The sequence below is a fragment of the Dactylosporangium sp. NPDC005555 genome, from assembly GCF_040605635.1.
Lineage (GTDB): Bacteria > Actinomycetota > Actinomycetes > Mycobacteriales > Micromonosporaceae > Dactylosporangium.
This window is the reverse complement of record NZ_JBEXDG010000035.1, coordinates 56,562-100,771: the sequence shown is the minus strand read 5'-3', so window position 1 is coordinate 100,771 and position 44,210 is coordinate 56,562. Positions and strand designations below refer to the sequence as shown.

41 protein-coding genes and 1 pseudogene (1 of these 42 only partly in view) are annotated in these 44,210 nt (G+C 72.4%); 24 read left to right on the top strand and 18 right to left on the bottom strand.

The features are described from left to right. Window positions 1–775, bottom strand: a 775-nt coding sequence (locus ABZS58_RS32465) for a serine/threonine-protein kinase (protein WP_354787057.1), incomplete at its 3' end; no start/stop codon positions are given. A gap of 42 nt (window positions 776–817) precedes the next feature. Here ABZS58_RS32465 and ABZS58_RS32460 point away from each other — a divergent pair. After that, window positions 818–1,366, top strand: a complete 549-nt coding sequence (locus tag ABZS58_RS32460; RefSeq protein ID WP_354787056.1) for an RNA polymerase sigma factor — start codon at window positions 818–820, stop codon at window positions 1,364–1,366. A 156-nt stretch (window positions 1,367–1,522) separates the two neighbouring features. On the opposite strand, the gene ABZS58_RS32455 is transcribed toward ABZS58_RS32460, so the two are convergent. Further along, window positions 1,523–2,212 carry a hypothetical protein gene (locus tag ABZS58_RS32455; protein ID WP_354787055.1) on the bottom strand — a complete coding sequence of 230 codons (690 nt, stop codon included), beginning with the start codon at window positions 2,210–2,212 and terminating at the stop codon, window positions 1,523–1,525. A gap of 109 nt (window positions 2,213–2,321) precedes the next feature. Between ABZS58_RS32455 and ABZS58_RS32450 the strand changes: the two genes are divergently transcribed. Beyond that, window positions 2,322–3,362 (top strand): tetratricopeptide repeat protein, encoded by a 1,041-nt coding sequence (locus tag ABZS58_RS32450; protein WP_354787054.1) that lies wholly within the window; start codon window positions 2,322–2,324, stop codon window positions 3,360–3,362. Between the two features lie 45 nt (window positions 3,363–3,407). After that, window positions 3,408–4,133 (top strand): DUF4261 domain-containing protein, encoded by a 726-nt coding sequence (locus tag ABZS58_RS32445; protein ID WP_354787053.1) that lies wholly within the window; start codon window positions 3,408–3,410, stop codon window positions 4,131–4,133. On the opposite strand, the gene ABZS58_RS32440 is transcribed toward ABZS58_RS32445, so the two are convergent. Then, window positions 4,108–5,013 carry an ATP-grasp domain-containing protein gene (locus ABZS58_RS32440; protein WP_354787052.1) on the bottom strand — a complete coding sequence of 302 codons (906 nt, stop codon included), beginning with the start codon at window positions 5,011–5,013 and terminating at the stop codon, window positions 4,108–4,110. The two genes, ABZS58_RS32445 and ABZS58_RS32440, sit on opposite strands and share 26 nt — an antisense overlap. A gap of 23 nt (window positions 5,014–5,036) precedes the next feature. Between ABZS58_RS32440 and ABZS58_RS32435 the strand changes: the two genes are divergently transcribed. Further along, complete coding sequence (locus ABZS58_RS32435) at window positions 5,037–5,912, top strand: GNAT family N-acetyltransferase (protein ID WP_354787051.1); 876 nt, start codon at window positions 5,037–5,039, stop codon at window positions 5,910–5,912. Between the two features lie 100 nt (window positions 5,913–6,012). Here the strand turns inward: ABZS58_RS32435 and ABZS58_RS32430 are convergent, their stop codons facing one another. From ABZS58_RS32430 to ABZS58_RS32410, 5 genes are all read right to left on the bottom strand, one after another. Next, window positions 6,013–6,432, bottom strand: a complete 420-nt coding sequence (locus ABZS58_RS32430; RefSeq protein WP_354787050.1) for a hypothetical protein — start codon at window positions 6,430–6,432, stop codon at window positions 6,013–6,015. A gap of 250 nt (window positions 6,433–6,682) precedes the next feature. Further along, window positions 6,683–7,009: a hypothetical protein gene (locus tag ABZS58_RS32425; protein WP_354787049.1), complete on the bottom strand. Its 327-nt coding sequence runs from the start codon at window positions 7,007–7,009 to the stop codon at window positions 6,683–6,685. Window positions 7,010–7,134: 125 nt separating this feature from the next. Then, window positions 7,135–8,088, bottom strand: a complete 954-nt coding sequence (locus ABZS58_RS32420; RefSeq protein ID WP_354787048.1) for a PQQ-binding-like beta-propeller repeat protein — start codon at window positions 8,086–8,088, stop codon at window positions 7,135–7,137. Window positions 8,089–8,090: 2 nt separating this feature from the next. Then, window positions 8,091–8,744, bottom strand: coding sequence for a hypothetical protein (locus ABZS58_RS32415; RefSeq protein WP_354787047.1), 654 nt, complete (start codon window positions 8,742–8,744; stop codon window positions 8,091–8,093). Between the two features lie 60 nt (window positions 8,745–8,804). Further along, the gene (locus ABZS58_RS32410; RefSeq protein ID WP_354787046.1) at window positions 8,805–9,827 is read right to left on the bottom strand and encodes an aldo/keto reductase; all 1,023 of its coding nucleotides are present in this window, start codon (window positions 9,825–9,827) and stop codon (window positions 8,805–8,807) included. 94 nt (window positions 9,828–9,921) lie between these two features. On the opposite strand from ABZS58_RS32410, the gene ABZS58_RS32405 reads away from it, so the two are divergent. Together ABZS58_RS32405 and ABZS58_RS32400 are read left to right on the top strand one after the other, a co-directional pair. Further along, on the top strand, window positions 9,922–10,494 hold the full coding sequence (locus tag ABZS58_RS32405) for a TetR/AcrR family transcriptional regulator (RefSeq protein WP_354787045.1): 573 nt from the start codon (window positions 9,922–9,924) through the stop codon (window positions 10,492–10,494). Then, window positions 10,491–10,808, top strand: coding sequence for an ADP-ribosylglycohydrolase family protein (locus tag ABZS58_RS32400; RefSeq protein ID WP_354787044.1), 318 nt, complete (start codon window positions 10,491–10,493; stop codon window positions 10,806–10,808). Before ABZS58_RS32405 ends, ABZS58_RS32400 begins: the two co-directional genes overlap by 4 nt. Before the next feature lie 65 nt (window positions 10,809–10,873). Here the strand turns inward: ABZS58_RS32400 and ABZS58_RS32395 are convergent, their stop codons facing one another. Beyond that, window positions 10,874–11,815: a helix-turn-helix domain-containing protein gene (locus ABZS58_RS32395; protein ID WP_354787043.1), complete on the bottom strand. Its 942-nt coding sequence runs from the start codon at window positions 11,813–11,815 to the stop codon at window positions 10,874–10,876. Window positions 11,816–11,903: 88 nt separating this feature from the next. On the opposite strand from ABZS58_RS32395, the gene ABZS58_RS32390 reads away from it, so the two are divergent. From ABZS58_RS32390 to ABZS58_RS32380, 3 genes are all read left to right on the top strand, one after another. Further along, entirely contained in the window at window positions 11,904–12,893 is a 990-nt protein-coding gene (locus ABZS58_RS32390) for a saccharopine dehydrogenase (protein WP_354787042.1), read from the top strand. A gap of 388 nt (window positions 12,894–13,281) precedes the next feature. Next, window positions 13,282–14,055, top strand: coding sequence for a hypothetical protein (locus ABZS58_RS32385; RefSeq protein WP_354787041.1), 774 nt, complete (start codon window positions 13,282–13,284; stop codon window positions 14,053–14,055). 49 nt (window positions 14,056–14,104) lie between these two features. Next, the gene (locus ABZS58_RS32380; protein ID WP_354787040.1) at window positions 14,105–14,317 is read left to right on the top strand and encodes a hypothetical protein; all 213 of its coding nucleotides are present in this window, start codon (window positions 14,105–14,107) and stop codon (window positions 14,315–14,317) included. On the opposite strand, the gene ABZS58_RS32375 is transcribed toward ABZS58_RS32380, so the two are convergent. After that, a complete protein-coding gene (locus ABZS58_RS32375) occupies window positions 14,305–14,550 on the bottom strand; it encodes a hypothetical protein (protein ID WP_354787039.1) in 246 nt (81 codons plus the stop codon). The genes ABZS58_RS32380 and ABZS58_RS32375 overlap by 13 nt on opposite strands. A gap of 122 nt (window positions 14,551–14,672) precedes the next feature. Here ABZS58_RS32375 and ABZS58_RS32370 point away from each other — a divergent pair, with 122 nt between their 5' ends. From ABZS58_RS32370 to ABZS58_RS32360, 3 genes are read left to right on the top strand one after another with little or no spacing between them, the layout of a single operon-like run. Continuing rightward, on the top strand, window positions 14,673–16,862 hold the full coding sequence (locus ABZS58_RS32370) for an MMPL family transporter (RefSeq protein ID WP_354787038.1): 2,190 nt from the start codon (window positions 14,673–14,675) through the stop codon (window positions 16,860–16,862). A gap of 10 nt (window positions 16,863–16,872) precedes the next feature. Then, complete coding sequence (locus ABZS58_RS32365; protein ID WP_354787037.1) at window positions 16,873–18,204, top strand: potassium transporter TrkG; 1,332 nt, start codon at window positions 16,873–16,875, stop codon at window positions 18,202–18,204. Window positions 18,205–18,220: 16 nt separating this feature from the next. Beyond that, window positions 18,221–18,898 carry a TrkA family potassium uptake protein gene (locus tag ABZS58_RS32360; RefSeq protein ID WP_354787036.1) on the top strand — a complete coding sequence of 226 codons (678 nt, stop codon included), beginning with the start codon at window positions 18,221–18,223 and terminating at the stop codon, window positions 18,896–18,898. 51 nt (window positions 18,899–18,949) lie between these two features. Here ABZS58_RS32360 and ABZS58_RS32355 read toward each other — a convergent pair whose 3' ends face one another. Continuing rightward, window positions 18,950–19,519 carry a hypothetical protein gene (locus ABZS58_RS32355; protein ID WP_354787035.1) on the bottom strand — a complete coding sequence of 190 codons (570 nt, stop codon included), beginning with the start codon at window positions 19,517–19,519 and terminating at the stop codon, window positions 18,950–18,952. Window positions 19,520–19,665: 146 nt separating this feature from the next. Between ABZS58_RS32355 and ABZS58_RS32350 the strand changes: the two genes are divergently transcribed. The 4 genes from ABZS58_RS32350 to ABZS58_RS32335 all read left to right on the top strand — a co-directional run bounded on the left by ABZS58_RS32350 (window position 19,666) and on the right by ABZS58_RS32335 (window position 23,141). Continuing rightward, a complete protein-coding gene (locus ABZS58_RS32350; protein WP_354787034.1) occupies window positions 19,666–20,136 on the top strand; it encodes a chemotaxis protein CheX in 471 nt (156 codons plus the stop codon). A gap of 69 nt (window positions 20,137–20,205) precedes the next feature. Continuing rightward, on the top strand, window positions 20,206–20,520 hold the full coding sequence (locus ABZS58_RS32345; RefSeq protein ID WP_354787033.1) for an antibiotic biosynthesis monooxygenase: 315 nt from the start codon (window positions 20,206–20,208) through the stop codon (window positions 20,518–20,520). 4 nt (window positions 20,521–20,524) lie between these two features. Continuing rightward, complete coding sequence (locus ABZS58_RS32340) at window positions 20,525–21,205, top strand: alpha/beta hydrolase (RefSeq protein WP_354787032.1); 681 nt, start codon at window positions 20,525–20,527, stop codon at window positions 21,203–21,205. Between the two features lie 58 nt (window positions 21,206–21,263). Beyond that, the gene (locus ABZS58_RS32335; protein WP_354787031.1) at window positions 21,264–23,141 is read left to right on the top strand and encodes a hypothetical protein; all 1,878 of its coding nucleotides are present in this window, start codon (window positions 21,264–21,266) and stop codon (window positions 23,139–23,141) included. A gap of 155 nt (window positions 23,142–23,296) precedes the next feature. Here ABZS58_RS32335 and ABZS58_RS32330 read toward each other — a convergent pair whose 3' ends face one another. Beyond that, window positions 23,297–24,277 (bottom strand): TIGR04222 domain-containing membrane protein, encoded by a 981-nt coding sequence (locus tag ABZS58_RS32330; protein WP_354787030.1) that lies wholly within the window; start codon window positions 24,275–24,277, stop codon window positions 23,297–23,299. 196 nt (window positions 24,278–24,473) lie between these two features. On the opposite strand from ABZS58_RS32330, the gene ABZS58_RS32325 reads away from it, so the two are divergent. The 3 genes from ABZS58_RS32325 (at window position 24,474) to ABZS58_RS32315 (ending at window position 26,612) form a co-directional block, all read left to right on the top strand. Beyond that, a complete protein-coding gene (locus ABZS58_RS32325) occupies window positions 24,474–25,550 on the top strand; it encodes a glycoside hydrolase family 19 protein (RefSeq protein WP_354787029.1) in 1,077 nt (358 codons plus the stop codon). Window positions 25,551–25,644: 94 nt separating this feature from the next. After that, window positions 25,645–25,797, top strand: coding sequence for a hypothetical protein (locus ABZS58_RS32320; RefSeq protein ID WP_354787028.1), 153 nt, complete (start codon window positions 25,645–25,647; stop codon window positions 25,795–25,797). 137 nt (window positions 25,798–25,934) lie between these two features. Next, window positions 25,935–26,612, top strand: a complete 678-nt coding sequence (locus tag ABZS58_RS32315) for a hypothetical protein (RefSeq protein ID WP_354787027.1) — start codon at window positions 25,935–25,937, stop codon at window positions 26,610–26,612. A gap of 64 nt (window positions 26,613–26,676) precedes the next feature. On the opposite strand, the gene ABZS58_RS32310 is transcribed toward ABZS58_RS32315, so the two are convergent. The 3 genes from ABZS58_RS32310 to ABZS58_RS32300 all read right to left on the bottom strand — a co-directional run bounded on the left by ABZS58_RS32310 (window position 26,677) and on the right by ABZS58_RS32300 (window position 31,657). Next, the gene (locus ABZS58_RS32310) at window positions 26,677–28,884 is read right to left on the bottom strand and encodes a molybdopterin oxidoreductase family protein (protein ID WP_354787026.1); all 2,208 of its coding nucleotides are present in this window, start codon (window positions 28,882–28,884) and stop codon (window positions 26,677–26,679) included. 263 nt (window positions 28,885–29,147) lie between these two features. Then, window positions 29,148–30,764 (bottom strand): ABC transporter permease, encoded by a 1,617-nt coding sequence (locus ABZS58_RS32305; protein WP_354787025.1) that lies wholly within the window; start codon window positions 30,762–30,764, stop codon window positions 29,148–29,150. Beyond that, complete coding sequence (locus ABZS58_RS32300; protein WP_354787024.1) at window positions 30,761–31,657, bottom strand: ABC transporter ATP-binding protein; 897 nt, start codon at window positions 31,655–31,657, stop codon at window positions 30,761–30,763. The genes ABZS58_RS32305 and ABZS58_RS32300 overlap by 4 nt, the downstream gene beginning before the upstream one ends. Window positions 31,658–31,728: 71 nt before the next feature. On the opposite strand from ABZS58_RS32300, the gene ABZS58_RS32295 reads away from it, so the two are divergent. Further along, on the top strand, window positions 31,729–32,214 hold the full coding sequence (locus ABZS58_RS32295) for a MarR family transcriptional regulator (protein ID WP_354787023.1): 486 nt from the start codon (window positions 31,729–31,731) through the stop codon (window positions 32,212–32,214). A gap of 71 nt (window positions 32,215–32,285) precedes the next feature. Here ABZS58_RS32295 and ABZS58_RS32290 read toward each other — a convergent pair whose 3' ends face one another. Then, on the bottom strand, window positions 32,286–34,406 hold the full coding sequence (locus ABZS58_RS32290) for a ThuA domain-containing protein (protein ID WP_354787022.1): 2,121 nt from the start codon (window positions 34,404–34,406) through the stop codon (window positions 32,286–32,288). A gap of 951 nt (window positions 34,407–35,357) precedes the next feature. Here ABZS58_RS32290 and ABZS58_RS32285 point away from each other — a divergent pair. The 3 genes from ABZS58_RS32285 to ABZS58_RS32275 all read left to right on the top strand — a co-directional run bounded on the left by ABZS58_RS32285 (window position 35,358) and on the right by ABZS58_RS32275 (window position 41,119). Further along, entirely contained in the window at window positions 35,358–38,732 is a 3,375-nt protein-coding gene (locus tag ABZS58_RS32285) for a ThuA domain-containing protein (RefSeq protein ID WP_354787021.1), read from the top strand. A gap of 91 nt (window positions 38,733–38,823) precedes the next feature. After that, complete coding sequence (locus ABZS58_RS32280) at window positions 38,824–40,128, top strand: hypothetical protein (protein WP_354787020.1); 1,305 nt, start codon at window positions 38,824–38,826, stop codon at window positions 40,126–40,128. 217 nt (window positions 40,129–40,345) lie between these two features. Next, window positions 40,346–41,119 carry a hypothetical protein gene (locus ABZS58_RS32275; RefSeq protein ID WP_354787019.1) on the top strand — a complete coding sequence of 258 codons (774 nt, stop codon included), beginning with the start codon at window positions 40,346–40,348 and terminating at the stop codon, window positions 41,117–41,119. Between the two features lie 110 nt (window positions 41,120–41,229). On the opposite strand, the gene ABZS58_RS32270 is transcribed toward ABZS58_RS32275, so the two are convergent. Further along, the gene (locus tag ABZS58_RS32270; protein WP_354787059.1) at window positions 41,230–42,891 is read right to left on the bottom strand and encodes a GAF domain-containing protein; all 1,662 of its coding nucleotides are present in this window, start codon (window positions 42,889–42,891) and stop codon (window positions 41,230–41,232) included. Window positions 42,892–42,949: 58 nt separating this feature from the next. Continuing rightward, window positions 42,950–43,199 (bottom strand): annotated as a pseudogene (locus tag ABZS58_RS32265) (LuxR C-terminal-related transcriptional regulator); the annotation flags it as partial. 179 nt (window positions 43,200–43,378) lie between these two features. Here ABZS58_RS32265 and ABZS58_RS32260 point away from each other — a divergent pair. After that, window positions 43,379–44,210 carry the 5' portion of a nitroreductase gene (locus tag ABZS58_RS32260; protein ID WP_354787018.1) on the top strand. The gene runs 146 nt beyond the window's last position, so 832 of the gene's 978 nt are visible here — the first part of the coding sequence; it begins with the start codon at window positions 43,379–43,381; the stop codon falls past the right edge of the window.

Genomic DNA, 44,210 nt, shown 5'->3' with positions numbered 1-44,210 from the left:
CGGCCGCCTGCCGCAGCTCGGCGGCGAGCTCGGCGGCGGACGCGAAGCGGCGGCGCGGGTCCGGGTGCAGCGCGCGGCGCACGATGTCGTCCACCGCGGACGGCACCCCCGGCCGCGACTTCGACGGCCTGTCGCCCGCCGCCGCCGGTGGCCGTCCGGTGAGCATGTGGTGCAGGGTCGCGCCGATGCCGAAGACGTCGGCGCGCACGTCCAGCCCGCCACCCGGCTTCGCCTGCTCGGGTGCCGCGTAGCCGGGCGTACCGGCGGCGATGGTGAAACCGGAGGCATTGGCAAGGGCCTTGGCCAGCCCGAGATCCGCGACGAGCACCCGGTCCCGCCCCGGCGCGGGCTGGAACAGCACGTTGGACGGCTTCAGGTCGCGGTGCAGGACCCCGGCCGCGTGCAGGTCCGCGACGGCACCCGCGATGTCGGCGGCCACGAGGAGCGCCTCGGCGACCGGCAGCGGCCCGTCGGTGAGGCGGTCGGCGAGGGTACCGCCGGCGGCGAACGGCATCACGAGATACGGCCGCCCGTCCGGCAGCTCACCGACGTCGAGGACCCGGACCAGCAGCGGCGAGTCGGTCCGCCGCATGATCCTGCCCTCCTCCTCGAAGCGGGCCCGCAGATCAGCGTGGTAGGTCCAGTTGTCCGCCAGCACCTTGATCGCCACCGAGGCGTCGAGCGCGTCGTCGGCACCGAGCCACACGGTGGCGAACGCCCCCGACCCGATGCGCCGCAGCACGCGATATCGACCGATGTTGTCAGGAACTGGCACGACCGTATTATGAGCCACACGAAACGGGGGGCAGGGGACGGCATGCCGGCAGACGATCATGACATCGAGGCGCTCGCGACCAGAGCCGCGGCCGGCGACACGACCGCGCTCGACGCGTTGCTGGCCCGGATCGGGCCGCAGGTCATGCGTCAGTGCCAGCGGATCCTGCCCTGCCGGCAGGACGCCGAGGAGGCCTGCCAGGACACGCTGCTCCAGGTCGCCACGAAGATCTCCACCTTCGACGGCCGGGCCCGCTTCGCCACCTGGTTGTATGCGGTGACGGCCAACTGCGCCCGGCAGACGTATCGCACCCTGAAGCGCCGCGCGGGTGAGCAGTCGACGCCGCAGCTGCCCTTCGACACCGCGGACCCGCGCACGACGAGCGTCATCGCCGGCTCCCGCCTGGACCTGCTCGACGCGCTGGAGCAGCTGGAGGCGCACCGGGCGGAGCTCGTCGCCCCACTGGTCCTGCGCGACCTGTGCCAGTTGTCCTACGAGGAGATCGCCGGCCACCTGAACATCCCGGCCGGCACGCTGAAGTCCCGCATCCACGACGCCCGCCGCCACGTCCGCGCCTCACTCGACGGCTGACCGCCACCGCCAACATCGCCGCCCGCCGACGAGCCCCTGGTCGCCGACATCCACGTCTGACAGCGGGTCCGGCCGCGAGGTCGCCGGCTGCTGCGCACGACATCGCGAGGTGTCCGCCCGAGGTGACCGATGCGCCGGCGGCGTGGCGCTGAAGGGTCAGGCGCTCTTCGGCTCGATCACCGGCGGGCGCAGCCGCAGGCTGTCGATGGTGGTGCCCTTCGCGTCGTACGCGGTGAGCAGCGGATAGTTCTCGGGCGGCAGCGGCGACGTCCCGCCCTTGCCGTCGGCGACGCTGTCGGGCAGCGGCTTGCCCTTGCGGCTCAGCCAGAAGATGGTGACCTGCGGGTTCCTGCTCCAGCGGGCGTACCGTGCCTCCACCGTGGCACCGCCGGCCTGGCTGGTGATCCTGCCCGCCTCGGCCCACACACCGCCGAACTCGATGAGCGTGCCGTCGGGCGTGACACACTGCGTGACCCCGAACAGCTTGCCCTTCAGGTCACCCATCGTCATCGCGGTGACCGCGCGGCCCCCGGCGCACGGGTGGTCGACGTCGACGGCGCCGCTGCCCTGGTCCCGCCACGCCTGGTCGAGGTACGGCTGCTCCGCCGTCCCCCAGAAGTACAGCACCAGCTCCTGCCGCCCGACGGCGATCCCCGTCGGCACCGGGTCTCCCACCGGCAGCGCACTCGGGTTGACGGTGATCGCGACCGGCGCCGGCGTCTCCGGACCCTGCACCGGACCGGCCGGCCCGGTGGGCCCGGCGGCCGCACACGCCGCGACCCCGACCAGCACGGCCGCGGCGATGATCACGAACGGCACAGCGGCGCGTCGCACGATGATTCCCATGTTGTCCATGACGACCTGACCGCCCGGAACCGTTGCACCCGCATCCACAGCCGTGACAGGTGTCCGACGAAGTGGTCGATGTCCGGGTCGGTGGTGGCGATGATGAGCCATGGTGGAGCGCACGCGGTCACGCCGGGCGGTCGAGCTGACACTGGCTATGCTCGTCCTCGGCTGTCCGCTCGCGTGCGTCGTGGCGGGCCTCGCCGACCGTGCCGGCCCGTGGGTCTTCGCCGTGGTGGCGCTGCTCGTCGTCGCCGTCGCCTGGCTGAAGTGGCGCGAGGTGCGCGCCCGCCGCGCGGAGCGGCGGGTCGAGGACGCCATCCACGACCTGTACGAGGACGCGCTCGACCGGGCCGGGCGCGGCGACCACGCGGGGGCCGCCGCGCGCTTCGAGGAGGCGATCGGCCGCGGCGACCACCTCGCGTTCGACCTGCACGAGGGGCTCGCCGCCGCCCACCTCGCCCTCGGCGACACCGGCCGGGCCGTCGGGGTGTGGCGCGGCCTGTACGAGCGGAACCTCCGCGACCTGGGCGAGGACGCGCTGCCGACGGTCGCCGCCGCCAACGGGCTCGCCGCGGCGCTGCTCACGCACGGGGAGCGGACCGCGGCCGGCGACCGCTACCGGGACACTCTCGACCGCTGCCGGCGGCTGCTCGGCGACGCGCACCCGGAGACGGTCGCCGCGCTGAACGGTGTCACGCGGACCGACCCGGACCCCCGGCACGGGCAGGTCGCGGCCCTCTACGAGGAGCTGTTCGGCCCGTCGCACCCGGACACCACCATGGCCCGGCGGCAGGCCGCACCGGACGACCCGGCGACCGCCAGGCTCGCGGCCGGTGACCTGATGGGCGCGCGGACGCAGTACGAGCGCGCCGGCCAGACATCGGAACTCGCGATGGTACTGCGGGAGCAGCGGGACCTGATCGGCGCTCACGGTGCCTATGTGCGCGCCGCCGAGCGCACCGACCCACGGGATCCGGCGCACGTCGCGGCCCTCGCCGGGCTGGCCCGGGTCATGCTGCTGCAGGGCGATGACACCAACGCGGCGGTGCAGCTCGCGGCCGTCGTCGAGGCGTGCGTCGCGCTGTACGGCGCGGACCACCCCGAGACGGTCGCGGCGGCTCGGCTCAGGGACCTCCGGAGCCGGTGACCCGCGTACGGGCTGTCGGTGCCGGTGCCGTGACATGATGCCCCGATGAGCGCTGGACTGGCGGCGGAGCTCTGCTACACCGACGCGGTGCGGCTGCGTCCGGGTCTCGCCGCGATCCGGCGGTACTGGCCGTCCGCCGAGCTCGCCGACGGCACGAGCCGCGGCGGCGGGTGGGTGGTCGGGTTCCCGGAGCTCACCGTCGCCGACCCGATCCGGCTCCTGGTGTCGGTCGGCCGGCCCGTGCTCTCGCAGGACCGCCGGGACCTCACCCACACCCGCGACTGGCAGGACGCGGCGAAGGTGATGGGCGCCGTCACGCACTCCGTGACGGTCTGCGAGGTCTTCGGCACGTCGTTCGCCCCCGCCGACCGGGTGCGGGCGTTGACCGCCGTCGTGCGCGGGCTCGCCGACGAGACGGGACCGGCCGGCGTCTGGTGGCCGGCGAGCGCGCTCGCCACGCCGCCCGACGCGGAGCGCCCCGGCGTGGTCAACGTGCGCAGGCACACCGCCGCCGGCGGACTCGTGCTGGACACCCTGGGGCTCGCCCCGCTGGGCCTGCCCGACCTGCAGTGTGTGTGCGGCGCGCTGCCGCCGGAGTCCATCGACGCCTACCTCGCGGCCACCGCCTCGCGCATGATCGAGGGCCAGGCGCTGCGGGCCGGCGACACCGTGCGGGGGCTGACCCCGCACCAGCGCTGGCGGGTCGAGGCCGGGCCGGTCCTCGCGGGCCCGGACCGGCCGGTGCTCACGATCGCACCAGCGCCGCGATGAACGGCGACGGGTCGATGCTGGTCGGGCGGTCGCTGACCTGACCGTCGCCGAGCTCGATGACCCGCCACACGCCGTCGGCCCGCAGCGCCAGGTCGACCGTGACGAACGGCAGACCCAGCGCGGCGACGAGCGGCGCCACGGCGGACAGGTCGAGGTCGGCGGCCGGCAGCTCGTCCGGGGTGTCGGGGTGCGCGCCGACCAGCCGGCACGCGCCGTCCACCCACCAGGTGCGGACCTCGGCCTTCGTCAGGTCCTCGAACCGGCGGAGCACGAACCCGCCGGTGAAGTCGTCGTCGCGCAGCTCGCGGAACCGCGACGCGACCGTCCACGCGGCGCCGGCGTCGGCGAGGTCGGGGATGAACGCGGCCTCGTGCCAGTGGTGCTTCATCGACTTCGTGTAGTCGCGCAGGACCGCCGGGCCGGGCCCGAGGTCGCAGGCCGCCCGCTCGAACGCCTCCCGGTCGTCGCCGACCGTCCACGTCGTGGGTGGTGTGACAGCCGCGAGCGCCGCGTACCAGCCGGGCAGCTCGTGCGCCCGCCGATACTGCGCGGCGTCCGTGCGCAACGTGACGTCCCGGTCCTCGAGCGCCCCGGCGAACGCCGCGTACTGCTCCGCGCGCAGCATCCAGCCCCGGTAAACGGCCTTGCCGCCCTCCTCGCCGTCGTCCCTGCCGCCTTGCTTGCCGCCCTGCTTGCCGCTTTCCTTGCCGCTTTCCTTGACGCGGGCGACGCCGCGCCGCGCGCCGTCCGGGCTCGTCAACGCGTCATGGTCGACCACGGCCACGTCCAGGCCCGCGTCGCGGGCGGCATCGGCCTCCGCGGCGAAGTGCTCGTCGGGGCGACGGGGCCGCAGCGGGTCCGCCGGTACCAGCAACGTCATCGACACACGGATACCTTATTCGGATGGTTGCTCTCGAGTTCACCACCGACGCGACCCGCTTCCTCGCCGCGGCCGGTGACCACCTCGCCGCCGACCCGGTCCTGAACACGGTCGTGACGGCGAACGCCCACAAGGCCCGGACCTTGCCCGTCGGCGGCCCGCCGTTCTGGTGGCTGACGGTGCGCTCCGCCGACGGTCGTGTCGTCGGCGCGGGGATGCGGACGTCCCCGACCGCGCCGTATCCGCTGTACCTGCTGCCGATGCCCGACGAGGCCGCCGTCTCGCTGGCCCGCGCGTTGCACGACCGGGGCGAGGAGACCCTCGCGGTCAACGGTGCCCTGCCCGCCTCCGCGCTGTGCGCCGCCGAACTCGCCCGCCTCACCGGCGGCCGGTCCGAGGTCCACGTCCACACCCGTCTGCACGAGCTCCGTTCGCTGGTCCGGCCAGCCCCTTCGCCGGGCCGCCTCGCCGCGGCGACCCCGGACGACCTGGACCTGATCAGCGCCTGGGTCACGGCGTTCATGGCCGACGCCGACGAGCAGGCCGGCCGCCCGCGGGGCTCCGGCACCCACACCCCACCGGACCGCCCGGAGCTGCGGCGCCGCATCGACGCCGGCCTGCTCTGGTGCTGGCTCGACCCCTCGGGCCGCCCCGTGAGCCTCGTCGGCGCGACCCCGCCGTCGTTCGGCGTCGCCCGCATCGCCCCCGTGTACACACCCCCGGACGAGCGAGGCCACGGCTACGCCAGCAACGCCGTCGCCGGCGTCTCCCACCTCCTGCGGTCCGCCGGCCACCGCGTCTGCCTCTTCACCGACCAGGCCAACCCCACCTCCAACAAGATCTATGCCGCCCTCGGCTACCACCCCGTCGTCGACATGGCGAATTTCGCCATCCTCTAGGTGCGACGCGTGACCGGCGGCGCGATGCGGCTCGTCCACGCCGCGACCCGCGACCTCCCGCCGGCCGACGTCCTGCGCTGAACGGCCGGCGGGACGCGGCTCACGACCCGTCGACGCGGCGCCGCCACCACGCGGTGCGGGACGTCGCGGCCGGGTCCGGCAGGGTCTTGCGGAGGAACACCTCGTCCAGGGCGCTCACCATCCGCCGCAGCTCCCGGGCCGCCTGCGCCGGCAGCAGGTGCAGCGCCGCCTCCAGGACGTCGCGCTCGTCGCTGAAGTCGCAGCCCGGACAGGGGCACCTGTCGGAAGACAGCTCCGCCCAGCGCCCCGGCCGCAGAACCATCCGTTGGTAGTACCGCAGCGCATCTCCGACGCGTCCGACGTCGGGACGCTGCGTCTGCAACCTGACGATCGCCGCGTTCGCGCGGCTCGACATTCCGTCGATGGGACGGACCTTCGCGCCGGCCTCGGACCGCCGCGGTGCTCGGGCGCGGACCGCGCCGGGGGAGTTACGCGCCATGCGCCTTTCGGAGTGCTCGCATCCGCCCAGTGTGCCACGCCCACCGCGCCTGTACCTCAGGGGTGCACGGCGTCGTTATCGTCGGTGGGGTGCGGCGGATGTGGCTTCTCGGCACGATCGCGTTGACCCTGGTCGTGGGCGCGGTCGCGGTGACGGTCGCGCTCGCGCCGGCCGGGACGCGCCGCCGGGGCAGGCGCTGCAGTGGCTGCTGTTGATGGCGCACTTCGTGATCGACGCGGGCTGTGGCGGCTCAGGGACGCGTTCCCGCGCCGGTTCCTGACGGAGCGCCTGCCGTTCCTGCTGCCGCGGCGCGACCCGGACCCGGCGGCGGTCCGCTGAGCGAAGGGCCGGCGACGAGCGTCCCCGGCCCGATCGCGACCGTGCCGGTCAGCCCCCCGCCGCAACCGCCGGCGGCACCTGCCGCGGGCGCGACGAACACGACGAAGGTGACCACGAGCGCGGTGACCGTGGCCATCAGCGCGAGCAACCCGAACAGGACGATCTTCCTGCCGCGTCCCCGCACCGGCTCCACAGGCTCCGGCCCACCTGCCGTTGCCGGCTGCATGAGCTTCACCACCTCTCCAACCTCCTGCGCCGAGCGCAGACGCGCCGCATCACCGCGCTACGCGCCGCGAAACCGCGCTACGCGCCGCGAAACCGCGCTACGCGCCGCGAAACCGCGCTACGCGCCGCGAAACCGCGCTACGCGCCGAGCGTCGTGAGGTGGCCCTTGCCGGCGACGTGGACGAGGTCACCGTCGCCGGGCAGGAGCCGGTCGATCGGGGCGGGGACACGGACCCTGGCGCAGATCCGGCCTGACCGGTCGACCACGACCAGATGCCCGTCGCCGCGCGGCAGCAGCGCACCGGCGGGCGTGGCGACGCCCGCGCAGACCGCACCCCGCGGCAGGTCCGTCACCACGGTCCGCCCACCGGTGACGAGGTCGACGACGGTGACCGACGCGTCCTCCGCGAGCCACAGCGTGCCGCCGCCGAGCACCGGCGGACACCACGGCAGGTCCCGGTCATGCCGCCACAGCGCTTGTACACCGCGCTCGGGGCCGAACGCCATGACGGTGCGCCGGCCGCAGACGAAGACGACCCCGTCGCCGAACGCGTCGCCGGCATCGGGAAAGTCCACGGGCGCCGGAACAACCCAACGGTCCGCCCGATCGACGGACCGGACCAGGTACAGCGCTGGCTCGTCCCGGGCGGCGAAGAGCAGGGCGCCGGAGCCGACCGGCACCGGCCGGCTGACGTCCGCGGACGTGACAACGCCCGGGACCGGTGTGCCGTCGGAGAGCCGGATGCGGGTCATCGGCCGGTACCCACGCCAGCCGCCGACGAAAGCGAGGTCTCCGCCGACCGTCAGGTGGTGCTGGTGCGCGGGCATCCGCAGCTGCCATCGTGGCCTGCCGTCGTGTGCGTCGAGGCAGTCCAGGACGCCGGTCTGGCTCACATACAGGCAGTGGCCGCCGCCGACCGCGGCGCTGCCCCAGCGGGACTCGATCCGGTGCTCCCACAGCATTTCCCCGCTGCGGGGGTCGAGCCGGGCCAGCCGGGAGTGCCGCTCCGCCACGACGAGCACACCGCCTTCCGCGGCGACGGCGTGGGTGCCGGGTCGGGCGTGCAGCGGACGGGACCAGAGCGCCTCCACGGTCAGGCGGGGTGGCGGGTCCAGGGGGCGCCGGGGGCGGCGCGGGTCGCGGACTCGCCGGGGGCGAGGTCCAGGATGTCGACGAGGGTGGGGTCCTCGTCGACGGCGTGGTGCAGGTGGCCGAGCTTGCCGGTGGTCGGGTCGGCGTCGGACGGGCCGATCAGCTGCCAGCTGCCGTCGCCGGCGTCGTGGCTGACGTACAGGATGGGCTCGCGGCGCTCGAAGACCTCGAGGGTCTGGATGCTGTTGGTGCCCAGCAGCCAGTGCAGCATCCACGCGGCGCGGCGGTCGCGCTCCAGGACGAGGTCGGCGACCCACCAGATGAACGGCAGCGTGTCGTGGGCACGGGCCTGCGCGGCGGTCAGGTCGGGGCCGCCCTCGGGGACGCGCTCGAACGGCTCGTCGGTGAGCGCCAGCCCGTGCCCGTCGCCGTGCTGGACGACCCGGGCGTGGAACGTGCCGCCGCCCGGGTTGCCGACGCCCATACCGATCGTGAGGTGGCCGGCGTGCGGGTCGGCGCCGGTGGTCCAGCCGAACGCGTACGACGCCATCTCGCCGCGGTGGCTGACGAACTCGCCGAACGCGCGCCGGTCCATGCCGGTCGCGTCGGCGGTCGGCACCTCGACGAACGCGCCTTCCTCCACCTCGATCTCCACGACGGCCATCCTAGTGGCTCACAGGTGCTGTCGACGCGCCGGACCGTCGCGGCGGCGGGGCTACGGACGGCGGCGCAACGAGGGGTCGAGCAGCGAAGGAGGGGTGTCGAACTTCTCCTGCGGGGCGAGGTCGACGCCCGGCGCCACGATCTCGTCGATCGCGTCCAGCACGTCGGCGGGCAGGACCGTGTCGGCCGCGGCCAGCTGCGACCGCAGGTGCTCGACCGTGCGCGGGCCGATGATGGCGCTCGTGACGCCCGGATGCGCCGTGACGAAGCCGAGCGCCAGCTGGATCAGCGTCAGACCCGCCGCGTCGGCGACCTTCGACAGTCGCTCGACGGCGTCGAGGCGGGCCTGGTTGCCGGGGACGGTGAGGTCGAAGCGCTCCGGCAGGATCGAAGCACGGATCGTGGTGATCTCCTGGCCGGCCCGGACCGCGCCCGACAGCCATCCCGACGCGAGCGGGCTCCAGGCGAGCACGCCCAGCTCGTACTCCTGCGTCACCGGCAGGACGTGCGCCTCGATGCCGCGCTGCAGGATCGAGTAGCTGGGTTGTTCGGTGACGTACCGGCCGAGACCACGCTGCCGGGCGGTCCACTCGGCCTGCACGATGCGGTACGCCGGAAACGTCGAGCAGCCGAAGTAGCGGATCTTGCCGGCCCGCTGCAGGTCGGTGAGGGCGGACAGGGTCTCCTCGTCGCTGGTCGTCGGGTCCCAGCGGTGGATCTGGTACAGGTCGACGTGCGAGACGCCGAGGCGGCGCAGGCTGTTGTCGAGCTCGGTGACGAGCCAGCGGCGGGACGCGCCGCGGTGGTTGCGTTCGTCGCCCATCGGCATGACGGCCTTGGTCGCGAGCACGATGTCGTCGCGGCGGCCGGCGATCGCCTTGCCGACCATCTGTTCGGATTCGCCCTGGCCGTACATGTCGGCGGTGTCGATCATGTTGATGCCGCCTTCGAGTGCGGCGTCGACGATGGCGGTCGCGGTGGACTGCGTGGTGCGCCCGATGGCGCCGAAGTTCATCGCGCCGAGCACGAGCGTGCTGACCTGCACGCCGGTGCGGCCCAGGGTGCGGTACTGCATGACCGGTCCTCCCGTATCCTCGTTGAAACGGAACCATGTTCCGCTCACCAAACATACGGAACCATGTTCCGTTTGCCAAGTGGAGGGTGTCACAGTGCCGGAGGACGTACCGCGAAAGCGCGCCGACGCGCGCCGCAACGAGCAGACCCTGCTGGACGCGGCCGCCGCCGCCTTCGTCACGTCCGGCGTCGACGTCCCCGTCCGCGACATCGCGGCGAGGGCGGGCGTCGGCGTCGGCACGATCTACCGTCACTTCCCGACCAGGGCCGACCTCATCGTCGCCGTGTACCGCCACCAGGTCGAGGCGTGCGCCGGCGCAGGCCCGGCGCTGCTCGCCGGCAGCGCCTCACCGCACGCCGCCCTGGCCGCCTGGATCGACCTGTTCGTCGACTTCCTCGTCACCAAACACGGCCTCGCCGAGGCGATGCAGTCCGACGACGCCACGTTCGAGTCGCTGCACGCGTACTTCATCGACCGCCTGCTCCCGGTCTGCACCTCACTCGTCGCCGCGGCCGTCTCCGCCGGCGAGATCCGCGCCGACGTGGAGCCGTTCGCGCTCATGTACGGCACCGGCAACCTCTGCATCGGCGCCGGCCGCGACCCCCGCTACGACGCCCGCCGCATGGTCGCGCTCCTCATCGCCGGCCTGCGCCGTGACATCGGATGAGCCGCGCCGACCGGGTGACCGGCGCCATGGTGGGCTGCGCGGCCGGCGACGCGCTCGGCGCCCCGTTCGAGTTCGGCCCGGCCGGCGCGTTCCGCGAACGCTTCCCGGTGCCCGCTGAGGCCATCATGGAGCCCGGCGGCGGCTGGGACGCCGGCGAGGCCACCGACGACACGCAGATGGCGCTGCTCGTCGCCGACTCCCTGCTGGAGCACGACGGCTTCGACGGCGCGGACGTGTTCGTCCCGCTCCCGGGGTTCCCCGGCCGCCCTCGCACCGCGGAGGACCTGTCCCGGCTGGCCCTCGGACTGGACTGAGTGGAGCTGCTCCGCCAGGACGGCCGCGATCGGACGCCGGCCGCCGAGGGCGCGGCTCCGGTCGGTCACGGTGAGGCGCGGAAGGTGCGGCGGTAGGTGTCGGGCGGGACGCCGACCGTTCGCTGGAAGTGCCGGCGCAGGGTGGTCGCGGTGCCCATGCCCGCGGCGTTGGCGATGGTGTCGATGTTGTCGTCGGTGGTCTCGAGGAGCTCCTGGGCGCGGCGGATCCGCTGGGTCAGCAGCCACCGCAGCGGGGTGGTGCCGGTGACGGCGTGGAAGTGGCGGGCCAGGTGGCGGGAGCTCATGTTGGCCCGGGCGGCGAGGTCCTCCACGGTGAGCGGACGGTCCAGCCGCCGCATGACCCAGGGCAGCAGCGACGCCAGCGGGTGGCCGTCGCCGGCGGGCACCGGCGTGGTGACGTACTGGGCCTGGCCGCCGGCCCGGTGCGGCGGCACGACCAGGCGGCGGGCGACCACGTTGGCGACCGCGGGGCCGTGGTCGAGGCGGACCAGGTGCAGGCACAGGTCCATCGCGGCGGCCTTGCCCGCGGAGGTGAGCACGCTGCCGTTGTCGATGTAGAGCACGTCGGGGTCGACCGTGACCTTCGGATAGCGCGCGGCCAGGTCGTCCGTGTGCGCCCAGTGCGTGGTGGCGCGCAGCCCGTCGAGGATGCCGGCGGCGGCCAGCACGAACGCGCCGGTGCACAGCGAGACCACCCTGGCGCCGTGGGCATGGGCCGCGCGGACGGCACGGACCAGGTCGGCCGGTGGGTCCTCGTCGACGTCGGCGAGAGCCGGGACGATCACCGTGCGGGCCCGGGCCAGGTGGTCGAGCCCGCGGTCCGGCGTCAGCGTGAAGCGACCGACGCGCACGGGACCCGTGCCGCAGACGCTGACGTCATACCAGGGGACCCGCACGGCGTCCGGGGCGGAGCCGAACACCTCGCAGGCCAGGCCCAGCTCGAAGTGCAGCATCCCGTCGGTGACGGCGACCGCGACCGATGTCATGTCGGAAATTGTACGGGTCACGTCGTTCCAGACACTGTCGAGCGCTTCGAGGAAGGGCCAGGATTTCGGTGTGGATCACAATGTCGCTGTGTACGGTGCCTCCGGGCACACCGGCCGGTTCGTCGTCGCGGAGCTCGAGGCGCGTGGGTACACGCCGCTGCCGCTCGGCCGGAACGCGGCGAAGCTGCGAGGGGGACGGCAGGCGGCGGTCGACGACCCGGCCGCGCTCGACCGGGCGCTCGACGGCGCGGCGGCCGTCATCAACACCGCGGGGCCGTTCGCGACGACCGCCGCGCCGCTGATCGGGGCCGCGTTGCGCGCCGGCATCCCGTACGTCGACGTGGCCGCCGAGATCGAGGCGAACCGGGACACGTTCGCCCTGTTCAAGGCCGCGGACACGGCGGTGGTCCCGGCGATGGCGTTCTTCGGCGGCCTCGGCGACCTGCTCGTCACGACCGCGATGGGCGACTGGACGGCCGCCGACGAGGTGCACGTCGCCTACGGCCTGAGCAGCTGGCACCCCACCCCGGGCACCCTGGTCTCCGGCGTGGTGTCGGGGCAGCGCCGCGGTGGCCGCAGGGTCCGCTTCTCCGGCGGGCGGCTGGTGCACCACGACGACACCCCGACCGTGGTCGAGTGGCCCTTCCCGGCGCCGCTCGGCCCGCAGGACGTCATCGGCGAGTTCACCATGGCCGACGTCGTCACCGTGCCGAGCCACCTGGCGGTGCCGGAGGTGCGCACGTCCATGACGGTCCGGGCGGCCACGGACCTGTCCGCCCCGGGCGCCTCGCCCCCGGCCCCGGTCGACGCCCTCGGCCGCTCCGCGCAGACCTTCATGGTCGACGTCGTCGTCCGCTCAGGCCCGGCGCAACGCCGCATCGTCGCCACCGGCCAGGACATCTACGCCATCACCGCGCCCCTCGCCGTGGAGGCCGTCGACCGCATCCTCACCGGCCGCGTGCGCACCACCGGCGTCGCCTCGGCGGGTGCCGCCTTCGACGCCCCCGACTTCCTCCGCGCCCTGTCCCCGCACCTCACCGTCCACCACCACCCGGACCGCGCCACGACGCCCGTCTGACGCTGGCGTGCTGGGCGGGGTGCCAGCGGATCTCGGGCACGGAGAAGCACCAGGCGGTCGCCGCGACGTGCACCGACGACCGCGACGAACAGCACCCACTGCAGCGCCCGCCCGCCCGCCCGCCCGGGCGAGGCGATCGTCAGCGCGATCGTGCCGAGGGGCCACCCGCCGCGCGCCGCCGAGGACAACGGTGCCTCGCACCCCGGCCTTCCGGTCAGTTCGCCGCGCGACGCCATCACCGTCAGCGTGACCTCGTCATCGACGGGGGCGTGACGTCCCGGCGGCACCGCCGTCGACACCCGCTCCGCCCAAGAAGCCCAGGCCGCGGCCGACCACTTCTGCAACACCGTCTTCCTCGTCTACCCGCGCACCCCGGTACCGTCGTGCCGTGAGCGCCGTCGTGCGGTTCTGCGAGCTGCTGTCATCCCCTTGGCCCGTCCGCCGGCTCCGGATGATGCCGCTGTCCGGCGCCGCGGTCAGGTTCTTGACGCTGGAGGCGACCGACCCGCAGGCATGGCGGGACGGGCCATGGCCGCACTCGCCGTGGTCGCTGAAGGACGCCGTCCTGCAGACCTTCACCGCCCTCGGCGCGCCGCCCCGGTCCGCCGCGGCCCTGCGGGAGCTGATCGTCGGCGCGGTCGGCCGGCCGCAACGGTGCAAGGACCACCGCTACTGGGAACTGGCCCGCACGCTGGACAACGCGTCCCTGCGCGCCAGGCTCGCCGCCGACGGGCAGGAGCGAGCGCGGTTCGTGCTGTGGCTGCTGGAGCATCCCGAGCACCGGGCCGGCAGCCGCGGCTGGTGGCAGTGGCTGCGCACCGAGGGGCGTCCGCTGCCGGAGCACCTGGCCCGGCTGGACATCGCCGCCATCCGCCGCCCGGCCGATGCCGCTGCCGCGTTGACCGGCGTCCCGGTTCCGGATGTCGCGCGTATCCTGGAGTCGATCGAGTTCGGCCCGGCGATCCAGATCGCTGCGCGGCTCGCCCCGGCGGACGCCGTCGGCGCACTGGCCATGATGGACCCCCGCCGCGCCGTGCAGACCCTGCACCGCGTGCCCCGGCCCGCCGCGACGACGATTCTGCGTCACCTCCCGCCCGGCACCGCTCTGGCCGCGATGCTCACCCGGGACGGTCAGGCCCGGGCATCGGCCCGGCAAGTGTGACGATCGCCGCTGTCACCCGGGCAGCGTAGCCGCAATCATGGGAGGTGTGATGCGCCTCGAAGTCGACGGACAGGTGTTCAGCGTGGCCGGGCGGCCCGAGCGTCCCGGGCAGTACGACTACACCTGGGTCTCGGGACGGAATCCTGGATACGGGTTCAGCTCGGCCAGGTCCGATGCCGCGCCGCCGACAACGGCTGAGCACGTGGCGGCCATCCGCGGTTTCCTCGCCCAGATCGACCCGGAGACCGGCTACATCGGCTGATGCTGCGGCACGTTCGGCTGTGCTCCGGTGCGGGAGCGGCGGCGGTGCAGGCCGTAGCTTGCCATGAGCAGCGCCGTGCCGATCGCGTCCAGGAGCCAGTAGATGTCGGCCAGCAGCCGGCCGTCGTCTCCGGTGCTCGCCGTCATCAGGGTCCACCACCCGTTGAACGCCCAGGCGGCGAGGATCACGGCGCCGCCGAGCATGGTGAGGGAGCCCGCGTTGCGGCGGTGCACGACGTACGCCGCCGTGAGCGGTGGTGGGGCTGGCCCTACCCAGGGGCCGCCCGTGCGCCCCACCTCAGGTCAGCGGGCTCGCCGGATCGATCGCGGCCGGTGGCGTCAATAGCGTTCGTGGCATGGAATCCAGGGACAACGTGAAGGGCATCGCGGCGCGGTTCGCGGTGTGGAGCGCCCGCCATCGCGCGCTCGCCATCATCGGATGGCTCGTGTTCGTCGTCGGCGTGACCGTGCTCAGCGGGCAGGCCGGCATGATCGAGGCGGGCAGCAAAGACTTCGGCAACGGCGAGTCCGGCCGCGCCGACCGGGTCGTCGAGCAGGCCGGCTTCCCCGTCCAGGGCGCCGGCGAGATGATCATCATCACTGCCGAAAAAGGCCCGGCACCCGAGGTAATCCGGGAGGTGACCGAGGCCGTGCAGGCGACCGGCGCCACCGAGCCGGTCGCGGCGCCGCTCACGTCCGAGGACGGGAAGTCGGTGCTGCTGACGTTCACCGTCCGCGGGGACCCGGAGACCGCGAAGGACCGCATCCAGCCGGTCCTCGACGCCGTCGCGGGCGTGCAGCGGGCCCATCCGGAGCTGTACATCGCCGAGGCCGGCGACGCCAGCGGGGACAAGCTCATCGGCGACGAGCTCGACGAGCGGCTCAACCGGCTGTCGATGCTGTCGATCCCCGTCACCCTCGGGATCCTGCTCGTCGCGTTCGGGGCGATCGTCGCCGCGCTGCTGCCGGTCGGGCTCGCCGTCACGGCCGTCGTCGGGGCGGTCGGGCTGCTCGCGTACGCCAGCCACCTCGCGCCGGCCGTCGACACCACGATGCACGTCATGCTCCTGGTCGGGCTCGCCGTCGGGGTCGACTACTGCCTGTTCTACATCCGCCGGGAGCGCGACGAGCGGCGCGCCGGCGTCGACCCGCACCGGGCGCTCGTCATCGCCGCGCAGACGTCGGGCCGGTCGATCTGGGTGTCCGGGCTGACGGTCATCGTCGCCATGGCGGGGATGTTCCTGACCCGCGACACCACGTTCGTCAGCTTCGCCGTCGGCACGATCCTCGTCGTCGCCACGGCCGTCCTCGGCTCGCTGACCGTCCTGCCGGCGCTGCTGTCCGCGCTGGGGGACCGGGTCGACCTCGGCCGGATTCCCGGCCTGTACCGCAAACGCTCCGGCAACCGCGTCTGGGGCGCGTTCCTGCGGCTGGTCCTGAAGCGCCCCCTCATCTCGGCCGTCCTCGCCGTCATCGCGCTCGGCGCCCTCGCCGCGCCGGCGCTCGACCTGCGCACCAAGGGCGAGGGCGTGGAGGACCTGTCCCCGAGCGCGCCGATCACGCAGGCGTTCCTGGCGATCCAGGCGGCGTTCCCCGGCGGCACCGGCCCCGCCCGGGTCGTCGTCAAGGCGCCCGCCGTCACCGGCACCGAGTGGGACGCGGCGGTCGCGGAGTTCAAGCGGCAGGCCCTCGCCACGGGCCGGCTGCACGAGCCGGTGACCGTCGAGGTCAACCCGGCGGGCACGGTCGCCGTCGTCAGCGTCGGCCTGTCCGGCACCGGCAGCGACCGCGCCTCCGAGGAGGCCCTCGCGGCGCTGCGCGGCACCGTCATCCCCGCCACCCTCGCCGGATACCCGGACGCATGGGTAGGCGTCACCGGCGACACGGCGGGCTCGGAGGACTTCAACGACCAGCTCGCCGGCTCCATGCCGCTGGTCTTCGGGTTCGTGCTGGGCCTGGCGTTCCTGCTGCTGCTCGTGTCCTTCCGGTCGGTCGTCGTCGCGGCCACCGGCGTGGTGCTCAACCTGCTGTCGGTGGCCGCGGCCTACGGGATGCTGGTGTTCGTCTTCCAGTACGGGCACTTCGAGTCGCTGCTGGACTTCCGCGCCGCGGACGGCATCACCAACTGGATGCCGCTGTTCCTGTTCGTGATCCTGTTCGGCCTGTCGATGGACTACCACGTGTTCGTGGTCAGCCGGATCCGTGAGGGCCACGACCGCGGGCTGCCGACCCGGCAGGCGGTCACCGAGGGCATCACCGCCACCGCGGGCGTCATCACCAGCGCCGCGGCGGTCATGGTGGCGGTGTTCGCGCTGTTCGCGACGCTGCCCCTGGTGTCGACGAAGGAGCTCGGCGTCGGCCTGGCCGCGGCCGTCCTGCTGGACGCGACGATCGTCCGGGCGGTCCTGCTCCCGGCCACGATGGCCCTGCTCGGCGAGCGCAACTGGTGGCTGCCGCGCTGGCTCGGCTGGCTGCCCGAGGTCTCCCACGACGTACCGGCGCAGACCCCGCAGACACGGGACCTCGTCACCAGCGTGAGGTCATAGGATCTTCCGCATGCTCCGTGCCCTGCGGCACCCGACCCGCCTGTTGCCGACGGCGTTCCTGGCCGTGCTCGCCGTCGGCACCGGCCTGCTCATGCTCCCCGCGGCCCGCGCCGCCGGGGAGCCCGCGCCGTTCCTGGTGGCGCTGTTCACGGCCGCGTCGTCCGTGTTCATCACCGGCATGAGCACGGTGGACGTCGCGACCTACTGGTCACCGGCCGGCCAGGGCATCATCCTCGGCCTCATCCAGGTCGGCGGCTTCGGCATCATGACCTTCGCGACGGTCCTGGGCCTGATGGTGTCCCGCCGGCTGGCGCTGCGCACCCGGCTTGTCGCCCAGGCCGAGACCCGCTCGCTCAACCTCGGCGAGGTGCGGGCGCTGCTGCTGCGGGTCCTCGCCATGATGGTCGGCTTCGAGCTGGTCGCCGCCGCCGTGCTGACCGTCCGGTTCCGCACCACCTACGACGGCACCTTCGGCACCGCGCTCTGGCACGGCGTCTTCCACGCGGTCAGCGCGTTCAACAACGCCGGGACGACGCTGTACACCGACAGCTTCATCGGCTTCGTCGGGGACCCGTGGATCTGCGGCACCGTCGCGGTCGCCGTCGTCCTGGGCGGCCTGGGCTTCCCGGTCATGCTGGAGCTCTACCGCGAATGGCGCAAGCCGCGCCACTGGTCGATCCACACCCGGCTCACCGTCTGGGGCTCGGTGATCCTGCTGCTCATCGGCATGATCGCCGTCACCGCCTTCGAGTGGTCCAACGCTGCCACCCTCGGGCCGCTCAACTGGTGGCAGACGATCGTCGGCGGCGCGTTCTCCGGCGTCAGCCCCCGCACCGCCGGGTTCAACAGCATGGACTACGCCGAGGTCCGCCCCGAGACCCTGGCGTTCACCAACGTGCTGATGTTCATCGGCGGCGGTAGCGCCGGCACCTCCGGCGGCATCAAGGTCACCACGTTCTTCCTCCTCGCGTTCGTCATCTGGGCCGAGGTCCGCGGCGAGGACGACGTCAACGTCGGCGCCCGCCGGGTGCCCGCCCAGACCGTCCGCCAGGCGGTCACCGTCGCCCTGCTCGGCGTCGGCACGGTCGCCGCCGGGACGCTGGTCCTGCTGCTCGTCACCGAGCTGCCGTTCGACCGGGTCCTGTTCGAGGCGACCGCCGCGTTCTCCACCACCGGCCTGTCCACCGGCATCACCGCGTCCCTGCCGGCGGCCGGGCAGCTGACGCTCGTCGCACTGATGTTCATCGGCAGGGTCGGTACCATCACGGTGGCCTCCGCGATCGCCCTGCGACACCGGAAGCTGCGCTACCGCCTGCCCGAGGAGCGGCCGATCATCGGGTGACGCCTTTGGAGGCTCGATGAGCGACAGTGACAGGTCCGGCGGCGTAGTGGTCATCGGCCTCGGCCGCTTCGGCGGGCAGGTCGCCGAGTCGCTCACCGAGCTCGGTCACGAGGTCCTCGGCATCGACGAGAACGCCGAGATCGTGCAGAAGCTCGCCGACGTCCTCACCCACGTCGTACATGCCGACTCCACCGACGAGGAGGCCCTGCGCCAGATCGGCGTCGCCGAGTTCAACCGCGCCGTCGTCGGCATCGGCACCGACATCGAGGCGAGCGTCCTGACCGTCCTGGCCCTCACCGAGCTCGGCGTCGAGGAGATCTGGGCCAAGGCCATCTCCGCCAAGCACGGCCGCATCCTGGAGCGGGTCGGCGCCCGGCACGTCGTCTACCCCGAGGCCGACATGGGGGAGCGCGTCGCCCACCTCGTCACCGGCCAGCTGCTGGACTTCATCGAGCTCGACGACGGCTACGCGATCGCGAAGGTCTGCCCGCCGGAGGAGACCATCGGGCAGACCCTGACCCAGCTGGGCCTGCGCAGCAAGCACGGCATCACGGTCGTCGCCGTCAAGCGCGCCGGCCGCGAGGCCGAGACCGCCCTGCCCGACACCGTCATCGAGCACGGCGACACCCTGATCGTCTCCGGCCCGACGAAGAAGGTCGAGCGGATCGGCGACCGCGGCGGCTTCCCCCGCTGACAGGCGAAGGACCCGGGACGACGAGTCCCGGGTCCTTCGGTTCCGAAGGGGTCAGATGAGCCAGCGGTTGCGCTGGACGAAGGGCAGCTTCGCCCACAGGCGGCCGAGGCCCCAGGTGTGCCCGGCGTACGCGGCGGCCAGCACCACCAGCACGAGCGCGTAGATCAGGTGGTAGTCGGCGAACGGGTTGGTCGAGCCGGTCGCGCCGACCGGCCATTCGGCCAGCCACATCATCGCCATGATGAGCGCGCCGGACGCGGCGGCGATCCGCATGCCGACCCCGGCGAGCAGGGCCACACCGACGCCGAGCATGCCGAGCATGAACAGCCAGTTCGCCCACCAGGTGCCGGCCATCGCGTGGAACGCCGACTGCAGCGGGCCCACGTCGACCGAGCTGAGGAAGCCCTTCGTGGGCGAGCCGCCGTTGATCCAGGCCTTGGCCGACGGGGTCGAGTAGCCCAGGCCGAACGTCTTGTCCAGGAACGCCCACAGGAACACGAACCCGGTGCCGATCCGCAGCACCGCGAGGGACTTCGCCGCGGCCTTGGTGAGCATGCTGCCCGGCGCCTCGACGCGCTCGAGCTGGCTGACAGGGGTGTGGTGGACGGATGCGGCGCTCATTTCGGGCCTCCAGTCGGTTTCCTTGACAACCTCAGTGTCGTCGTCGCGGCGTCGGTACGACCGTGCCGAAGCGCCCGACCCGCAGGGCCGGAAGTCCCCTCAACTCGGCATCGCGCCCGCCGATAGTGGTGACCGGGGGTGGTCTCGTGGATCCGGAGACGTCGCTGTCCGAGGACGACGTGCGGGGCATCGTGTGGCAGGTGTGGACGGCGTACCTGCACTGCACGCCCGACGTGCAGGCCGCCCCGGAGCCGCTGGCGGACACCGCGGACGTGACCGCGAGCATCGGCGTCGCCGGCGCGTGGAACGGCCTCGCCGTGCTGCGCTGCGGCCTGCCCGCCGCGGGGGTGATCGCGGGGGCGATGCTCGACGTCGACCCGGTCAGCGCCAACGCCGACGACTGCGCCGACGCGCTCGGTGAGCTGGTCAACATCCTCGCCGGGAACGTGAAGAGCCTGCTGCCCCAGCCGAGCCACCTGTCGCTGCCGCAGGTCGTCGTCGGCCGGGCCAAGGTCGTCTGGCCGGGCACCACGGCGCTGCACACGCTGCAGGTGACCCTGAACGACGAGCCGACCGTCCTCACCATCCTCAGCGGCGAACCCAAGCCGCACATGTGACCCGGGTCACTTCCACTGCGTCGGTACAGATGGAAACATCGGTTCGCACAGTGGAACGAGGAGGGTCGGATGCACGTCGTCGTCAGTCAGGCCTGGACCCGCGACGCGGAGGGCCACGCGGACGCGTACGTCGCCCTGTCCTCGCGCTTCGCCGAATACTTCGCCGCCCACCCCGGCTTCCGCGGCCGGTGGCTGGTCCGCGACGTCGAGGACCCGACGCACTTCACGCACATCCGCCTGTTCGACACGGCCGAGTCGTACGCCGAGGCGACCCGGACCCCGGGCTACGTCGAGCACACCGAGGCCATGTACGAGCACCTGCGTCCGTACGACACCTATCCCCGCACGATCGGTGAGGTCGTCATCGAGGACCGGCCGAGGTGACGGCGTGACCGTCTTCGTCCTTGTCCACGGCGCCTTCCGTGGCGCGTGGTCGTGGTCGCGGGTCCGGCGCCGCCTCGCCGCCGCCGGCCATGAGGTGTACACGCCGTCGCTGACCGGGATGGGCGACCGCCGGCACCTCACCGGCGAGCCGCCCTCGCTGGACACCTGGGCCCTCGACATCGCGAGCCTGCTGTTCGACGAGGACCTGCGCGACGTGGTCCTCGCCGGGCACAGCCAGGGCGGCATCGCGATCGCCGCCGCCGCGCGCCGGTGTGCGGACCGGCTGGCCCGCCTGGTCTTCGTCGACGCGCCCGAGCCGCTGCCCGGCGAGTGCGCCGCCGGGCTCCTCGGCCCGGTGCCGGACCTGCCCCGCGACCTGTGGCTGCCGCCCACGCCCCTCGCCGATCCGTCGCTGGACCCCGCGACGCTCGCGTGGGCGAACGCCCGGCTGTGCCCGACCCCGCTCGCGCCTTCCCTCGATCCGATGCCTCCCCAGACCGAGGCTTCGGCGGCGGTACCGCGGCAGTACATCTTCTGCACCGGCACGCCGCCCGGGTATCCCGCATCGGTCACCCTCGACCGGCTCCGTGCCGGCGGCGTGCCGTTGCATCTGATCGAAAGCGGTCACGACGCCCCGCTGGGGCACCCCGCGGACCTGGCCGCCCTGCTTCAGGGCGCGTCGTAGACGCCGGTGTTCCTCGCCGCGGTACACCTGCTGGGCGGCACCAGCGACAATGCGGTGTGTGCACGAACTGATGCGATCGCTTGGCCGTCGGATCGAGGCCAGTCAGCAGAGTCCGGACCCGCTGAGCCTTCTCGGGGACGACGCGATGCGGGAGGCCGCCGACCTCTGGGCGGCGCAATGGCGCGAGGATGCGGGTGTCAAGAACCTTCCGATCGCCCACACGATCGCCTGGCTGCACTGGAGCCGTTTCAAGGCGTTGCCCGTGGGTGAGGACGAGGCAGACCTGGATCTGGCGCTCATGGTGTTCGCCTGGGTGGTCGAGGTTGCACCGCAGTTCGTCAACGGCGAGGTGCGCGATGCCCTTACCCCGGGTGGCCGGGACGCCCGCCTGGCGCTCAAGACGTTGCACGTCGTGGAGTACCGCGATGAGCCTGACCTCCTGGACCGGGCGATCGACCTGGGCCGTCGCTCGCTGGCGCCCGTCGGCCTGCCGCCGGCGAACGTGGCCCGGCGCTCGACCAACCTGGGCAACGCGTTGATGATGCGGTATGAGCGTCGCGCGGATCCGGCGGACCTGACGGCGGGCGTCGAGGCGCATCGGAACGCGGCAGATGCCGCGCATCCCGCCGATGAGGTGTGGCCCCTTGCCCAGTCCAACCTGGGCAACGCGTTGTTGCTGCAGGCCCAGTTCACCGGTGATCGGGAGCAGCTCGACGAGGCCGTCGAGGCCACCCGGGCGGCGTGGGCGACGACTCCGCATCATCACCCCGATCTTGTTTGGCGCTGCCTGAATCTCGGCAACAGTCTCCGGACGCGATTCGAGCGGACAGCCGCATTGGCCGACCTTGATGAAATGGTCAGGGTGCTTCGTGAGGCCGTGGCCCTCGCGCCGGACGGCCATGTCGATCGGCCGATGTTCTTCAGCGGTCTCACCGCCGCGTTGGGCCTTCGCTTCGCACATCATGGCGAACTGGAGGATCTGGACGCCGCGGTCGATGCGGCCCGTGCTGCGGTCGACGCTTGCCCGCTCGGTCGTGCCGACCGGCACCGGTACCTGACGAGCCTCTCCGTCATGCTGGAGCGGCGCTATCGGCGGCAGCGGCAGGCGGAGGACATCGACGAGGCGGTCGCCGTGGCGGAGGCCGCGGTTGCGCAGGGATCCCACCACGTGTCGGGGTCGGCGGCCCGTATGTCCAATCTCGGTGGGGCGCTCTCGGTCCGCGCCGGTGCGACCGGGACGATCGAGGACGCCGATGCGGCCGTTGTGGCGTGCCGGGAGGCGGTGCGGCTCGGATCGGCCCGGCAAGGGCACCTGAACCTCTCCGATGCGCTCCACCAGCGTTTCGAGCTCGCCGGAGACCTGTCCGATCTCACCGAGGCGGCGGCAACGATCCGGGCGGCGCTCGCGGATGCGGACACGGGCGACCCCGGCACGGCGTCGCTGTGGCTGGGCCTGGGACTGGTGCTGTTCAGCCGATTCCAGCGCACCGGAGAGGAGGGCGACGTCGGTGCGGCCCTGCACGCCTTGCGCACGGCGGCGTCGGGGCGCAGCCCGGGACATGCGATGGCGATGCGCGCGGGCGCCGCCTGGGGCCTGGTGGCCGCGACCGTCGGCGCCTGGTCGTCGGCGGCCGAAGGCTACGGTGTCGCCGTCGGGAAGTTGACCGAGGCTGCCTGGCCCGGTCTGCGCCGCGACAGCCAGGAGCAGGCGCTGAGGGACTGGTCCGGTCTGAGCGCCGATGCCACCGCCGCCATGATCGCCGCTGGGAGCCTCGGCGCCGCCGTCGAAACAGCCGAGCAGGGGCGCGGCGTCCTGTGGGCGCAGCTGTTGCAGACCCGCACGACCCTGGGCGACCTGCGCGCCGCCGCACCCGCACTTGCCGCCCGGCTCGACGGGCAGCGCCGGGCATTGGCGGCGGCCTACACCGTCGACTGACCGAAGCAACGGCGCACGACCGCATCGCGCAGCGGGCTCGACGGCTCCACGGTCGGCGGGCGGTCGAGCCCGCCGTCGCCGCGCAGTCCGCGCCGTCTAAAGGTCGACAGGAGATCAGGTAACACTCTTTACAAAAGAAGAAAGTGGGAAAGGGGTCAGCCGCCGCACGACGAGCCGCCCCCGGATGAGGAGCCTCCGCCGCACGAGGAGCCGTCGCCGTATGCGGAGCCGCAGGTGTACGACGACGAGGAACCGGTGCCGAGCGGGGCCGATGCTCCGGCGTGGCCACCGCCGCGGCGCAGGGCACGCGAGGACGGCCGCCGGTCGGTGCTCGGCCCGGGCGGTTCCTGCAGCCCGGCGGCATAGGCCGGATCCCCCGCGCGTATCGCGGTGTCGCCGTGCAGCGCCACGGACATGGCCGCGCCCGCCGGGCCGTAGGTGGCCCAGGACGGGCAGAGGTGCGGCGCGAGGTGCTGGTGCTCCCGCCGCGCACCCGACCAGACCCCGAACGTGTCCCGCACCCGGGGCGCCTCCAGGTTCACGACCAGGAGCATGGCCGAGCCGTACACGATCATCGAGAAGATCAGCAGACCGATCGGCCGGTCGTTGATCAGCCCTGCCACCGCCCGGACCGCGCCGAGGACGAGCAGCGCGCCCAGTGGCACGCCGGCGACGATCGAGAGCCTGAGGTCGAGCCCGCGGTCGGCGTGCAGCCCGCGCCGGCGAAGGTCGGCCTCGATCGCTTCCAGGGCCGGCCTGACCGTCGTGTCCCGATGCAGGCCGCTGGCCTGCCTCGGCGTCCGGACGGCCTCGAACAGGGCCCGCTCCAGCGGCGTGGCCTCGGCGGGCAGCGCCTCGCCGCCGCCGAACGCGGCGCTGCGCGTCACCACGCCGGCGGCCGCCTCGACCGCACCCCGGGCGCGCAGTGCGGCGAGGCCGGTGCTGATGACGCCCGCCCGATCGGCCCTCAGCGCCGCGAGATGCTCGGCGGTGAGGCCTTCGGTGTGCGGCCGGCGCAGCGCCCGCGTGCGCCACCACCGCCACAGCAGCGCGACGCCGACGGCGAGCACGCCCGCCGCGTGGAACAGCCAGAGAAAGACCGGTCCTGAGATTCCCCAGGTCGCACCAGCAGCCATGATCGCCCACCCCCGTGACCGACGTCAGGTCCCCATTGTGGGCATCGACCGGCGTCGTACGACAGGGGAGCGGGCGGACCCTGAGCACATCTTGCCGAAGGCGGAAATCAGGTAACAGTATTTACAAAGAGGGAAGTTTTGTTTACAAATAACGACATGGACGACTGTCCATGTTTCCGTGGAAGGTGGTTCGCCCATGCTCAGAAGAAGACTGCTCGCGCTCGTGGCCGCGGCGGGCATGACGATCGCGGCCGCCGCGGCCGTGGTCCTGCCCGCGACCGCGGCCAACGCGGCCGCATGTGCGTCCGCCTACGTCTCCAGCCAGGTGTACACCGGTGGGCAGCAGGCGTCGTACAACGGCCACAACTGGACCGCCAAGTGGTGGACGCAGTACGAGACGCCCAGCACCGGCGGGTCCGGCGTGTGGGCGGACGACGGCAGCTGCGGCGGCGGCACCGGCGGTGGTGGCGGCGGCTCGTGCAGCTACCCGAACTGGGTGGCCGGGCAGTACTACGCGGTCGGCGCGATCGTGCGCTATACCAACGGCCTGTACTACCAGGCGACGCACGAGAACCCCGGCTACGACCCGACGATCAGCACCTGGTTCTGGTCGCCGTACAGCTGCGGCGGGGGCGGCACGGGCGGCGGCGGGGGCGGCGGGTTCGTCGTCAGCGAGGCGCAGTTCAACCAGATGTTCCCGGGCAGGAACGGGTTCTACACCTACGCCGGGCTCACCGACGCGATCAAGAAGTACCCGGCGTTCGCCACGAGCGGCAGCGACACCGTCAAGAAGCAGGAGGCCGCGGCGTTCCTGGCGAACGTCAGCCACGAGACCGGCGGCCTGGTCTACATCGACGAGATCAACACCGCGAACTGGCCGCACTACTGCGACTACAGCCAGCCCTACGGGTGCCCCGCCGGGCAGTCCGCGTACCACGGCCGCGGCCCGATCCAGCTCAGCTGGAACTTCAACTACAAGGCGGCCGGTGACGCCCTCGGCGTCGACCTGCTCAACAACCCGAACCTGGTCGCCACGAACTCGTCGATCTCGTGGCAGACGGGCCTCTGGTACTGGATGACCGGCACCGGCAACGCCGGCACCACGTCGCACAACGCCATGGTGAACGGCCAGGGCTTCGGCACCACGATCCGCGCGATCAACAGCATCGAGTGCAACGGCGGCAACGCCGGTCAGGTGCAGAGCCGCGTGAACCTGTACAACCAGTTCGTCGGCATTCTGGGCGTCCCCGCCGGCGGAAACCTGTACTGCTGACACCAGACCGCGGGTGCACCTCGCCGAGGGGTGCGCCCGCGGTGTGTCACAGGGTGTCACCGTAGCCGCACCCCGGGTTTGACATTCTTGCCGGATGTTGCACGAGTTCGAGCTCCGCGGTGCCGCGTCCCCGGTGCGGGCCGCGGCGCCCGACGTCGAGGTCGACCCCATCACCGCAGACGGCGGGGTGCTGCTGGTGGCGGGTGCGTCGACCGACGGCCTGCGCCGCGTCGCGCTGATCGTCTGAATGCGCCACGCGGCTGGCACAACTGGATTACATTGATGGTTGTTGTTTGTGTACCGCACTCGGCGCCCCGCCGGGTAACGCGGCGTGGCGGGAAACCGCTCCTTTGCTGCGAGAGCAGATGATCAGGGGGTGTGGGCGTGGACCTGCTCGGCGTGTGGCTGGGGTCGGGCGTGCGGTCACGCCTGCGCAGGGATCGGATCGCCGTCGTGCCCGGCGCGGAGCAGGACCGGATCCTCGCCCGGCTCCGTCAGTTCGAGGCGGACCTCGGCGCCGGCCCCGCCGTGGGGTTCGACGGCGCCTTCGGCATGGTGACCGAGCTGGCCGCGGTCGCCGCGGAGATCCGCGCCGCGGCGGACCCGGCCGCGCGTGCCCTCGCCCCACGGGCCGGGACCGGGCTGCGCCACGCGCTCAAGGACCTGTGCGACCTGGGGCTCGCCGTCGACCCGGGGGTGCCGGATCTCGGCGCCGCGGTCCACCAGGTCGCCGCGGCCGTGCCGCTGACGGTGCACGTGACCGTCGACGTCGTGCCGGGGACGCCGGTGGTGGCGGCGACCGCGTACGCCGTGGTCTGTGAGGCGCTCGGCAACGTCGTCGGCCACGCGGGCGCTCGCAGGGCCGTCGTCGCGGTGCGCGGGCACGGCCCGACCGTGCAGATCTCCGTCGACGACGACGGCATCGGCGGTGCGCGGCCCGTCATCGGCGGCGGGATCGTGCTGCTCGCCGCCCGCGCCGCCACGCTCGGCGGCCTCCTGCACCTCGACAGCCCGCCCGGCAGCGGCACCCACCTCAGCGTCGAGCTGCCGTCGAACGCGTAGGGCAGCCCGGAAGCGCGCGCGGCAACCTCCCCTCACCGCGAGGCGACCGGCTCGCGCGGGGCGGTCAGGCGGCGGGGGTGACGGTGACCGGGATGCCGTTGAGGACGCTGTTGCCCGACAGCGGGTCGATGGCGCGGTCGTCGGTGAGGATGTTGCTGTTGACGCCCGGGCGCGAGGCGGCGACCGAGGCGCGGGTGCCCGGCGCGCCGTGACCCCAGCCGTGCGGCAGGCTCACCACGCCCGGCATCACCGTGTCGGTGATCTCGACGGCGACGGTGAGCGTGCCGACACGGGAGGCGACCGTGGCCGCAGCGCCGTCGGTGAGGTCGAGGGCCGCCGCGTCGTGCGGGTGGACCTGCAGCGTGCACCGGTCGCGACCCTTCATCAGCGCCGGTACGTTGTGCATCCAGCTGTTGTTGGACCGCAGGTGCCGCCGGCCGACGAGCACGAGCCCGTCGCCGGGCCGGTCCAGGGTGTTCCGCAGCCGGGCGACGTCCGCCGCGACCGGCGCGGGGCACAGCTCGACCTGGCCGCTGGGCGTGCGCAGTACCTCAGGAATCCGCGGCTGCAGCGGGCCGAGGTCCACGCCGTGCGGCCGGTCGAGGAGCCCGCGCAGCGTCAGCCCTGCCGGGTCGGTGCCGAAGCCGTCGCCGTACGCGCCGAGCCGCAGCCGCACGTCGAGGATGCGCTCCATGGGTCCGTCGCCGTCGACGAGGGCCCGCAGGTCCGCGACGTCGCGGCCGGCCACCGGCGACTCCGGGTCGTCGACCGCGCGCTGCAGCAGCGACGTGAGCAGGCGCTCGTGGAGGTCCGCGCCGCCGCCGGCGAGCCGCGCGAGGATGTCGCACTCGTCCATGCCGCCCGGGTCCTTGGGCAGGACCGGCGGGGAGTACGCCGCCATGTTGCGCACGACGAGGGTCAGGAACGCGAAGTCGTAGTGCCCCACCCGCGCGGGGTCGGCCGGCGGCAGGATCACGTCGGCGTGCCGGGTGGTCTCGTTGAGGTAAGGGTCGACGCTCACCATGAACTCGAGCCCGGCCAGGGCCTCGTCGAGCTGCCCGCTGTTCGGCGTGGACAGCACCGGGTTGCCGGCGACCGTGATCAGGGCCCTGACCTGCCCCTCGCCGGGCGTGGTGATCTCGTCGGCGAGGGTCGCGACCGGCAGCTCGCCCTTGACCTCCGGCAGCCCGCGGACCCGGCTGGTCCACCGCCCGACCTTGAACCCCTTGCCGCCCGGCGCCGACGCCGGACGCGCGTGCGGGGCGAGGGGGAACATGACGCCGCCGGGCCGGTCGAGGTTGCCGGTGAGCACGTTGGCGACGTCGACCAGCCAGCTGGTCAGCGTGCCGAACTCGACCGCGCAGGTGCCGATCCGGCCGTACACGGCGGCGGACGGCGCGGCGGCGAGGTCCCTGGCGAGCCGGCGGATGTCGGCGGCCGGCACCCCGCACGCGGCGGCGACGGCCTCGGGCGCGAAGTCCTTGGCGAGGACCTCGACCCGCTCGACGCCGTCGACGTGCCCGTCGAGGCGGCCCAGCGCGACGAGCCCCTCGTCGAAGAGCGTGTGGACGAGCCCGAACAGCAGCAGCGCGTCGCCGCCGGGCCGGATGAACACGTGCTCGTCGGCGACGGCCGCGGTGCGGGTCCGCCGCGGGTCGACGACGACGATCCGCCCGCCGCGGGCCTGGACGGCGGCGAGCCGCCCGGGGAAGTCCGGCGCCGAGCACAGGCTGCCGTTGGACTCGAGGGGGTTCGCGCCGAGGAGGACGAGCAGGTCGGTGCGGTCGATGTCGGGCACCGCGATGGCGTCGGGGTTGCCGTAGAGATAGCCGCACGCGACGTGTTTCGGCATCTGGTCGACGGTACTGGCGGAGTACACGTTCCGGGTGCCGACGGCCTTGACGAGGGGGCCGCCGTACAGCGGCCCCGCCATCGTGTGGACGTTGGGGTTGCCGAGGTACACGGCGACGGCGTCCCGGCCGTGCAGCCCGGCGACCCGTCGCAGCCCGGTCTCGACCGCGGCGAACGCCTCGTCCCAGCCGACCTCGTGGTGCTCGCCGCCGGCGCCGCGCAGCAGCGGCCGGCGCAGGCGGTCCGGGTCGTGGACCACCTGGGCGAACGTCGCGCCCTTCGGGCAGACGAACCCGGCGCTGAGCACGTGGTCCCGGTCGCCGCGGGCCGCCACGATCCGGTCGTCGGCGACGGTGAGCTCCAGGCCGCAGACCGCCTCGCACAGCGGGCAGGTCCGGAAGGCCGTACGGGTGCCGTTCATCGCGCCTCACCGCCGTTGGTCGCCGAAGCCGTCGCGGTCAGCCTGACCCGTGAGACACGGTCCCGGCAAGCGCTACGGGAACCGCGGCATCGCCGGGTCGAGCGCGGCGATCCGCACGGTGCCCCGAGCGGCGTGGTACGCGACGAAGTCCTCGTCGATCCCGCGCCGCTCGCCCGGCCACAGCAACCTCATCGTCGCGGCCGTCCTTCCTCCTCGGTCCTGATGGGGACACGGGGCGACCCACGACAACGGTCCCCTGCGACTCAGGTGACGGGCACGCTCCGCCTGCGGAAGCCGGCCAGGCCCGCGACGACCAGCAGGACCGTGAGTGCGGTGAGGGTCAGCAGCGGAGCCGCCGTGACCGGGCCGCCGGGCACGTGCGGGATGTGGGTGAAGGGGGACACGTCCAGCAGCGGCTGGCTCAGCCGCAGCACGGCGCCGATCTGGCCGAGGACCACGCACACCGACAGCGCCGCCCAGCCGATCGCGGCCGCACGGCCGGGCATCAGCCCGAACATGGCGACGGTGAGCGCGGCGAGGACCCAGATCGCGGGTAGCTGCACCAGCGCGCCGGCCATCACGCGGGGGACCTCGCGGCCGACCTCGCGGCCGACCTCGCCGGTGCTCGCACCGTAGAACAGCCCGGCGGTGAGGCCGGTGACGAGCATGACGGCGGTCGGGCCGAGGAACGCGAAGACCAGGTGGCTGGCGGCCCACCGCAGCCGGCTCACGCCGGTGGCCAGGAGCGCCTCGCTGCGCAGCGCGGCCTCCTCGGTGCGCATCCGCAGCGCGGCGGAGATGCCGTAGGCGGCGACGGCGATCGCGCCGAAGCCGAGCGTCCCGGCCAGGAAGACGTCCGAGGCGCCGGACGCGCCGCCGATGCGCTCCAGGATCTCCTTGAGCTGCTCGTTGTCGGCGAGCAGGTCGGCGGAGGCCTTGGCGACCCCGCCGAACAGCAGGCCACCGACGATGCCGAGGCCGCAAAGCCAGCCGTACAGGGAGCCGCGGTGCAGCCGCCACGCCAGTGCGAGGGGGCCGGACAGGCTCGCCGCGGCGGACGCGGGGCCGAGGCTCGGCGGCAGCAGTCCGGCGCCGACGTCGCGGCGGGCGGACAGGCGCAGCGAGAGCAGGGCGAAGGCGGCGGTGGCGACGGCGATGAGGCCGAACACCCACCAGTGGTCGCCGGCATACGCGTGGACCTGGTAGATCCAGCCGAGCGGCGAGACCCACGACAGCCACGACAGCCCGCCGGCCACGTCGCCGGCGCCGCGCACGCCGAACGACGCGCCGAGGATCGCGATGCCGATGCCCCTGGCCGCGCCGGCGCCCTCGCTGAGCTGGGCGGTGATCGCGCCGATCGCGCCGAACAGGATGCCGGCGGACGCCCACGCGATGCCCATGGCGGCGGCACCGGAGGCGGGCGTGTCCTGGCTGATCATGCCGAGCGCGACGAGCGCGCCGACGATCAGGCTGGCGCCGGTCATGGTGACGAGGGCCGCGGCGACGGGCGCGTGCCGGCCGACGACGCCCGCGCCGATCAGCTCGCGGCGCCCGGCCTCCTCCTCGGCCCGGGTGTGCCGGATGACGAACAGCACGCCGATCAGCGCGAGGATCACGATGCCGGTCGCGGAGCGCCAGAAGATCAGCGCGCCGAGGCTCGGGTCGCTGGGCTTGGTGCCGTAGAAGAGCAGCAGCAGGGGGCTGCCGCCGAGGTCGTCGATGTAGCCCTGCCGCTCGGCGTCGGTCTTGAACAGCTGCGCGGTGCCGGACGCGAGGGACAGCGGCAGGATGCCGAGGAGCAGCATCCAGATCGGCAGCAGCACCCGGTCGCGGCGGACGATCAGCCGGGCGAGGGCTCCGGTGCCGGTGAAGGCGCTCATTTGGACGGCTCCGTCTCGTAGTGCCGCAGGAACAGCTCTTCGAGGGTGGGCGGCTGGCTGACCAGGCTGCGCACGCCGTGCGACGTGAGCTGCCGCAGGACGGTGTCGAGCTGCGCGGAGTCGACCTGCAGCCGCACCGTGTGGTCGTGCACCTGCAGGTCGTGCACGCCGGCGAGGTCGGCGAGGCCGTTGGGCGAGCTGCTCAGCTCGGCGGAGATCGAGGTGCGGGTGAGGTGGCGCAGCTGGGTCAGCGTGCCGGTCTCCACCGTGCGGCCCAGGCGGATGATGCTGACCCGGTCGCAGAGCGCCTCGACCTCCGACAGGATGTGGCTGGACAGCAGGACGGTGCGCCCGCGCTGCTCGGTCTCCTCCGCGATGACCTGCCGGAAGACCTCCTCCATCAGGGGGTCGAGGCCGGAGGTCGGCTCGTCGAGCAGCAGCAGCTCCACGTCGGAGGCGAGGGCGGCGATGAGGCCGACCTTCTGCCGGTTGCCCTTGGAGTAGGCGCGGCCCTTCTTGCGCGGGTCGAGGTCGAAGCGCTGGAGGAGCTCGTCGCGCCGGGCGCGGTTGACACCGCCGCGCAGCCGGCCCAACAGGTCGATGACCTCCCCGCCGGAGAGGCTGGGCCACAGGGTGACGTCGCCCGGCACGTACGCCAGCCGCCGGTGCAGCTCGACGGCGTCGCGCCACGGGTCGCCGCCCAGGAGCCGCACGGTGCCGCCGTCGGCGCGCTGCAGGCCGAGCAGGATCCGGATGGTCGTGGTCTTGCCCGCCCCGTTGGGACCGAGGAACCCGTGGACTTCGCCCTGCGTGACGGTCAGGTCGAGACCGTCCAGCGCGGTGGTCTGGCCGAACCGCTTGATCAGCCCGGTGACCTCAATGGAATTTTCCATGCTTCAGACGCTACACTTGTTTCACACAAGTGTGAAAGTTCGTGGAGGACAATTGACGGATGGAATCCCACATGCGAGATGAGGCGGCGTTGCGCGCGTTCGTCGAAGACATGGCGAGGCTGCTCGGCGACTGGGGCTTCCCGCGCATGGCCGGCCGGGTCGTCTTCACGCTCATGGCCGCCGACGAGCGGTCGCTGAGCGCCGGCGACCTCGCCGACCGCCTGGGCGTCAGCGCCGCGGCGATCTCCGGCGCGGTGCGCTACCTGTCGCACATCTCGATGGTGGTCCGCGAGCACGTCCCCGGCGACCGGCGCGACCGTTACCGGCTCGTCGACGACTCCTGGTATGAGGTGACCGTCGCGAAGATGACCCTGCTGAAGACCCTCGCCGACGCCGCCGGGGAGGGCGCGGCCGCGGCGGGCGGCGCAGGCACCACCGCCGGCGCCCGGCTCGCCGGGATGCGCGACTTCTACAACTGGGTCCAGGACCGCATGCCCACCCTGCTCGACCAGTGGGCCGAGGAGAAGGCGGCGGCCAAGGCCGAGTCGCCGGGCTGACCCACGGCCCCGGGTGGAAAAGCCGGAAGCCGGCGGGACGCATCCCACCGGCTTCCGGGTCCACTGTGGTCCTACTTCAAGGACTTCATCCAGTCCCGCAACTCGCGGGCCTGGCGGTCGAGTTCGCCACGCGCCGGGCCGGCGGCGGGCGAGCCGGCCAGCGCGATGATCTTGTTGAGCGACGTGACCGCGGCGTTGTGGTCCTGCCGCAGGTAGGCGGCCTGGGCATCGTCGAGAAGCGCGGTGGCCGCCGCGGCGGTCTCCGGGTCCAGCGTGCCGGCCGCGGTGCCGGTGGTGATCAGCGTGCGGGTCTGCCGGAAGGTCGAGCAGTTCGCCTCGGTCCGGCCGGCCGTCCAGTCGATGCCGGCCAGCAGGATCCTGGTGAAGTCCTCGCGGTAGTACTGCGCGCGATCGTGGCCGAGGATGAGCGAGAACGCGCGGCCGCCGTCATAGTTCTGGCACCAGGCGATCGGGTGGTCGCCGCCCATGAGCGCCATCGGCACGTTCGCGGCGTTGCCGCTGTTGAGGCTCCGGCGGTAGGACGACTCGTCGAGGCTCAGCAGCGTGTGCACCTCGGCCCGCGGGTTGTGGTCGAAGTTGTACAGCTCGTCGATGGTGAGCCAGGTCTTCGGCAGGTGCGCGGTGGCCGGGTTCGTGGGGTCCTCGGTGTTGACCCGCACGTTGATGCAGCTGCCGCAGGTGCCCTCGCCGTTCTGGCCGCCCGGGTGGTTGGTGAACCAGGCCCCGACCAGGTCGCGGTACCACGGCACGTTGTGGATCGCGTCGGACGCGCCGTGCAGCCCGACGAATCCGCCGCCGGCCTGGATGTATCCCTGGAACGCGGCCAGTTCGGCGGCGTTGAGCGCGTCGGACGCCGGTGCGCTGTTGGGGTTGGTCCCGTCCACCGGGGAGCCGAAGATGATCGTCTTGTACTTCGCCAGGTCGGCGGCGGAGGTGAACGGCGTGCTCGACAGCGACGCCGGGGCCAGCCTCGGGTCCCAGATGTCGACGTCGAAACCGTGCTGCTGGCCCCACTGCTGGACGAGCAGGGCGGTGTCCGCGATGTGGTCGTGCCGGAAGCCCTTGGTGGCCGAGAAGTACAGCACCCGGTAGGTGGCGCCGGGGAAGTTCGTCGAGGCCGCGAGCGGGATCGCCGGTGCGATCGGGTTGGGCCCGGCGGCCGGCGTGACGATCATGCCGGTCAGCGGATCGGCGGGGAGCTTCCCTGCCGCCTCGTCCTGCAGGTAGCGGGCGTCGCCGACGAGCGTGTCCCGGACCGTGCCGGAGATCGATCCGCCCTGCGCGGCGGCGACGAACTGGTTGAGGGCCCGCTTCGCCTGGTTGGTGTTGCCCTGCTCCGCGAGGCCCGCCGCCTCCGTCAGCTTGGCGCGCAGGCCGGCCCCGAGGTCCGCGCCGATCGCGCCGCTGGTGACGAAGCCGCCGATGAGGGTGTCGAGGTCGGCGAACGACGTGGTCACCACGAACGTCTGGTCGAACCGCGCCGCGTTGCCGGCGGCGTCGGAGGCCACCACGCTGATCGTGTGCGCCCCGGTGGCGAGGGTGGAGGTGGCGACGGGCAGCGGGGTCGTCTCGGTCTGGTCGATCCACATGCGGTGGATGAAGACGCCGCCGGAGCCGGGCGCGGGATCGGTCCGGGTCGGGATCAGCGTCGCGGTGTGGCCGACGCGCCCGTCGACGATGCCGGGCCAGCTGACCACCGGGGCGACGGTGTCGATCCGGACCGTGATGGTGCGGACGGCCTCGGCCGAGCCGTCGCCGCCGACCGCGCGGTAGCCGACCGCGGTGGTGCCCTGCTGGGTGATCTGCACCGAGCCGGTCAACGTCGAGGGGAGCGGGCCGGTCGCGGACACCGCGGTCTGGAACGGTGCCGTGGCGCCGAGCCGGTACTCCAGGCGCTGGACACCGTTGGCCGCGTCGGTCGCGGCCAGGTTCAGCGTGACCGGGCCCCGGTAGTAGTTGTTGGTCCCGGTGGGCGGTGCCGGGGTGAGCGTGGCCGGCGTGCTCGTCGGCGCGGCCCACGCCGGGACGGCGATGACGAGCGACCCGACGGACAGTGCCGCCACCGGCACGGCGGCGGCCAGGCCGCGTAACAGGTGCCGGCGGGAGTCTCTGCGGGCTCGGCTGGACGGATGTGACGCCAGGGCGCTGGTGCTCGGCGGTTGGCTGGGCATGGTGCTCCTTCCGGTTCAGGAACAGGAACAGGAACGGGACGGGGCTCGGACGGTGTCCGGTGCGGCCGGAAGGGTCCCGTCCCCTCCGGCCGCACCGGCCAACCACTCCCGCTTCGCCGTCTCCGGCTGTGGAGCGCACCCACAGCCGGACCCTCTGGACAGCGTTGCCGGAGAGCTCTCCCTGCCGCCGCGTGCGACGTCGGCTCTTGCGCATGCGTCGATGGCAACGGCGGTCCCAGCGGCGCGTCCTCGCGGACGGCCGTGGGATCAGCGCTGCTCGGCGGTCACGATGGCTCGTTCACATGATCGAAACGGTGCCGTCCCGTGGTCGACACAGTAGAAGCCTTCCGCTCGGAATGTCCAGAGCTTCGATGTCATATGAATCAAACTTTCATTCAACTCAGCAAAAGTGAGCTCACGGTCAATTGTGAAACTCTTTCAAGCCGCATCATCTGCGCTGGTGCATACCGATCCATCGTGAAATGCCAGGTGGCTTTTCGCCAGGTCTCGCAACATCTTCGACGCAGTTCGGTGCGACCTGTAACGCGATTCGCTCGTCATCCGCCCCTTCGAACAGGAGCATCCTCATCACCGCCGAGAGGACTCAGGGGGCCGTGTCGACGAGCAGTGAACTTTCGTTAGCAATATTAAAAGTTGGACCTGATCAAACCGAACTTTTGCTCGATCGACCCTTTCTTTTGATGGAACCGAGTTATACGGTGTCGGCTACAGGTTGACCGAGCCAGTCGCTCGCCCCGCTGAGCGGGATCCCGGCGAGCACTGACGCGCAGCTCGGTCATGCCTTTGCGGTTCGTACTCACCCCAAGTACGCCTCCCTCCGGGCGTGCCGCACCACCACACCCCGTAACACGACCGGACGTCGTCCGCTCGCGGCGCAGTGCCGCGGCTTTCGACGGTCCGTTCGTCTCGCACCCCTGCGGAGGAGGTCCCATGATCAGAGCTCAAGGCCGTCGCGTATCCGCGTACGGCAGCCTGCTCGCGCTCGTCGCAACCGTGTTGGTCGGGACGGCGTCGGCGTCCGCCCCGGCGGTCGCCGCGCCCCCACCGGCCAGTAATGGCATCCAGTACAAGGTTCTGGCGTTCACCAAGGCGGTCGGCACGAAACACGCGTCGACCTCGGCCGGCGTCAACGCGCTCAAGGAGCTCGGCAAGCAGCTCCGGTTCACCGTCATCGAGACCGACGACGCCAGGAAGTTCGACGAGGCCCACCTCAAGCAGTACCGGGTGGTCGTCTTCCTCAACACGTACGGCGACGTGCTCGACGCGACACAGCAGGCCGCGTTCGAGTCGTACTACCGCGACGGCGGCGGCTTCGTCGGCATCCACTCGGCGATCGAGACCGAGACGGACTGGCCGTTCCTCACCGACGTCCTCGGCACCAGGGCGGCAAGTTCGTCGAGCGTCTCCAAGGCCACGATCAAGGTGGCGGACCGCGTGCACCCGGCGTCGGGGAACCTGCCCGAGCGCTGGGAACGCACGGATCAGTGGTACAACTTCACGTCCAACGTGCGGGGCTTCTCGCACGTGCTGGCGACCGTCGACGAGAACACGTACAGCGGCGGCACGATGGGGCCCGACCACCCGATCACCTGGTGCAAGGACTACCAGGGCGGCCGCTCGTTCTACACCGGGCTCGGCGACACGCCGGCGAGCTTCGCCACGGCGGACCTGCGGGCCCACCTCGGCGGCGCGATCCAGTGGGCGGCCGGTCAGACCGACGGCGACTGCGGTGCGACCGTGCTGGCCAACTACCAGATGGACTACGTCGCCGCGCCGCCGAACGTCAGCGAGCCGATCGGCTTCGACGTGCTGCCCGACGGCCGCGTCGTGCAGACCGACCGCCGCGGTGGCGTCCGCCTGCACGACCCGGCGAAGAACACCACCCACCTGCTGGCGCAGATCCCCGTGTACATGGCCAGCGAGGACGGCATGTACGGCCCGGCGATCGACAACGACTTCGCCAACAATCACTGGGTCTACGTGTACTACTCACCGCTGACCCAGGAAGCGCCGTACCCGCAGACGACGCCGACCGCGAACGCGCCGACCACCGGCGCGGACCCGAGCGTCTGGGATCCGTGGAAGGGCTACTTCCAGCTGTCCCGGTTCAAGTTCGTCGACGGGCCGACCCCGACCCTCGACGTGACGTCCGAGCAGAAGATCATGAAGGTGCCGGTCGACCGCGGGGCCTGCTGCCACGTGGCCGGCGACATCACCTTCGACAAGGACAACAACCTGTGGATGGTGACCGGCGACGACACCCCGGCGGGTGGCGGCAACTCCGGTGGCTTCGCGCCGTTCAACGACATGCTCACCACGACCGGGCAGTACAACGCACCGTTCGTCGACGCCCGGCGCTCGGCGCTGAACACCAACGACCTGCGCGGCAAGGTCCTGCGCATCAAGGTCCAGGGTGACGGCTCGTACACGATCCCGAGCGGCAACCTGTTCACCGGCAACGAGGAGGGCGGCGGCAAGACCCGGCCCGAGATCTACGCCATGGGCTTCCGCAACCCGTTCCGCATCACCGTGGACAAGGACGGCGTCGCCTACGTCACCGACTACTCGCCCGACTCGTCGACGCCGCAGGTGAACCGCGGTCCCGCGGGCACCGGCCGGATGGAGATCGTGCGGAAGCCGGCCAACTACGGCTGGCCGCTGTGCTACTCGCCGACCCTGCCGTACTACCAGTGGAACTTCAACACCTCGACGCCGCTGGACACCCCGGCGAAGGCGTTCGAGTGCAACAACCCGGACCGTGGCCCGGCCAACACCTCGCGGTGGAACACCGGCCTGACCTACGCGCCGGCGATCGCGCAGCCGGACATGTGGTATTCGTTCCAGGACAACAACGCGGCCAACCCGCTCGGCACGCCCTGCGCGGCGTACTACATGCTGAGCCCGGCCGGCAAGTGCCCGCAGCTCTTCCCGGAGCTCGGCACCGGCGGCGTCGGGCCGCACGGCGCGGCCAAGTACGACTACGACGCGAACAACCCCAACCCGACGAAGTTCCCGGCGTACTACGACCAGTCCATCTTCTTCGGCGAGTTCACCCGCGACTACCTGCGGGAGATCCGTCTGGACTCGTCCGGCGGGATCTTCAAGATCAACGATCTGCTCAGCTGTGGCGCGGGACCGACCACGCCCGCCCGGCCGTTCCTGTGCGACAACCCCATGGACATGATGTGGGGCAAGGACGGCAACTTCTACCTGCTGACCTACGGTGACGGCTTCTTCAACATCAACCCCGACGCCGCACTGGTGAAGTTCAGCTACGTCAAGGGCACCCGGGCACCGGTCGCGAAGCTGTCGGCCACCCCGACCGACGGCGTCGGGCCGCTGACCGTCGCGTTCTCCAGCGAGGGCTCGATGGACCCGGACCCGAGCGACTCCATCAAGTTCGCCTGGGACTTCGACGGCAACGGCACGACCGACTCGGTCGACCCGAACCCGACGTTCACGTACACCACCAACGGGGTGTACACGGCCAGGCTGACCGTCACGGACTCCAGCGGCAAGACCGCCTCGGCCAACACGACGATCACCGTCGGCAACACCTCACCGACGGTCAAGGTCAACGTGCCGATCGAGGGCGGCCTGTTCGCCTTCGGTGACTCGATCCCGTTCAACGTCACGGTCACCGACCCGCAGGACGGGGCGATCGACTGCTCCCGGGTCGAGGTGACGTTCGTGCTCGGGCACGACAGCCACGGCCACGCGGAGACGACGGTCAACGGCTGTTCCGGGACGCTGCCCACGTCCGAGGAGGACGTCTCGCACGGCGGCAACGTGTTCGGCGTGATCAGTGCGTCGTACACGGACAAGGGAGGTCCCGGCGGCATCCCGGCGCTGACCACGGTCGAGCAGACGACGATCCGGCAGAAGAAGCAGGAGCTCGAGTTCGCCGTCGACCAGTTCGGCACCAACACGGCGGCGACCGCCGACACCGGCGGCGGGCTGCAACGCGGCAGCCTCGGCAGCGGTGACTGGATCGCCCTCAACGGCACGATCGACCTCAAGACCATCAACTCGCTGACGTTCCGCACGTCGGGTGGCAGCGGCGCGGCCGGAACCGGATCCGTCGAGGTCCGCCTGGACGCGGTCGACGGGCCGGTCCTGACCACGGTCACGATCGCGCCCACCGCGAACGCGACCACGTACGCCAGCCAGACCTTCCCGATCACTGACCCCGGCGGGGCACACCGGATCTACCTGGTGTTCCGTCCCGTCGCGGGTGGGCCGACGAACAACTTCTTCAACCTCAACTGGGTGGAGTTCGGCGGTCAGGGCGTCGGCGCGCCCTAGCACCATCCACCGGGGCGGGGTGCGACACCCCGCAGTGCTGGCACCCCGCCCCGGTCTGAAACACACGCACTACCAGTAGAAGGAGCAACACATGTCCGGAAAGATCAACCGCCGCCGGTTATTGGCCGGTGCCGGTCTCACGGCGGCCGCCGCGTTCACCCCGCTCGGCCCGGCCTCCGTCTTCTCCGCCACGGCGGCGAGCGCGGCCAACGGCCGGCTCATCCCCGGCGGCAAGCTCGGCACCATCACGTACAGCCAGCGTGACGTGCCGACCCGGATCGGCATCGCCGCGAGCGCCGCGCTGGGTGTGGCGCCGACGATGGGCTACCTGGGCGGCCGTAACTTCCCCAAGGACCCGACCGACCTCGGGCCGCTGGTGCCGCTGCCCGGCGGCTGGGTGGAGCTGTTCGAGTTCCTCGCCAAGGCCGGGTTCAAGCAGATCGAGTTCGCCGGTTACGGCCAGAACGCCGCGAACCCGGGCGGCGCCGCGCCGAACCCGGCACCGGGCGGCGTCACCACCCCGGAGGCGCGGGCGGCCTACCTGGCGTACGCCCAGACCCTGCGCGGTTTCCTCGACGCCTACGGCCTGGAGGCGATCGGCAACCACGGGTTCGTCCCGAACACCTGGAACGGCCCGGGCAGCGCCGGCGGCGCGATGACCACCCAGGACTACAACCGGCTGCAGACCGAGCTTGAGTTCGCGGCGATCCTCGGCATGCCGTTCATGGGCACCGGCAGCGACCCGACGAGCGCCAACAACCGCAACATCGAGCCGTGGACCCTCGCGGGCGAGAAGTGGTCGGCGCTCAACGAGATCAGCGTGGGGCAGTGGGGCATCCAGATGTACACCCACAACCACTCGCCGGCGTACAACTTCCTCCAGGACGGGCCGCTGGTCACCGTCACCCAGAACCGGATCACCGGCGAGCCGATCGCGCCGACCCAGGTCCGCGGCGAGTCGGGCAAGCGGCTCATGCAGCACTACCTCGATGTCACCAACCCCGACCTCGTCGTCATCGAGATGGACGTCTACTGGGCCCACGTCGCGCAGCACCAGCACCGCTGGCGCTACGACTGGGAGGGCAACCGCGTCCAGGACATCTTCGACCCGACCGCCCAGGTCGCCAAGCAGACCAAGCGGTACCCGCTGTTCCACGCCAAGGACGGCGACGCCACCGGCCAGGCCCCCGGCGTGGGTGACGGCTACTCGTGGATCCCGTTCGGCGACCCCCGCAGTGACATCAACTACGAGGGGTTCTACCGCAACATCGGCGCCAAGGGGTTCCACAACTCGAACTACGAGCAGGACAACGCCCCCGGCGGTAACGGCGACCCCGGCCAGTCACTGCGATTCGCCAGGATCAGCGCCGCCGGCATGACGAACCTGCGCGGCTGACCCGTCCGACCAGAGGTCCTTGGAGGCCGTCCCCGCCAGCCCCGGGGACGGCCTTCGGCCGTGTGCCCGCAGCCGTGCGCGGCGGACGGCCGAAGGTCACCACCCGGGAGGCCAGCGGCCGGTCCTTCCCGAACAGGACCTTCGTCCCTGCCGGTCGTGCGGATCCGCGAGGACCGTGGTGGATGACGGATCACCCGGGACACGAGGGGAGCGCGCCATGGTGGCGATCCATTCCACCGGCCGTGGCGCCGCGACACCGGCCGACGCCGCCGGCCGGTCACTGACGCAGGCGACGTTCGCCGCGCTCAACGCGCCGTCCGTCGGGGAAACGCAGCCGTGGCGATGGCGCGTCGACCGGGACCGGATCGGGCTGTTCGCGGACTGGGACCGGCAACTGGCCGACGTCGACCCGGACGGGCGGCTGCTGCTGATCAGCTGCGGGGCGGCCCTGCACCACGCCCGGGTGGCGCTCGCCGCCGAGGGCGTCGGTGTCGAGGTGCGGCGCTTCCCCGATCCCGGTGACCCGGCCCTGCTGACCGAGTTGCGCTGCACCGGTCCGATCGAGCGCCTGCCGGAGGCCGGGGCGCTGCACCGCGCGATCGCCGTCCGGCGCAGCGATCGGCGACCCTTCACCACCCAGCCGCCGAGCGACCGGCAGCTCGCACCGCTCATGGCGGCGGCCGAGCAGGCCGGCGCCGGTTCGTACACGCTCACCGGGAGCGACGTTCTGGGCAGTTCACCGGCCGGTGCCGCCTATGTCGTCATCACCACGCCGGGCGCCGCCGCCGGAGACTGGGTGACGGCGGGCGAAGCGGTGTCGGCGGTGCTGCTGAGCGCCACCACGGCCGGGCTCGCCTCGTCGCCGGTCGACGACGTGACAGCGCTGACGCAGGGCGTGCACCGTGCCCCGCACGCTGCCGCGGCGGTCCGCGTCGGCGTCGCCGGAAGAGTCGGCGCCCCATGGCGGCCGGAGCCCGAGGAGTCACCGTGACCTCGACCGTGGCCTCGACCGTGGCCTGGGATCAGGACTTCACCGACCGGCGGCCGGTCGCGGACGTCGTCGTCGGGGCGGGCCCGGGCTGACGGTGCCGTGGCGCGTCGTCACAAGGGGACGTGCCACGTGACGGTGGTGCCGGGTGCGGCTGGCTCGACCGTGCAGTCGCCGCGCAGATCGACCGCCCTGGCGCGCATGTTCGCCAGCCCGTGACCCGCCGAGCCGGGGTCGGCCGGGATGCCGCGGCCGTCGTCGGCGACGGTCAGCGTCAGCCTGGCGTGCGAGACCGCGACGGTGATCTGCACCGAACGGGCGTCGGCGTGCCTGGCGACGTTGCTCAGCGACTCGCGCAGCACGGCCAGCAGGGCGGTGCGCTGCGCGTCCGGCACGGCCGTGTCGATGGGTCCGTCGATGCGCAGCGCGGGCCGGTAGCCGAGCGCCTCGCGGGCCTCGTCGGCGAGGTCGCGGATCTCGGTGCGGAAGCTGTGCGGTGCGGGGCCGCGCAGCTCGAAGATGGCGCCGCGGATGTCACGGATGGTGGTGTCGAGGTCGTCGACCACCCGGTCGATGCGCTGCCGCACGTCGGCCTGCCCGGACAGCCTGGTGGCACCCTGCAGCTGCATGCCGGCCGCGAACAGCCGTTGGATGACGACGTCGTGCAGGTCGCGGGCGATGCGCTCCCGGTCGCCGACGACGGCGAGCATCTCCCGCTCGTCCTGCGCGCGGGCCCGTTCCAGGGCCAGCGCGGCCTGCCCGGCGAACGTCTCCACCATCGCCAGCTCGAGGCCCTCGGCGATCGGCACGCTGTCCTTGCGGTAGGCGACGACGAGGACGCCGAGCGCGACGCCGCCGACGGCGAGCGGCACGAGCAACGCGGTGCCGGTCGACAGCAGCACTGGCCAGCTCGCGGCCGCCCCGAGGTCGGTGACGACGGACAGCTGCTGGCGGTCGAGCACCTCGGTGAACTCGCTGCCGGACACGGGGATCGACCAGCCGGCGGCGTCCGGCCCGCCGACGGAGACCTCGACCGTGAGCCGCTCCGCGGTGTTATCGGCGAGCAGGACCATCGTCAGGTCCGCGCCGGCGACGTCCAGCGCGCGGGTGGCGACGAGTTCGAGTGCCTCGGTCCTGCGCACCTCACCCAGCAGGACCGACGTGATCTCCGCGGCCGCCATCAGCCAGCGCTGCCGACGCTCCGCCTGCGCGTAGAGGCGGGCGTTGTCGATCGCGGCGCCGGCGGCGACGGAGAGCGCCGCGACGAGGTCCTCGTCGTCCTGTGTGAACTGCTCACCGCCGCGCTTCTCCGCCAGGTACAGGTTGCCGAACACCTGATCGCGGATCCGGACCGGCACACCGAGGAAGCTGTGCATCGGCGGGTGGTTGGGCGGGAAGCCGTACGCGCGGGGGTGCTGCGTGATGTCATCGAGGCGGATCGGCCGCGGCTGCTCGATCAGCAGGCCCAGGACGCCGTGCCCGCGGGGCAGGTCCCCGATCTCGGCACGCTCCCGCTCGGTCACACCGTGGTTGATGAACTCGACCAGCATCCGGTCCGGCCCGATCACGCCGAGCGCGCCGTACCGGGCGTCCGCGAGCTGGCAGGCGGCCCGCACGATCCGGTCGAGGGTGCTGTGCAGGTCGAGGTCGGAGCCGATCCCGACGACAGCGTCGAGCAGTGCGCGGAGCCGCTCACGGCTGGTCATGACCTCACCGACGCGGGTCAGCAGCTCCTGCAGCAGCGAGTCGAGGTCCACCCGGGACAGCGACGGCAGCGGCAGCGACGGCTGCCAGTCGGCTTGATCGTCGGTCACAACTGGATCGTATTCGGGGTCAGGACTTGTCCAGCAGCCGGGAGGCGAGGACGGCCGCCTGGGTGCGGCGCTCGAGGCCGAGCTTCGCCAAGCAGGCTCGAGACGGAGTTCTTGACCGTCTTCTCGGCCAGGAACATCCGCTCGGCGATCTCGCGGTTGGTGAGGCCCTCCGCGATGTGCCGGAGGATCTTCAGCTCCTGATCGGTGAGGCCCTTGAGCTCGTCGGGCTGCTCGGGACCCTTGCGGATGCGGTCGAGGACGCGGGCGGAGGCCACGCCGGTGCAGGACCCCTGGATCCGGACCGCACGACGGCTTCGTGCGACACGCCGTTGCGGAACCCGGCCGGGAGATCGCCGCAGGCGGAGGGGCGTGGTCTGCGCTCAGGCCCAGATCGGGACCTTCTGCCCTGGCCGTCGCGGCAGGACCCGGGCAATGGTGGAAGAGGACAATGGACCTGGCCGAGGAGGTCGCGATGACCGCCGTGAACATGTGGTCCGAGGCCACCTTTGTGGCAGCGGTCGGTGACGCCGTCTGGGCACCGTCGATCCACAACAGTCAGCCGTGGAGGTTCCGGCGCACGAGCGACGGTATCGATGTGCTGGTCGACCGCCGTCGCGGCCTGCCGGTGTGCGACCCGGACGGACGCGCGGCGCGCGTCTCGTGCGGCGCCGCCGCCTACAACCTGCGGCTGGCGCTCGCCGTTGCCGGAGCGCCGGCGGCATGGACCGCCGGAACGGGTGATGCGCTGGTCCATCTCGTGCCGGGCAGTCGCCGACCGGCCACGCCGCTGGAACGTAGCCTGCATCGGCAGATCCTGCGCCGCCACACCAACAGGAGCCCGTTCGCGGACGTCCGTGTCGAGCCGGGCATCATGGTGCAGCTGGCAGAGGCAGCCGGCGACGAGGGTGGCTGGCTGCACCTCGTCGACGGCGTGCCGGCCCTGGAGACGGTGGCGCTGCTCACCCGGAAGGCCGACGCGCAACTGCGTGCCGATCCCGCCTACGTCGCTGAACTGCGCCAGTGGACCCTGGTCGCCGACGATGACGTTCAGGGCATCGGGCGGCACGCCTGCGGCGCGGCGCCGCATGACGCCGAACTGATGACCCGCCGTGACTTCGGGGGACCCGCACAGGAGGTCACCCGTGATCCCACACCCCACCCGGTGATCGCCGTCCTCGGTTTCCACGGCGAATATCGCGTGCACGACGTACAGTCCGGCATGGTGCTGCAGCGCGTGCTGCTGCGCGCCGCCGATCTCGGTCTGGCTTCGGCGATGTATT

Bases quoted from the DNA above. Each gene is read 5' to 3' on its own strand.
- ABZS58_RS32460 (WP_354787056.1), top strand. From the start codon at position 818: ATGCCGGCAGACGATCATGACATCGAGGCGCTCGCGACCAGAGCCGCG.
- ABZS58_RS32455 (WP_354787055.1), bottom strand. From the start codon at position 2,212: ATGGGAATCATCGTGCGACGCGCCGCTGTGCCGTTCGTGATCATCGCC.
- ABZS58_RS32450 (WP_354787054.1), top strand. From the start codon at position 2,322: ATGGTGGAGCGCACGCGGTCACGCCGGGCGGTCGAGCTGACACTGGCT.
- ABZS58_RS32445 (WP_354787053.1), top strand. From the start codon at position 3,408: ATGAGCGCTGGACTGGCGGCGGAGCTCTGCTACACCGACGCGGTGCGG.
- ABZS58_RS32440 (WP_354787052.1), bottom strand. From the start codon at position 5,013: ATGACGTTGCTGGTACCGGCGGACCCGCTGCGGCCCCGTCGCCCCGAC.
- ABZS58_RS32435 (WP_354787051.1), top strand. From the start codon at position 5,037: ATGGTTGCTCTCGAGTTCACCACCGACGCGACCCGCTTCCTCGCCGCG.
- ABZS58_RS32430 (WP_354787050.1), bottom strand. From the start codon at position 6,432: ATGGCGCGTAACTCCCCCGGCGCGGTCCGCGCCCGAGCACCGCGGCGG.
- ABZS58_RS32410 (WP_354787046.1), bottom strand. From the start codon at position 9,827: ATGCAGTACCGCACCCTGGGCCGCACCGGCGTGCAGGTCAGCACGCTC.
- ABZS58_RS32400 (WP_354787044.1), top strand. From the start codon at position 10,491: ATGAGCCGCGCCGACCGGGTGACCGGCGCCATGGTGGGCTGCGCGGCC.
- ABZS58_RS32395 (WP_354787043.1), bottom strand. From the start codon at position 11,815: ATGACATCGGTCGCGGTCGCCGTCACCGACGGGATGCTGCACTTCGAG.
- ABZS58_RS32380 (WP_354787040.1), top strand. From the start codon at position 14,105: ATGCGCCTCGAAGTCGACGGACAGGTGTTCAGCGTGGCCGGGCGGCCC.
- ABZS58_RS32370 (WP_354787038.1), top strand. From the start codon at position 14,673: ATGGAATCCAGGGACAACGTGAAGGGCATCGCGGCGCGGTTCGCGGTG.
- ABZS58_RS32365 (WP_354787037.1), top strand. From the start codon at position 16,873: ATGCTCCGTGCCCTGCGGCACCCGACCCGCCTGTTGCCGACGGCGTTC.
- ABZS58_RS32360 (WP_354787036.1), top strand. From the start codon at position 18,221: ATGAGCGACAGTGACAGGTCCGGCGGCGTAGTGGTCATCGGCCTCGGC.
- ABZS58_RS32355 (WP_354787035.1), bottom strand. From the start codon at position 19,519: ATGAGCGCCGCATCCGTCCACCACACCCCTGTCAGCCAGCTCGAGCGC.
- ABZS58_RS32345 (WP_354787033.1), top strand. From the start codon at position 20,206: ATGCACGTCGTCGTCAGTCAGGCCTGGACCCGCGACGCGGAGGGCCAC.
- ABZS58_RS32330 (WP_354787030.1), bottom strand. From the start codon at position 24,277: ATGGCTGCTGGTGCGACCTGGGGAATCTCAGGACCGGTCTTTCTCTGG.
- ABZS58_RS32325 (WP_354787029.1), top strand. From the start codon at position 24,474: ATGCTCAGAAGAAGACTGCTCGCGCTCGTGGCCGCGGCGGGCATGACG.
- ABZS58_RS32320 (WP_354787028.1), top strand. From the start codon at position 25,645: ATGTTGCACGAGTTCGAGCTCCGCGGTGCCGCGTCCCCGGTGCGGGCC.
- ABZS58_RS32310 (WP_354787026.1), bottom strand. From the start codon at position 28,884: ATGAACGGCACCCGTACGGCCTTCCGGACCTGCCCGCTGTGCGAGGCG.
- ABZS58_RS32305 (WP_354787025.1), bottom strand. From the start codon at position 30,764: ATGAGCGCCTTCACCGGCACCGGAGCCCTCGCCCGGCTGATCGTCCGC.
- ABZS58_RS32300 (WP_354787024.1), bottom strand. From the start codon at position 31,657: ATGGAAAATTCCATTGAGGTCACCGGGCTGATCAAGCGGTTCGGCCAG.
- ABZS58_RS32295 (WP_354787023.1), top strand. From the start codon at position 31,729: ATGCGAGATGAGGCGGCGTTGCGCGCGTTCGTCGAAGACATGGCGAGG.
- ABZS58_RS32290 (WP_354787022.1), bottom strand. From the start codon at position 34,406: ATGCCCAGCCAACCGCCGAGCACCAGCGCCCTGGCGTCACATCCGTCC.
- ABZS58_RS32285 (WP_354787021.1), top strand. From the start codon at position 35,358: ATGATCAGAGCTCAAGGCCGTCGCGTATCCGCGTACGGCAGCCTGCTC.
- ABZS58_RS32280 (WP_354787020.1), top strand. From the start codon at position 38,824: ATGTCCGGAAAGATCAACCGCCGCCGGTTATTGGCCGGTGCCGGTCTC.
- ABZS58_RS32275 (WP_354787019.1), top strand. From the start codon at position 40,346: ATGGTGGCGATCCATTCCACCGGCCGTGGCGCCGCGACACCGGCCGAC.